The sequence below is a fragment of the Pseudomonas sp. C1C7 genome, assembly GCF_013359595.1.
Taxonomy (GTDB): domain Bacteria; phylum Pseudomonadota; class Gammaproteobacteria; order Pseudomonadales; family Pseudomonadaceae; genus Aquipseudomonas.
Genome location: NZ_JABFMP010000001.1, coordinates 164,524 through 222,194 on the forward strand (window position 1 = coordinate 164,524; position 57,671 = coordinate 222,194).

The 57,671-nt window shown below is 61.5% G+C and carries 51 protein-coding genes and 2 pseudogenes (2 of these 53 only partly in view); 24 read left to right on the plus strand and 29 right to left on the minus strand.

Annotated features, from left to right (window positions below):
• Positions 1-466 carry the 5' end (the start) of an efflux RND transporter periplasmic adaptor subunit gene (locus HNO86_RS00895; RefSeq protein ID WP_175375143.1) on the minus strand. The gene continues 635 nt to the left of window position 1, outside the view, so 466 of the gene's 1,101 nt are visible here — the first part of the coding sequence; it begins with the start codon at positions 464-466; the stop codon falls past the left edge of the window.
• A 93-nt stretch (positions 467-559) separates the two neighbouring features.
• On the opposite strand from HNO86_RS00895, the gene HNO86_RS00900 reads away from it, so the two are divergent.
• Entirely contained in the window at positions 560-1,195 is a 636-nt protein-coding gene (locus HNO86_RS00900; RefSeq protein ID WP_175375144.1) for a TetR/AcrR family transcriptional regulator, read from the plus strand.
• Positions 1,196-1,289: 94 nt separating this feature from the next.
• Here HNO86_RS00900 and HNO86_RS00905 read toward each other — a convergent pair whose 3' ends face one another.
• Entirely contained in the window at positions 1,290-2,072 is a 783-nt protein-coding gene (locus HNO86_RS00905; protein WP_178130877.1) for a class I SAM-dependent methyltransferase, read from the minus strand.
• Positions 2,073-2,165: 93 nt separating this feature from the next.
• Here HNO86_RS00905 and HNO86_RS00910 point away from each other — a divergent pair, with 93 nt between their 5' ends.
• Positions 2,166-2,786, plus strand: a complete 621-nt coding sequence (locus tag HNO86_RS00910) for an energy transducer TonB (RefSeq protein WP_175375145.1) — start codon at positions 2,166-2,168, stop codon at positions 2,784-2,786.
• Between the two features lie 9 nt (positions 2,787-2,795).
• Here HNO86_RS00910 and HNO86_RS00915 read toward each other — a convergent pair whose 3' ends face one another.
• From HNO86_RS00915 to ppc, 7 genes are all read right to left on the minus strand, one after another.
• On the minus strand, positions 2,796-3,491 hold the full coding sequence (locus HNO86_RS00915; protein ID WP_175375146.1) for an extensin family protein: 696 nt from the start codon (positions 3,489-3,491) through the stop codon (positions 2,796-2,798).
• Positions 3,492-3,493: 2 nt separating this feature from the next.
• Positions 3,494-4,315: an oxaloacetate decarboxylase gene (locus HNO86_RS00920; RefSeq protein ID WP_175375147.1), complete on the minus strand. Its 822-nt coding sequence runs from the start codon at positions 4,313-4,315 to the stop codon at positions 3,494-3,496.
• Positions 4,316-4,350: 35 nt separating this feature from the next.
• The gene (locus HNO86_RS00925; protein WP_175375148.1) at positions 4,351-5,211 is read right to left on the minus strand and encodes a DUF72 domain-containing protein; all 861 of its coding nucleotides are present in this window, start codon (positions 5,209-5,211) and stop codon (positions 4,351-4,353) included.
• Complete coding sequence (locus tag HNO86_RS00930; protein WP_175375149.1) at positions 5,211-5,513, minus strand: hypothetical protein; 303 nt, start codon at positions 5,511-5,513, stop codon at positions 5,211-5,213. Before HNO86_RS00930 ends, HNO86_RS00925 begins: the two co-directional genes overlap by 1 nt.
• A 302-nt stretch (positions 5,514-5,815) precedes the next feature.
• Positions 5,816-6,490: a tRNA (adenosine(37)-N6)-threonylcarbamoyltransferase complex dimerization subunit type 1 TsaB gene (tsaB, locus tag HNO86_RS00935; RefSeq protein WP_175375150.1), complete on the minus strand. Its 675-nt coding sequence runs from the start codon at positions 6,488-6,490 to the stop codon at positions 5,816-5,818.
• Between the two features lie 93 nt (positions 6,491-6,583).
• Positions 6,584-7,231, minus strand: coding sequence for an adenylate kinase (gene adk, locus HNO86_RS00940; RefSeq protein ID WP_175375151.1), 648 nt, complete (start codon positions 7,229-7,231; stop codon positions 6,584-6,586).
• A gap of 289 nt (positions 7,232-7,520) precedes the next feature.
• Positions 7,521-10,151 (minus strand): phosphoenolpyruvate carboxylase, encoded by a 2,631-nt coding sequence (gene ppc, locus HNO86_RS00945; protein ID WP_175375152.1) that lies wholly within the window; start codon positions 10,149-10,151, stop codon positions 7,521-7,523.
• A 200-nt stretch (positions 10,152-10,351) separates the two neighbouring features.
• Between ppc and HNO86_RS00950 the strand changes: the two genes are divergently transcribed.
• The 4 genes from HNO86_RS00950 (at position 10,352) to HNO86_RS00965 (ending at position 13,847) form a co-directional block, all read left to right on the plus strand.
• Positions 10,352-10,696 (plus strand): pilin assembly protein, encoded by a 345-nt coding sequence (locus HNO86_RS00950; RefSeq protein WP_175375153.1) that lies wholly within the window; start codon positions 10,352-10,354, stop codon positions 10,694-10,696.
• Positions 10,697-10,989: 293 nt separating this feature from the next.
• Entirely contained in the window at positions 10,990-11,403 is a 414-nt protein-coding gene (locus HNO86_RS00955) for a DUF4398 domain-containing protein (protein WP_175375154.1), read from the plus strand.
• Between the two features lie 43 nt (positions 11,404-11,446).
• Positions 11,447-12,253: an OmpA family protein gene (locus tag HNO86_RS00960; protein ID WP_175375155.1), complete on the plus strand. Its 807-nt coding sequence runs from the start codon at positions 11,447-11,449 to the stop codon at positions 12,251-12,253.
• Between the two features lie 169 nt (positions 12,254-12,422).
• Positions 12,423-13,847 (plus strand): transposase, encoded by a 1,425-nt coding sequence (locus tag HNO86_RS00965; RefSeq protein ID WP_175375156.1) that lies wholly within the window; start codon positions 12,423-12,425, stop codon positions 13,845-13,847.
• 104 nt (positions 13,848-13,951) lie between these two features.
• On the opposite strand, the gene HNO86_RS00970 is transcribed toward HNO86_RS00965, so the two are convergent.
• From HNO86_RS00970 to HNO86_RS01040, 16 genes and pseudogenes are all read right to left on the minus strand, one after another.
• Positions 13,952-14,281: a hypothetical protein gene (locus HNO86_RS00970; protein ID WP_175375157.1), complete on the minus strand. Its 330-nt coding sequence runs from the start codon at positions 14,279-14,281 to the stop codon at positions 13,952-13,954.
• A complete protein-coding gene (locus HNO86_RS00975; RefSeq protein WP_175375158.1) occupies positions 14,278-15,192 on the minus strand; it encodes an alpha/beta hydrolase in 915 nt (304 codons plus the stop codon). Before HNO86_RS00975 ends, HNO86_RS00970 begins: the two co-directional genes overlap by 4 nt.
• Positions 15,193-15,337: 145 nt before the next feature.
• Positions 15,338-16,615: a flavohemoglobin expression-modulating QEGLA motif protein gene (locus HNO86_RS00980; protein WP_175375159.1), complete on the minus strand. Its 1,278-nt coding sequence runs from the start codon at positions 16,613-16,615 to the stop codon at positions 15,338-15,340.
• 27 nt (positions 16,616-16,642) lie between these two features.
• Positions 16,643-17,197, minus strand: a complete 555-nt coding sequence (locus HNO86_RS00985) for a hypothetical protein (RefSeq protein ID WP_175375160.1) — start codon at positions 17,195-17,197, stop codon at positions 16,643-16,645.
• Positions 17,198-17,264: 67 nt separating this feature from the next.
• Positions 17,265-17,981: a TetR family transcriptional regulator gene (locus HNO86_RS00990; RefSeq protein ID WP_175375161.1), complete on the minus strand. Its 717-nt coding sequence runs from the start codon at positions 17,979-17,981 to the stop codon at positions 17,265-17,267.
• 106 nt (positions 17,982-18,087) lie between these two features.
• Positions 18,088-19,590 carry a lysine--tRNA ligase gene (lysS, locus tag HNO86_RS00995; protein WP_175375162.1) on the minus strand — a complete coding sequence of 501 codons (1,503 nt, stop codon included), beginning with the start codon at positions 19,588-19,590 and terminating at the stop codon, positions 18,088-18,090.
• 113 nt (positions 19,591-19,703) lie between these two features.
• Positions 19,704-20,799 (minus strand): peptide chain release factor 2 gene (gene prfB, locus HNO86_RS01000; protein WP_175375163.1). Its coding sequence is split into 2 segments (ribosomal slippage): positions 19,704-20,726 and positions 20,728-20,799, totalling 1,095 coding nucleotides; the frame shifts between segments, so codons are not numbered across the junction.
• A gap of 242 nt (positions 20,800-21,041) precedes the next feature.
• On the minus strand, positions 21,042-22,043 hold the full coding sequence (locus tag HNO86_RS01005) for a PleD family two-component system response regulator (RefSeq protein WP_175375164.1): 1,002 nt from the start codon (positions 22,041-22,043) through the stop codon (positions 21,042-21,044).
• 48 nt (positions 22,044-22,091) lie between these two features.
• Positions 22,092-23,102, minus strand: coding sequence for a chemotaxis-specific protein-glutamate methyltransferase CheB (locus HNO86_RS01010; RefSeq protein WP_175375165.1), 1,011 nt, complete (start codon positions 23,100-23,102; stop codon positions 22,092-22,094).
• Positions 23,099-25,408: a hybrid sensor histidine kinase/response regulator gene (locus tag HNO86_RS01015; protein WP_175375166.1), complete on the minus strand. Its 2,310-nt coding sequence runs from the start codon at positions 25,406-25,408 to the stop codon at positions 23,099-23,101. Before HNO86_RS01015 ends, HNO86_RS01010 begins: the two co-directional genes overlap by 4 nt.
• Entirely contained in the window at positions 25,405-26,091 is a 687-nt protein-coding gene (locus HNO86_RS01020) for a chemotaxis protein CheW (RefSeq protein WP_175375167.1), read from the minus strand. The genes HNO86_RS01015 and HNO86_RS01020 overlap by 4 nt, the downstream gene beginning before the upstream one ends.
• Entirely contained in the window at positions 26,088-27,383 is a 1,296-nt protein-coding gene (locus HNO86_RS01025) for a protein-glutamate O-methyltransferase CheR (protein WP_175375168.1), read from the minus strand. Before HNO86_RS01025 ends, HNO86_RS01020 begins: the two co-directional genes overlap by 4 nt.
• Entirely contained in the window at positions 27,380-27,916 is a 537-nt protein-coding gene (locus HNO86_RS01030; RefSeq protein ID WP_175375169.1) for a chemotaxis protein CheW, read from the minus strand. Before HNO86_RS01030 ends, HNO86_RS01025 begins: the two co-directional genes overlap by 4 nt.
• Positions 27,916-29,094: pseudogene (locus tag HNO86_RS01035) on the minus strand (methyl-accepting chemotaxis protein); the annotation flags it as partial. The gene HNO86_RS01030 and the pseudogene HNO86_RS01035, both read right to left, overlap by 1 nt.
• A pseudogene (locus HNO86_RS30505) lies at positions 29,071-29,478 on the minus strand (MCP four helix bundle domain-containing protein); the annotation flags it as partial. The pseudogenes HNO86_RS01035 and HNO86_RS30505, both read right to left, overlap by 24 nt.
• Positions 29,479-29,744: 266 nt before the next feature.
• On the minus strand, positions 29,745-30,425 hold the full coding sequence (locus tag HNO86_RS01040) for a tellurite resistance TerB family protein (protein WP_175375171.1): 681 nt from the start codon (positions 30,423-30,425) through the stop codon (positions 29,745-29,747).
• A gap of 208 nt (positions 30,426-30,633) precedes the next feature.
• Here HNO86_RS01040 and HNO86_RS01045 point away from each other — a divergent pair, with 208 nt between their 5' ends.
• From HNO86_RS01045 to HNO86_RS01085, 9 genes are all read left to right on the plus strand, one after another.
• On the plus strand, positions 30,634-31,548 hold the full coding sequence (locus HNO86_RS01045) for a LysR family transcriptional regulator (RefSeq protein ID WP_020799666.1): 915 nt from the start codon (positions 30,634-30,636) through the stop codon (positions 31,546-31,548).
• Between the two features lie 102 nt (positions 31,549-31,650).
• Positions 31,651-33,138 carry a gamma-aminobutyraldehyde dehydrogenase gene (locus HNO86_RS01050; protein WP_175375172.1) on the plus strand — a complete coding sequence of 496 codons (1,488 nt, stop codon included), beginning with the start codon at positions 31,651-31,653 and terminating at the stop codon, positions 33,136-33,138.
• 124 nt (positions 33,139-33,262) lie between these two features.
• Entirely contained in the window at positions 33,263-34,414 is a 1,152-nt protein-coding gene (gene ydcS / locus HNO86_RS01055; protein WP_175375173.1) for a putative ABC transporter substrate-binding protein YdcS, read from the plus strand.
• Positions 34,415-34,646: 232 nt separating this feature from the next.
• Complete coding sequence (locus tag HNO86_RS01060; RefSeq protein WP_175375174.1) at positions 34,647-35,684, plus strand: ABC transporter ATP-binding protein; 1,038 nt, start codon at positions 34,647-34,649, stop codon at positions 35,682-35,684.
• Between the two features lies 1 nt (position 35,685).
• Positions 35,686-36,633: an ABC transporter permease gene (locus tag HNO86_RS01065; protein ID WP_175375175.1), complete on the plus strand. Its 948-nt coding sequence runs from the start codon at positions 35,686-35,688 to the stop codon at positions 36,631-36,633.
• Entirely contained in the window at positions 36,623-37,432 is an 810-nt protein-coding gene (locus HNO86_RS01070) for an ABC transporter permease (protein ID WP_175375176.1), read from the plus strand. Before HNO86_RS01065 ends, HNO86_RS01070 begins: the two co-directional genes overlap by 11 nt.
• Before the next feature lie 165 nt (positions 37,433-37,597).
• Positions 37,598-39,022, plus strand: a complete 1,425-nt coding sequence (locus tag HNO86_RS01075) for a gamma-aminobutyraldehyde dehydrogenase (RefSeq protein ID WP_175375177.1) — start codon at positions 37,598-37,600, stop codon at positions 39,020-39,022.
• Between the two features lie 253 nt (positions 39,023-39,275).
• Positions 39,276-40,760, plus strand: coding sequence for an APC family permease (locus HNO86_RS01080; protein WP_175375178.1), 1,485 nt, complete (start codon positions 39,276-39,278; stop codon positions 40,758-40,760).
• Between the two features lie 645 nt (positions 40,761-41,405).
• Entirely contained in the window at positions 41,406-41,912 is a 507-nt protein-coding gene (locus tag HNO86_RS01085) for a Bro-N domain-containing protein (RefSeq protein WP_175375179.1), read from the plus strand.
• A gap of 403 nt (positions 41,913-42,315) precedes the next feature.
• Here HNO86_RS01085 and HNO86_RS01090 read toward each other — a convergent pair whose 3' ends face one another.
• Positions 42,316-42,501: a hypothetical protein gene (locus tag HNO86_RS01090; RefSeq protein ID WP_175375180.1), complete on the minus strand. Its 186-nt coding sequence runs from the start codon at positions 42,499-42,501 to the stop codon at positions 42,316-42,318.
• A gap of 418 nt (positions 42,502-42,919) precedes the next feature.
• On the opposite strand from HNO86_RS01090, the gene HNO86_RS01095 reads away from it, so the two are divergent.
• The 8 genes from HNO86_RS01095 to HNO86_RS01130 all read left to right on the plus strand — a co-directional run bounded on the left by HNO86_RS01095 (position 42,920) and on the right by HNO86_RS01130 (position 51,790).
• The gene (locus HNO86_RS01095; protein WP_175375181.1) at positions 42,920-44,545 is read left to right on the plus strand and encodes a glucan biosynthesis protein D; all 1,626 of its coding nucleotides are present in this window, start codon (positions 42,920-42,922) and stop codon (positions 44,543-44,545) included.
• A gap of 276 nt (positions 44,546-44,821) precedes the next feature.
• On the plus strand, positions 44,822-45,736 hold the full coding sequence (locus tag HNO86_RS01100; protein ID WP_175375182.1) for a glutamate/aspartate ABC transporter substrate-binding protein: 915 nt from the start codon (positions 44,822-44,824) through the stop codon (positions 45,734-45,736).
• Between the two features lie 193 nt (positions 45,737-45,929).
• Positions 45,930-46,676 (plus strand): amino acid ABC transporter permease, encoded by a 747-nt coding sequence (locus HNO86_RS01105; RefSeq protein ID WP_175375183.1) that lies wholly within the window; start codon positions 45,930-45,932, stop codon positions 46,674-46,676.
• Positions 46,676-47,347, plus strand: a complete 672-nt coding sequence (locus tag HNO86_RS01110) for an amino acid ABC transporter permease (protein ID WP_175375184.1) — start codon at positions 46,676-46,678, stop codon at positions 47,345-47,347. The genes HNO86_RS01105 and HNO86_RS01110 overlap by 1 nt, the downstream gene beginning before the upstream one ends.
• Positions 47,344-48,078 carry an amino acid ABC transporter ATP-binding protein gene (locus tag HNO86_RS01115; RefSeq protein WP_175375185.1) on the plus strand — a complete coding sequence of 245 codons (735 nt, stop codon included), beginning with the start codon at positions 47,344-47,346 and terminating at the stop codon, positions 48,076-48,078. Before HNO86_RS01110 ends, HNO86_RS01115 begins: the two co-directional genes overlap by 4 nt.
• Before the next feature lie 135 nt (positions 48,079-48,213).
• Positions 48,214-50,115, plus strand: coding sequence for a sensor histidine kinase (locus HNO86_RS01120; protein WP_175375186.1), 1,902 nt, complete (start codon positions 48,214-48,216; stop codon positions 50,113-50,115).
• Positions 50,112-51,440, plus strand: a complete 1,329-nt coding sequence (locus HNO86_RS01125) for a sigma-54 dependent transcriptional regulator (RefSeq protein ID WP_175375187.1) — start codon at positions 50,112-50,114, stop codon at positions 51,438-51,440. The genes HNO86_RS01120 and HNO86_RS01125 overlap by 4 nt, the downstream gene beginning before the upstream one ends.
• A gap of 20 nt (positions 51,441-51,460) precedes the next feature.
• Positions 51,461-51,790, plus strand: a complete 330-nt coding sequence (locus tag HNO86_RS01130) for a GlpM family protein (RefSeq protein ID WP_175375291.1) — start codon at positions 51,461-51,463, stop codon at positions 51,788-51,790.
• 131 nt (positions 51,791-51,921) lie between these two features.
• Here HNO86_RS01130 and HNO86_RS01135 read toward each other — a convergent pair whose 3' ends face one another.
• The 3 genes from HNO86_RS01135 to HNO86_RS01145 form a co-directional block, all read right to left on the minus strand.
• Entirely contained in the window at positions 51,922-52,830 is a 909-nt protein-coding gene (locus tag HNO86_RS01135) for a hypothetical protein (RefSeq protein ID WP_175375188.1), read from the minus strand.
• Positions 52,827-53,522, minus strand: a complete 696-nt coding sequence (locus HNO86_RS01140; RefSeq protein WP_175375189.1) for a hypothetical protein — start codon at positions 53,520-53,522, stop codon at positions 52,827-52,829. Before HNO86_RS01140 ends, HNO86_RS01135 begins: the two co-directional genes overlap by 4 nt.
• 146 nt (positions 53,523-53,668) lie before the next feature.
• Complete coding sequence (locus tag HNO86_RS01145; protein WP_175375190.1) at positions 53,669-54,700, minus strand: alpha/beta fold hydrolase; 1,032 nt, start codon at positions 54,698-54,700, stop codon at positions 53,669-53,671.
• A gap of 205 nt (positions 54,701-54,905) precedes the next feature.
• Between HNO86_RS01145 and HNO86_RS01150 the strand changes: the two genes are divergently transcribed.
• Positions 54,906-57,671: the 5' portion of a dermonecrotic toxin domain-containing protein gene (locus HNO86_RS01150; protein ID WP_175375191.1), read on the plus strand. 2,814 nt of this gene lie beyond the right edge of the window; only the first 2,766 of its 5,580 coding nucleotides appear in the window; the start codon lies at positions 54,906-54,908; the stop codon falls past the right edge of the window.

The window sequence follows — 57,671 nt, forward strand, 5'->3', positions numbered from 1 at the left end:
CGGCCTTGATCTGCTTGAGACGGGCTTCGCCGGAGCGGTAGAGGTTTTCCGCGTTGTCGTACTGCGAGCGGCTGACCATCTGACGGTCCATCAGGGTCTTGTAGCGATCACGCTCGGCGCGCACCAGATTGAGGTTGGCTTCGGCGGCGGCCACCTGGGCACGGGTGGCTTCCAGTTGCAGGCGCACATCCTGGGGATCGAGTTCGGCCAGGGGTTGATCGGCCTTGACCCGCTGCCCTTCCTCGACCAGTCGTCGGCTGACTTTACCGCCGATGCGGAAGGCCAGATCCGGCTCGTAGCGGGCACGGACTTCACCGGGATAGCTCTCGGTCGCCTGGGCCGAAGGCTCTGGCTGGACCACCATGGCCGGGCGCACGGTGGTTTGCGGCGCCTCTTCGTGACCACACGCCGTCAATAAAAAAGCCAGGCTGACTGGCAATGCGAGGGACAAGGCATAGCGGAACATGGTGAAGGACCTTTCGCCAAGGGTGCTTGGAATAATTATACTGGCCGGTATGTTATTAATAGCAAACTCACCAGTCCAGTAATAAAAGCGCATATGCCGAATAGTCCTTCAGTACCCAACGGCCCAGGCCGCCCCAAGGATCTGGCCAAGCGCCAGGCGATCCTCGACGCGGCCAAGACGCTGTTCCTCACCAAGGGATATGCCAACACCAGCATGGACGCTGTCGCCGCCGAAGCCGGCGTTTCGAAACTCACGGTCTACAGTCACTTCAATGACAAGGAGACGCTGTTCTCCGCCGCCGTGGTGGCCAAGTGCGAGGAGCAGTTGCCGCCGCTGGTTTTTGAACTGCCCCAGGGCGTGGCGGTGCAAACCGTGCTGCTGAACATCGCCCGCGGCTTTCATCATCTGATCAACAGCGACGAGTCGGTGAACCTGCACCGCCTGATCATGGCCCTGGGCAGCCAGGACCCGAAGCTCTCGCTGATCTTCTTCGAAGCCGGCCCGCAGCGCATGCTGCAAGGCATGGAGCGGCTATTGAGCAAGGTGGATCAGAGCGGCGAGTTGCGCATCGACAAGCCCCGCAATGCAGCCGAGCACTTCTTCTGCCTGCTCAAGGGGGCGGCGAACTTTCGCTTGCTGTTTGGCTGTGGCGAACCGTTGACCGAAGAGGCGGCGGAGAGCCATGTGCGGGAGGTGGTGGAGCTGTTCATGCGGGCTTATCGGCCTTAGCCAGCCATTCGTACGTCTTCGCGGGCAAGCCTCGCTCCTACAGGTTTTGCGTACCGTAGGAGCGAGGCTTGCCCGCGAATGGAACGACTCGGTCTTACGACTTGAGCGCCTTCTTGGGATAAATGTCATACCGACTGGACTTGCCATCCAGCGCATGGCTCGGCTTGGGCCCCTCGATACACGGCGCCTTGCGCGGGCGCTTGACCACGACCCGGTGGGTCGCCAGCGCCAACGCCGCCTGAAGCAAGGCAGGGGCATCCGGGTCGTCGCCCACCAGCGGCCGGAACAGGCGCATTTCCTTCTTCACCAGCGCGGTTTTCTCGCGATGCGGAAACATCGGGTCGAGATAGATCACCTGCGGCGGCTCGCCTTCCCAGTTGTTCATCACCTCGATCGAATTGCCCTTGAGCAGATGCATGCGCGCCACGATCGGCGCCACGTCGAAATCCTCCGCGCCACGGGCCAGGCCATCTTCGAGCAAGGCCCCGATCAGCGGCTGGCGCTCGATCAGGCTCATCTCGCAGCCTAGGCTGGCCAGCACGAACGCGTCCTTGCCCAACCCCGCCGTGGCATCCAGCACCCGTGGACGCACGCCCTGGGCGATACCGACCGCCTTGGCGATCATCTGGCCGTTGCCGCCGCCATACAGCCGACGATGGGCCGCGCCCCCCTCGACGAAGTCCACCCGCACCGGCCCCGGCGCGTCCGGGCCGAGCTGTTGCAGCTGCAAGCCCTGCTCGCCGACCTGCAAGGCGAACTCACCATCATCCACCTGCAACGGCAGGCCCAGACGCTCGGCCCAGTGCTCGGCCTGTGGCTGAAAAGTCTCGCCCAGCGCCTGGACATGGATGCGGCACGCTGCCGGTTGATCAATCATTGGAAAATACGCTCAAAAAATTAATGATCGGCAAAATCGGCCGATAACAAAACTATCGAGCATTTTGCCAGAGCCGAGCGTCGACCGAGAGTCATGTCAGACATTCAACCCATCATCTCCGGTTTTATTTCGCCCTACGGCGACTACAACCGGCAAAACACCCAGGCACTGAGCGGTGTCAGCCACATCTGGCAGGATTTCTTTGCCAGAGCGCTGTCCGAACAGTCGGGTGAGGTGCTGCCTGAATCGCTGAACTTTCCACCGGTGGATCTCGAAAGCCCGGACGAACCCACCGTCGGCAGCGAACTGCTGGCGCACATCGTCGCCCAGCGTGAATGCGACGTGAAAGACAACGAGGTTCGCCCGCCCGAGCCGCTGTTCCTGCCGATTGCCGAGTTCGAAATGGACCTCGCCGACAAACCTTTCCCACCGTTCCCGCCGGAAGAAATCGTCGCCCAACAGCGCGAGCAGAATTTCGACAGCGGCTGGGTCCGCCCGATCGTGCTGACTGCCGGTCAACCGGTGCCAGAAGCCGGCCCTGGGCCACAACCGCGTCCATTGCACCTGCCGATCGCCGAGTTCGAACTCGATCTGCTGGACAAGCCTTTCCCGCCGTTCTCGCCGGAAGACATGGTCGAACAGCAGAAACAACTGGATTTCGATAGCCGCTGGGCGCGCCCGATCGTCCTGCAGAACCTGCGCCTCGCCGCCTGATCCCCGCCCTCAGTTACAGACCCACCACGGCCCGACATCGACATGAAAGTGATTGCGATGGGCGGCGTTGTAATCCGGACTCAACACCACGCTGAACAGGCCACAGGCACCGTCGCGGACCTGCCTTAGAAACTGCGCATCCTGATTGTCCTTGGGCCAGTCCTTGAGCACGCTGATGGCGCGGCCATCGGCCAGGCGGAAACCGGCGATATCCAGGGCATTGGCCGACGCGTGCTGGCTTAGGCGACCACTTTCGCGGCCGTAGACATTGCGACAGGCAAAGCTTCCCAGATGATCGACCCGCGCCACATTCTGGCCGTAGATAGCCTGCGCCGCCGGTTGCAACGCGTGATGCTCGAACAGGGCGAAGGACACCGCCAGACGGCAGCTGGCGAGGAAGCTGCTGCTCAACGCTACATCGCCGCCCTGTACCCGCAGGGCGTCAATCAGCGGGCATTTGGCGTCAGGGCTGTCGGCCTGACGGGTCACCCGCAGGCCGGAACTGCTCAGGGCCTGATCACAGAGCTGCGGATCGGCCCGCAGGCGCATCAGCTTGTAGCGGGTCAGCAGGTTCGGCGGCGCCTTCACATCCAGCGGCGCCCAGGGATTCCACTGCGGCGGCACGGACACCCAGCCTCGCCAGACGCCCAAACCCGCCGCCGCCATCATCGACAGCCCCAGCAACAGCCACCAACGCAAGCGCATCGTCAGCCTTTGAAGAACTGATTGGCCTGAGCGTAGGGCATGGAGCGCGAGGTGAAGCTGAAGGTGCCCGAGGTCCTGATCTCTTCGGCCGCGCGGTAGAACTCGCCCAGTGCCGCCAGGGCCAGCGCCGAGCCGACACTGACGCGTTTGACGCCCATTTCGCCGAGCTGCTCGACCGTCAGCTTCAAGCCGCCGGACATCAGCACATTGACCGGTTTCGGCGCCACGGCGCGAACCACCGCCAACACCTCATCGGCGTTACGCAACCCCGGCGCATACAGTACGTCGGCGCCAGCTTCGGCGAACGCCTGCAAGCGGCGAATGGTGTCGTCCAGGTCCGGATTGCCGTGCAGGTAATTTTCGGCCCGGGCGGTCAGCGTGAACGGGAACGGCAAGCTGCGCGCGGCAGCAACGCAGGCCTTGACCCGGGCCACGGCATGCTCGAAGCAATAGATGGGCGTGTCCGGGCGGCCGGTGGCGTCTTCGATCGAACCGCCGACGGCGCCCGCGCCAGCCGCGCGCACGATGCTCTGCGCGCATTCGGCGGGGTCATCGGCAAAACCGTTTTCCAGATCGACCGACACCGGCAGGTCGGTAGCGGCAACGATCGCCCTGACGTTGGCCAAGGTGTCGTCCAGGGTCAGGCCGCCATCTGGGCGCGCCTGGGAAAAAGCGAAACCGGCACTGGTGGTCGCCAGCGCCTCGAAACCCAGGCCCGCGAGCATTTTTGCCGAGCCGGCATCCCAAGGGTTGGGCATCACGAATATCCCGCCACGTTCGTGCAGGGCTTTGAACGCTTGGGCTCGAAGGGTTTGCGCATCCATTTGGCAGCCTCCTGACAAGGGGAACGAATCCGCCTTCAGAGCAGGCCAAGTTGCTCGGCGGCGGGCTCTCTGTATAGCTCAGGCAGCGCCGGCAAGCCAGGCAATCGCAACATCAACCGGGCATGAAAACGCTGCGCCAGCTTCGCCGCCAGCACGTTGTCGGCGGTGTGCAGGAAGATATACGGTGTTCGGCCTTCTTCGATCCACAGGGCGATTTTCTCCACCCAAGGCGTCAGGAACGAGTCGTTGGCTTCAAGTGTTGGATGGCCGATGAAACGGACCTGCGGGCACTGGGTAAACGCCGCCGGTCGCGGAGGAACCCTGGGCTTTTTCGACTGGGCGTGTAGCACCGAAGGCTCGGTGGAAGTGCAGCTGAACAGCGCGCGTGGATCGAGGCAGATGCGTTCGACACCGCGATCCATGAGCAGGCGGTTGAGCATGCGCTCACTGTCGCCCTTGGCGAAGAAATCGTCGTGTCGCACTTCCACCGCCAACGGCCGTTGCAGGGCATCGATGAACCCGGCAAGTTCGGGCAGGCGCTGCGGGGTGAAGCCTTTCGACAGCTGCAACCACAATGGCGATACCCGCTCGTCCAGCGGGCTGAGCAATTGGACGAAGGTTTCGGCGGCGGTCAGTTGTTCGCGCAGGTCGCCGCCGTGACTGATGTCACCGGGAAACTTGGCGGTGAAACGAAAATGCGCAGGAAGAATTTCTGCCCAGCGCTGCACGGTACTGGCAGCCGGGCTTGCGTAGAAGGTCGTGTTGCCTTCCACCGCATTGAAAACCTGGGAATAGAGATTGAGGAAATCGGAGGGTTTGGCGTCGGCGGGATAGAGGTAATCGCGCCAGGCGTTTTCGCTCCAGGACGGGCAGCCGAGGTAGTAAGGCAGCAGCATCAGATGTACAGATCGAGCCCCAGCACTTCACCTTCCCAATCGACGAAACCGGCGGTGCTCAGGTAGCTGGCCAGGGCCATCGCCACGCTCTTGCTCATGGCGCGGTGATAGAGCATGTCCTGCTGACGGGCGGGGAGATTGCTCAGGCGCTGGGCGGCAGCCTTGGCGCGGGCGGCCAGCTGTTCTTCGGAGGGAAACTCCAGCTCGCCTTCGATATCGACGGACTCGTCTTCCACCACAGCGCCTTTGCGAGGCTTGCGCTTGATTGGGTAGGAATGAGCGGAAAGGCCGTCTATACGCATAAGTGCATGCTCGGTATCAGTGATGGCAGTTTAGTGGCGCCCTGCCCACTTCGCAAACCGCCGAGTGATAACTAGAACACATAAAAGGCAAAAGGTTTAAAAGCCGGGGTTAGAAACAGACGATCGGCGCTGTTTGGGAATTTATCGCGAGCCGACATCTATGCAGCCGCCCAAAAACCTGTAGAGCGAGGCTTGCCCGCGAAAGCGTCGGGTCAGTCGACTTGGATGTCGAAAGTGCTGGCCTCTTCGCGGGCAAGTCGAATCGTCGCACCGCTCGCTCCTACAGGGGTGTGCGCCAGGGTTTAACGCGCCTTCGGCGTCGCCACTTTATCCCGCAGATACACCGGCTGCGCCTCATCGGCCACGATGGCCTCGCCGCGCTCCCAGGCAAATCGCGCCAGGGTCAGCAGGTCTTCGGCGTGGGGCAGCATGCCTGCGTCCTGCCCGCTCAAGTTCACGGCAATCCGCTCGCCATAACCCCAACCGGTCCCCGCGCCAAACCATTCGCCACTGGCATCCGCCGGCAGTGCAGCCGCTTGCGGTGGCAGGACCGCTTCGGTGCCCACCAGTCGCATCTCCCCCGCGGTCTCGCGGTAGCAGCCCCAATACACTTCATCCATGCGCGCATCGATAGCTGCCGCCACCTGACTGGCGCCGTGTTCGCGATAGGCACGCTGGGCCAAGACGGCAAGGTTGGACACCGGCAACACCGGACGATCCAGCGCGAACGCCAGGCCTTGCACCACGCCGATGGCAATGCGCACACCGGTGAATGCACCCGGCCCACGCCCGAAGGCAATCGCATCGACCGCCTGCAAGGTAGTGCCGGCATCGGCCAGCAACTGCTGGATCATCGGCAGCAATTTCTGCGCATGCAGGCGCGGGATCACCTCGTAATGGCTCGTCACTTTGCCGTCGTGCAGCAAGGCAACGGAGCAAGCTTCAGTCGCGGTGTCCAGGGCCAGCAAGGTGCTCATCGATGTTTCCACACGTGTTATCAGAAAAAGGGCGTCAGTATAAACAACTACGGCCCGCAAGCGGGCCGTGGATGATACAGCGAGTCAGACTTTTCAGCTCAGGGCTGCAAGCACCTTGGAGGTGATTGCTTCAACCGAACCGACGCCTTCGATGTGGCTGTACTTCGGCTTGCCGTTGGCAGCCGACAGATTCTGGTAGAAAGCCACCAGCGGCTTGGTCTGCGAGTGGTAGACCGACAGGCGATGACGCACGGTTTCTTCGGTGTCGTCCTTGCGCTGCACCAGGTCTTCACCGGTGACGTCGTCCTTGCCGGCCACTTTCGGCGGGTTGTAGACGATGTGGTACACGCGGCCGCTGGCCTCGTGAACACGGCGACCGGCGATACGCTGGACGATTTCTTCGTCTTCAACGGCGATCTCGACCACTGCGTCCAGTTCGACACCGGCAGTCACCAGGGCTTCAGCCTGAGGAATGGTGCGCGGGAAACCGTCGAACAGGAAACCCTTGGCGCAATCGGCCTGGGAAATGCGGTCCTTGACCAGCGCGATGATCAGGTCGTCGGAGACCAGGCCACCGGCATCCATGATGCCCTTGGCCTTCAGGCCAAGCTCGGTGCCGGCCTTGACCGCTGCACGCAGCATGTCGCCAGTGGAGATTTGTGGAATGCCGAATTTCTCGGTGATGAACTTAGCCTGAGTACCTTTACCGGCCCCGGGAGCTCCCAGCAGAATGACGCGCATCGATGTGCTCCTCAATTTTTTATATGGATACCGTCGGATTCGCCTCGTGGGGCCAATCTCAAAAATAGGGTCCGCGACCGCCCAAACGGCCAAAGGCTGATCAAGATACACAGCAGGCTGCGCCCACACAAGCCGCCAAAAGTCGGAGAAACCGCTGCCTGCTGCGACGTTTTGGCGCGGTTCTCCCCGTCGCAACCCCATCATTAACTGTCGCCTGGCCGTACTTTTTCAACGGCCATCGATCGGCATCCCGCGCACGCGCCGGATGCCTGTCCCCACCGCGAAAACCTTAGCCGGTATTACGCAAACCGGCGGCAATTCCCGCCACAGACACCAGCAACGCTTGCTCCACCGGGCTGCCCTGCGCCACTTCCTGTTGCCGGGAACGCGCCAGCAATTCGGCCTGCAATAGATGAAGCGGGTCCAGGTAGGTGTTGCGCAAGCGGATGAATTCGAGGGTGTCTGGGCTATGTGCCAGTAGCTGGGACTGACCGGTCATCCCCAGAACGATCGCGCACGCCTGCGACAATAAGTCGCGTAAGTGCGCGCCCAACGGCAACAGGTCCGGCTCGACCAGACGCTCGTCGTAGGACTGGGCGATTTCCGCGTCGGCCTTGGCCAGTACCATCTCCAGCATATCGATGCGGGTCCGGAAGAACGGCCACTGCTCGCGCATCTGCCCCAGCAGCTCGCCCTCGCCGCGCTCCAGCGCCTTGCTCAGCGCCGCTTCCCAGCCGAGCCAGGCCGGCAGCATCAGGCGGGTCTGGGTCCAGCCGAAAATCCACGGAATCGCCCGCAGGCTTTCGATACCGCCGGCGCGACGCTTGGCCGGGCGACTGCCCAACGGCAGGCGACCGAGCTCCTGCTCCGGCGTGGATTGGCGGAAATACTCGACGAATTGCGGGTTTTCCCGGACCACGGCGCGATACGCACTGACGCCGTCGGCGGCCAGTTCATCCATCAAATGCCGCCACTCGGGCGTCGGTGGTGGCGGCGGCAGTAAGGTCGCCTCCAGTACCGCGGCCAGATACAGGTTGAGGTTCTGTTCGGCGATGTCCGGCAGGCCGAATTTGAAACGAATCATTTCCCCCTGCTCGGTGGTGCGGAAACGTCCGGCCACCGATCCCGGTGGCTGCGACAGGATCGCCGCGTGGGCCGGGCCGCCGCCGCGACCCACTGTGCCGCCGCGACCGTGGAACAACAACAGCTCCACCTGTTGCTCGCGACAGATGTCCACCAGACGTTCCTGCGCCCGATACTGCGCCCAGGCCGCCGCGGTAGTGCCGGCGTCCTTGGCCGAATCGGAGTAGCCGATCATCACTTCCTGCGGCCCTTGCAGGCGCGCGCGATAGCCCGGCAGCAGCAACAGTTTTTCGATCACGGGCCCTGCGTTGTCCAGGTCAGCCAGGGTTTCGAAGAGCGGCACCACGCGCATCGGCCGCAACACGCCGGACTCCTTGAGCAGCAGTTGCACTGCCAGCACATCGGAGGCGGCACCGGCCATGGAGATCACGTAGGAACCAAGCGAAGCCGCGGGCGCGGCGGCGATTTCCCGGCAGGTCGCCAGGACTTCGGCAGTGTCGGCGGACGGTTTGTAGTGGGCAGGCAACAGCGGGCGACGGTTGTTCAGTTCCTGGGTGAGGAATGCGATGCGCTCTTCTTCGCTCCAGTCCTCATAACGACCCAGGCCCAGGTAGTCGGTGATTTCGGTCATGGCCGCGCAGTGGCGTGTCGAATCCTGACGCACGTCCAGACGCACCAGGAACAGACCGAAGGTGACGGCCCGGCGCAGGCAGTCGAGCAACGGGCCATCGGCAATCACGCCCATGCCGCACTCATGCAGCGAGTGGTAGCACAGCTCCAGCGGATCGAGCAGATCTCGGTTGTCCTGCAGCACATCGGCGGTGGCAGCCACGGGCGAGGTCAACGCGCTGTGCGCCCAGTTGCGCGTGGCCCGCAGGCGCTCGCGCAGTTGCTTGAGCACCGCGCGGTAAGGCTCGGCACTCTCCCCCGCCTTGGCCTTCAGCGCCTCGCTGGCCTGCTGCATCGACAGGTCGGCGGCGAGTTGATCGACATCGCGCAAGTACAGGTCGGCTGCCATCCAGCGCGCCAGTAACAGCACTTCGCGGGTGACGGGAGCGGTGACGTTGGGGTTGCCGTCGCGGTCGCCGCCCATCCACGAGGCGAAGCGAATCGGCGCCGATTCCAGCGGCAGGCGCAGGCCGGTGGCGGCGTGCAGGGCCTGATCGGCCTTGCGCATGTAATTGGGGATCGCGTGCCACAGCGAATGTTCGATCACCGCGAAACCCCATTTGGCTTCGTCGACCGGCGTCGGGCGGGTGCGGCGGATTTCTTCGGTGTGCCAGGCTTCGGCGATCAGACGCTGCAAGGTCGACTTGATCTGCTCGCGCTCGGCAGTGGTCAGGTCGCGATGGTCCTGGGCCGCCAGTTGCGCGGCGATGGCGTCGTATTTCTGGATCAGCGTGCGGCGGGCGACTTCGGTGGGGTGCGCGGTGAGCACCAGTTCGATTTCCAGGCGCCCCAACTGTCGGGCCAGGGATTCGGCACTGTGGCCTTCGGCGCGCAGACGGGTGAGCAGTTCAGGCAACACCCGGCATTCGAACGGTGCCGGCTGCGACTCGTCGCGACGATGAATCAACTGATACTGCTCGGCGATGTTGGCCAGGTTGAGGAACTGGTTGAACGCCCGCGCCACCGGCAGCAATTCGTCTTCGGTCAACTGGTTGAGGCTGGCGCTCAGTTCGGCGTCCATGGAGCCGCGACGGTCCGCCTTGGCCCCCTTGCGAATCTGCTCGATCTTGTCGAGGAAACTGTCCCCGTACTGGTCACGAATGGTGTTGCCCAACAATTCACCCAGTAGGTGAACGTCCTCGCGCAAGCGTGCATCAATATCGGTCATCAGCAGTTCTCCAGCAAAGAATCCGGGCGGCCAAGAGCCCAAGAGTGCCGCTCCGGCCCGCTTCTTACAACCCAGACGACGAAGGGACTTCAAACCTTCAATGTGCAAGCTAGGCTGAACAATAGGCCGTACAACGGCTTTCGCCGGCCAATGCCGGTACTCACCCGACCTGCCACGAGCAGGCGCGACATGAGGTCATTATGAAAATCCGCGAGCTTGTCCATCACTGGGAAGAAAACGCCAAGGGTCGCCTGACCGACACCGGCTACTCGATTCATCTGGACGTGGAAGCGGCCGCCAGGCTGGCGGCGATCATCGAAATGTATCCCAAGCGGCAACCCGAAGAATTGCTCGGCGAACTGATCGGCGCCGCACTGGAAGAACTGGAAAAAAGCTTTCCCTATGTGAAGGGCTCGACCGTGGTTGCGACCGATGAGGAAGGCGACCCGCTGTACGAAGACATCGGCCCCACCCCGCGTTTCCTGGCGCTGTCGCGTCGGCATTTGCACGATATGTCCACGGGTAACGACAAGCAGAAACACTGATTTCCCGCACTCACCGCCCCTGTAGGAGCTGCCGAAGGCTGCGATCTTTTGATTCTGCTTTTAAAAGCAAGATCAACAGATCGCAGCCTTCGGCAGCTCCTACAGGGGAGCAAAAACCCGCATTCAAGCCTCGCCCGGTTTTCAGGTAGCAGGCAATTTCTCTGAACTTTTAAAAATCCCCTTCGGTCAACCCAGTAACCACGCCTGGGACGGCCGTTTCAAAACGCCCCCGAAAACGAAGGTTGCGGCTCCTTGCCCAGGATGGATTTTTCAGTTGTTCAGGAGTTAGCCCAATGGAGTTGAAAACCATGAAAACCCGCACAGGCAAATCCTCATCCACCCCGCTGCACGGCCTGAAAATGGCTGCCCTGGCCATTGGCGGCAGCCTTGTGCTGGCCGGTTGTGCCGGCAATCCACCCACCGAACAGTTCGCCGTGACCGAATCGGCGGTCAACAGCGCGGTCAGCGCGGGCGGTACTGAATTCGCCGCCGTGGAAATGAAGGCGGCTCAGGACAAGCTCAAACAAGCCGAAATCGCCATGCACGACAAGAAATACGACCAGGCCAGAACCCTCGCCGAACAGGCTGAGTGGGATGCTCGCGTGGCCGAACGCAAGGCCCAGGCGATGAAAGCCAAACAGACTGTGAAGGACTCTCGCCAAGGGGTGCAGGAACTGCGTCAGGAAAGCCAGCGCACCGTTCAGTAACGGCGCGCTTGACGTACTTCTAATCGACTAAAAGGACGAAGCCATGATTTCCAAAAGCATCAATTCCAAACACTTGATGATCCCCGCCCTGCTGGCCGCGAGTATTGCGTTGGCCGCGTGCTCGACGCCACCGAACCCCAGCCTTGAGCAGGCCCGCACCAACTACAGCGCCCTGCAAGCCGATCCGCAAGCGAGCAAAGTCGCGGCACTGGAAACCAAGGACGCCAGCGACTACCTGGATAAGGCCGACAAGGCGTATCTGGATAAAGAAGACGCGGCAAAGGTCGACCAACTGGCGTACCTGACCAACCAGCGCGTCGAAGTGGCGAAACAGACCATCGCCCTGCGCACCGCCGAGGCCCAACTGAAAGACGCTTCCGCGCAACGGGCTCAGGCGCGCCTGGATGCTCGTGACCAGCAGATCAAACAGTTGCAGGACAGCCTCAACGCCAAGCAGACCGATCGCGGGACGCTGGTGACTTTCGGTGACGTGCTGTTCGCCACCGACAGGGCCGACCTGAAATCCAATGGTCTGACGAACATCAGCACGCTGGCGCAATATCTCCAGCAGAACCCGGACCGCAAGGTGATCGTCGAGGGTTACACCGACAGCACCGGTACGGCGTCTCACAACCAGTCGCTATCGGAACGTCGCGCGGGCTCCGTGCGCATGGCGCTGGTGAAGATGGGCGTTGATCCTTCGCGCATCGTCGCTCAGGGGTATGGCAAAGAGTATCCGGTGGCGGATAACACCAGCGTCTCTGGTCGGGCGCAGAACCGTCGGGTGGAGGTGACTATTTCCAACGATAACCAGCCCGTGATACCGCGTTCGGCGGTGAGTGCCAAATAACCCTGGCGCTGCAACTTGAAAGCCCTGCCTGATTTGATCGGGCAGGGCTTTTATTTGAGGAGGACAAAACCGTTCGTCGCGACCTGTCATTTCTGTCAGTAGTCGTAGCGAATCACTCGGCGCAACACTTGAGCTCCAATCCCAATGATGGGCACCCAGGAGCGTAACCATGCGAGCGCGGACCATTCTGACAACACTATGTGCGGCAATAGCCTTGGCAGGTTGCGTAAAACCGCCATCGACTCCTTCACCCGGGAGTGATTTCGGGTATGACGAGTGGGATTCGATACCCAATGATGTTCCATTGCCTAAACCAGGAGTCAATCAGCGTCCGGTAGTGGGAACCAAAAAGCTTCTGGTCACCGTCACCCATTGGCAAGACGGAGATGGCCTGAACTTTCCGTTGATCAAAAAACATACGGTATCCAACGATCCCGATGCACTGCCAGCTTATATTTCGGCAGCCTCGCACGGAAAGCTGACACTAACCGGGCAGATTATCGAACATACATCCGGACCGCGCCCGGAGTTATGCAAAGAAGGCTCTCCGATGCCAATATCCCTGGCAACGGCAGAGGGCGCGAAGTCTGCGCTGGCTCAGGGACTTAATCCAAACGACTACGATTACCTCATCAACGTCATTGATTGCGGGGGGAACGCTTCTGCTTACGTACCTGGAAGAGTCATGGGTGTATATGGGCAAGCGGGTGGCCCTCATGTTTACAAACATGAGTTCGGACACAACCTTGGCTACAATCACGCAAGCACGTACACGCAATGCGCTACCGCAAGCAATGTGGTATCCGCTCCGGGTTCGTGCCAGACAACCAGTTATGGCGATACCGGAGATTCAGTATCGGGCGGAGGCACTCTATATCCCGCGAACAACCGCTGGTACAGCGGCTGGCTGGACAATTCTCAAGCGGCGGTTATTGAGAGAAGTGGGCTTTATCGCTTAACAAAGCTTGGCAATGAGGGACCACAGCTTTACCTCATCAATCGACCAGGGCTTACCCCTTCTCAAGTAGCCTTGGAGTATCGCAAACCCACCCCTTTTGATAATTTCCCTCCCTCCGATAATAGAGTGAAGGGTGTTTGGGTCAGGTACACCACTATGGGAGGATCGCTTTTAAACACCCAACTTGATGCCACCCCTCAAACGGCGACGACAGCAGATCCGACACTCCTACCCGGGAAGGTTTTTAGTGATTTAGCGGCAGGTGTGACAGTAGAAGTATGTAGTGCAACCGACACCGGAGCGACAGTAGCGGTCACAATCAATAATCAATTGCAGAGGAAGTGTCCGACTCTCCCGCCTGCAGTACCGGGAGTGACAAACCCACCGGCCTCTGTAAAGCAATACAACCCTGTAAAAGTTGCCGGTAGTGCGATCCCAGGAGCACTCGTTAACATCAACTACAAACGCTCTGCGGATACAGAGTGGGTGAGCACAACCACCATCGCTGGAGCCGACGGAACCTGGGAAAAATCACTCCCGTATCTATCACCGCAGCAGTACCACCTTTCAGTCAGTCAAAAGCTGGACGATAAGACCTCGCTCCCGAACACTCGCATCGTGGAGGTTGTCCACTAATTACGGGGCTCACGTCAAAAATGCTTCAAAGCAAAAGCCCCGCTTGATCCGATCAGAAGCGGGGCTTTGTTTTTCGCTTTCCACTGGGGCAAAGGCTGAAGTAATTATTGCTCAAGCTTCTGCGGCGTCTCCTGCCCCATGCAACGCACCGCCTTCTTGCGGTCGTTGACCAGCACGCCGGTCAGGCCTTTCTGTTCGGTGTCGAACAGCACCAGCACGCCATCGATGCACTGCGCGACTTGCGCGGCCGGCTCCAGGGAGACGCGGTAGTCTTCGCCCGGCACGGTCTTGAGCATGGTGAATTCGTTGAGCAGCAACGCATCCTCAGGCTTGGCGAAGTGCAGGTAGCCGTACCACCACAGGGCGCCCACGGTGCCGAGGATGCTGCAGATACCGGTGATGATCAGCGGGATGGCGTTACGTTCTTCACTCATTGCGGACTCTCTGGTGGTTCATCTTCAGAATGTTCGGGGGCCGGGTAATTGGGAATCTCACCCAGGCGGCGCAGGCCGTTGAAATGCTGCGGGTCGTCAAGAAATCGCAGCATGACCTTGCGCCAGACCGGGTCGGCGAACGTCTGCACGTGCCCGCCCCGGGTCAGTTGCAGGACGCGCGGCGGCGGCGCAGCTTGATACAGTCGGATGCCGTTGGAAAGGGGCACGATCGGATCGTCGATGCTGTGGTAGATCAGTTTCGGCATGCCGTTGAGCTGCGCCATGGAGTTGATCGCGCTGTCGCCGTCCGGCACCAGCCAGGACAACGGCACCTGGAACGCCCACAACAACCATGAATGACTCAACGCAAACTGGCCGACGCTGCGGTAGCTGGCGGGCACGCCGTCGAGCACGATAGCCTTGAGCTGTGTCTGCCGCTCGGGGTGTTGCACCAGATAGTGCACCGCCATCGAACCGCCAAGGCTTTGGCCGAGCAGGATCAGCGGCTTGCCCTTGACCTCGGGCGCCTCGTCCAGCCATTTGAAGGCCGCGTCGATGTCCTGATAGATCTCCGGCAACTCAGGCTTGCCTTCGGACAGCCCGTATCCGCGATAGTCCACCAGCAGCACCTGATAGCCCTGCTCCGGCAACCAGTAACTGCCCCCCAGGTGCATCGGCAGGTTGCCGCCGTTACCGTGCAGGTGCAGCACCGTGCCTTTGACTTCGACACCCTTTTTCGCCGGTAGCCACCAGCCATGCAACTTGAGGTTGTCGGCGGTGATGAGGGTCACGTCACGGTATTCGAGGTGGGCTTTTTCCGGGGTGAACAACTGGCCAGGTTCTGGGTAAAACAGGAACGAGCTGCAACCGCTCAGGGTCAGGAGGAGGCAGATTATGCCGAGGATTCTCATCCGTTGAAACCTCGCAAAGCATGATTGGAATGCGGACCAATGTGGGAGCGGGCTTGCTCGCGAAAGCGGTGTATCAGACAACAGAGATGTTGAATGTTAGTCCGCATTCGCGGGCAAGCCCGCTCCCACAGAGGGAATGCATGAATCACAAAATGTTGGAGTAATCCGCCTCGATCCGGTCCAGGCTCAAATGGTTGAGGAAGTTGGAGAAGCACATCCAGGCCGACAACGCATTCATGTCGCGGAACTGGTCCGGCAGATACTTGGGCGGCACCACCAACCCCTCGTCCACCAACTGGCGCAGGGTACGCATGTCCTCCAGCGTCGTCTTGCCGCAGAACAGCAGCGGAATCTGCTCCAGCTTGCCTTTACGCACGGCCAGCTGAATGTAGTTGTAAATCATGATGAAGCCCTTGAGGTAGGACAAGTCTTTGGTAAAGGGCAGACCTGTCGGCGTCGAGCCGCGGAACACGCGACTGGCGTTGCTGTAGCTTTCGGGCATTTCGAAGCCTTGTTCGCGGAAGAATTCGAACACCTGCAGGAAGTCTGCGCCCTCCTCCACCATGTGAATCGCGCGGGTGCGGTTGGTCAGTTTGCGCAGGCGGCTCGGGTAGGAAGCGAAGGTGATGATTTCCATCAGGATCGCCAGACCTTCCTGAGTCACTGTCGATGAGGGCGGACCCTTGGCGAGGAAGGTGCAGATCGGCTGGTTCAGGCCGTTGAGGGTGGTGCCGACGTGCACCAGCCCTTCGTGGACTTCCAGGGCGCGCACATCGCGCTGGTTGAACATCGCATCGGTGCGGATCTTGATGTAATCGGCGCCGGCCGCCGCATCGGCGACAATCCCGTCCGACTCGAACACCCGAATGGTTTCCTCTGCCTCGCCGAACACCTTGTTCAAGCGATGCTGCAGCATCTCGACCGCATCCTTGGCGGTCATCGTTTTCGGCTCGTCTTTCAGATCGCCACGACCGTCGATGTTGTTCAGGTATTCGGACAGCATCATGCCCAGGTCGGACAGCGTCGGATCGCCGGCATGGAACGCGTCGGAGGCGGCGCCATACAGCTCCTGGGATATCAGGCCGAAATCCTCGGTGCCACGCGCTTCGAGCATGCGCACCACCATCCGGTATTCCTTGCACATGCGGCGCATGATCTGGCCGACCGGATTGAACTGGCCGAGTTGGCGGGTGATGTCGCGCTCGATGTTCTGGAACTCCAGCTTCACTTTGCTGGAATCGAACGACAGCGGTCGGTTGAGGTAGTAGTCGCGATCCACCGCCGGCATTTCCTTGCCCTTGGCCTTGAGGAAACCCTTGCGGATGCTGTCGTCCCACTTGACCGCATCGAGGACACGGATCGGCGTCTGCGCCAGCACAATGCGATCGGACAAAACGCGTATCGACTGCTGGTAATCGTCCACCGGAAACTCCTGAAGAAAACGTGAAGGTTATTTGGCCTTGGCCTGGCGCTGGTAGCGTACCGCTTCGACGAACACATCGGAATTGGCCGGGTCATCAAGATAGGCGGACACTTGGTCAATGTGGCTGTCGATCAACACCCCATCGCCGTCGTCGGTCTGAAAGCCTTCGCCGTTCAAAGCCTTCTGCTGCAACGCCTGCCTGATCTGTTCAAGGTCGAGGTTGTAGACCACCAGTTCGCGTTTATCAGTGATTTCGAACCCGGCAATGGTGTAGTGGCCGCCGAACTGCGCCGGTACCTTCGCCGACAGATACCAGCGGTTGCCGTGGCGCGAAACGGTGAAGGGATAAGCTTCGCGTTCCCGGGGCCTGGCGCGGAAGTAGCTGACGGCCTGATAGCGGTTCTCGCCGACGCGGGTCAGTTCCAGATTGACCGGCTCACCCCAGGCATTGGTGCTGGTCCATTTGCCGAGCAACCCCTTGGGCGCAGGCTCGCTCGTGGGCAGTGGCTCCTTGAAAGTCACCAGACAGCCACTGAGCAGCAGCAACGACAAGGCGATCACGACGACGCGCCAGGCTTTCATTCAACACTCCCTTGATGACTCGACGCTGCACCTGTAGCAGCTGCCGAAGGCTGCTACAGGGAACCGATTAAACCGAAGCCAGTACCAGATGCATATAACGCTTGAGTATGCCGAGCATTTCCTCTTCATCCGCCGGCTCGGCGTCGTTGAGCAGCCCCTGATACTCCATCCGACCGATTATAGCCGTCAACACTTTGGCATCCTGCTGAGGCTCACGGGAACCCAGAACCTGGAACAGCTGGCAGGAGCCCTGCAGCAGAATCTGCTGATGGGAACGCACCAGTTGCGCCAGGCGCGGGTTGAGCAGCGCTTCCTGGCGGAAGGCCTGTTCGGCCATCAAATGCTCGCGACGGGTCACCAGTTGGCGATGCACGTAGTCGGTCATCAGCCGCGCCAGCTCGTCCGCCAGGTGCTTGCGCGCCTCGGGGCTGCCGTCGCCGCTGGCGATCAGCTCGTGCAACAGGCCCTGGTTGTTGATCCACAGCTTGGCCATGTACGCCGCGCTGCGCTCCACGTATTGGGCGAAGGTATCGGTGAGCAGGTCATCGATGTCCTTGAAGTAGTAAGTGGTCGCCGACAGCGGCACATTGGCCTCGGCGGCCACTGCCCGGTGACGCACGGCTCGCACGCCATCGCGCACGACAATACGCATCGCCGCATCGAGAATATCCTGCCGACGCTGCTCACTGCCCTGCCGGCTGGCCTTGCGCCCCTGATACTGGACACTTTCAGCAACCGCAGTGGCGATATCCGCTGCACCTTCTTCAGCCATTGCACGGTTCACGACGGGATTTCCTCTCTCTCTACTTCAAAATTAACTATTTGATACGTTTGTACCAGACAGGCAATAAAAAACCGCCTGTCGGAGGCGGTTTTTTAATTTGACCCAATTACGCTTGCGGACGCATGTGCGGGAACAGGATCACGTCGCGGATCGACGGTGAGTTGGTCAGCAACATCACCAGACGGTCGATGCCGATACCTTCACCCGCCGTTGGCGGCATGCCGTACTCCAGCGCGCGAACGAAGTCGGCGTCGTAGTGCATGGCTTCGTCGTCACCGGCGTCCTTGTCGGCCACCTGCGCCATGAAACGCTCGGCCTGGTCTTCCGCGTCGTTCAACTCGGAGTAGGCGTTGGCGATTTCACGGCCACCGATGAACAGCTCGAAACGGTCGGTGACGTTCGGGTTGTCGTCGTTGCGACGCGCCAGCGGCGACACTTCGAACGGGTACTGGGTAATGAAGTGCGGCTGCTCCAGCTTGTGCTCGACCAGCTCTTCGAAAATCATCACCTGCAGCTTGCCCAGGCCTTCGAAGCCCAGCACCTTGGCACCGGCTTTCTTGGCGATCTCGCGAGCCTTGTCGATGTCGTTCAGGTCATCGGCGGTCAGCTCAGGGTTGTACTTGAGGATCGAGTCGAACACCGACAGGCGCGCGAACGGCTCGCCGAAGTGGAAGACCTTGTCGCCGTACGGCACGTCGGTGCTGCCCAGAACCAGCTGCGCCAGCTCGCGGAACAGTTCTTCGGTCAGGTCCATGTTGTCTTCGTAGTCGGCGTAAGCCTGGTAGAACTCCAACATGGTGAATTCAGGGTTGTGACGAGTCGAAACGCCTTCGTTACGGAAGTTGCGGTTGATCTCGAACACTTTCTCGAAGCCGCCAACCACCAGGCGCTTCAGATACAGCTCAGGCGCGATACGCAGGAACATTTCCATGTCCAGAGCGTTGTGGTGGGTTTCGAACGGCTTGGCTGCCGCGCCGCCCGGGATGGTCTGCAGCATCGGCGTTTCCACTTCCAGGAAGTCACGCTTCATCAGGAAGCTGCGGATGTGGGCGATGACTTGCGAACGCACGCGGAAGGTCTGGCGCACGTCTTCGTTGACGATCAGGTCAACGTAACGCTGACGGTAGCGCTGTTCGGTGTCGGTCAGGCCGTGGTGCTTGTCCGGCAGCGGGCGCAGGGATTTGGTCAGCAGGCGCACGCTGGTCATTTCCACGTACAGGTCGCCCTTGCCGGAACGGGCCAGGGTACCAACGGCTGCAATGATGTCGCCCATGTCCCAGGTTTTCACCGCGGCCAGGGTGTCTTCGGACAGGGTCTTGCGGTTGACGTAGACCTGGATGCGACCGGTCATGTCCTGGATCACCATGAACGAGCCACGGTTGAGCATGATGCGACCGGCAACCTTGACCGGGATTGCAGCCTCTGCCAGCTCTTCCTTGGTCTTGTCCGCGTACTGTTTCTGCAAGGCATCGCAGTAGTTTTCGCGGCGGAAGTCGTTCGGGAAGGCGTTGCCCTTGGCGCGCTCGGCAGCAAGCTTTTCCTTGCGCAGGGCGATCAGGGAGTTTTCTTCCTGTTGCAGGGCTTGCGGGTCGAGTTCTAGGTCGCTCATGTCTTTAAAAATTCCATCACAGGTTCGTTGCCCCCGACCTTCGGCCGGGGATCGCGGGCAAGCCCGCTCCCACAAGGGATCGCAGTGTGTCAGCCGATCCCGAGTTGCATCTCTTACAGCCCGGACTTCAGGCTGGCTTCCAGGTATTCGTCGATATCGCCGTCGAGCACCTTGTCGCAGTCGCTGCGTTCGATGTTGGTACGCAGATCCTTGATCCGCGAGGCATCGAGCACGTACGAACGGATCTGGTGGCCCCAGCCGATATCGGACTTGCTGTCTTCCAGCGCCTGGGAAGCGGCGTTGCGCTTCTGCATTTCCTGCTCGTACAACCTGGCCCGCAGCATTTTCATGGCGGTGTCCTTGTTGGCGTGCTGGGAACGTTCGTTCTGGCAGCTGACCACGGTGTTGGTCGGTACGTGGGTGATACGTACGGCCGAGTCGGTGGTGTTTACGTGTTGACCACCGGCACCGGAGGAGCGGTAGGTGTCGATACGCAGGTCCGCCGGGTTGATCTCGATTTCCACCTTGTCATCGATCTCTGGCGAGACGAATACCGCGCAGAAGGAGGTGTGGCGACGGTTGCCGGAGTCGAACGGGCTCTTGCGCACCAGACGGTGCACGCCGATCTCGGTACGCAGCCAGCCAAAGGCGTATTCGCCCTTGATGTGCACGGTGGCGCCCTTGATCCCGGCGACTTCACCGGCCGACAGTTCCATGATGGTCGCGTCGAAGCCGCGTTTGTCGGCCCAGCGCAGGTACATGCGCAGCAGGATGTTGGCCCAGTCCTGGGCTTCGGTACCGCCGGAACCGGCCTGGATGTCCAGGTAGGCGTTGTTCGGGTCCATCTCGCCGCTGAACATGCGACGGAATTCCAGCTTGGCGAGGTTCTCCTCCAGGCGGGCCAGTTCAGCGACTACATCGCTGACGGCGCCTTCGTCGTTCTCTTCGACGGCCATGTCCAGCAGGTCGCGGCAATCGGCCAGACCGCCGGACAACTCGTCCAGGGTCTCGACGATCTGCGCCAGCGCAGAGCGCTCGCGGCCCAGCTCCTGGGCGTATTCAGGCTTGTTCCAGACACTCGGATCTTCAAGCTCGCGGTTGACCTCGGTCAGACGCTCATGCTTTTGATCGTAGTCAAAGATACCCCCGAATGGTTTCGGAGCGCTCGGACAGGTCCTTGATAGTGTTCAGGATCGGGTTGATTTCCATGGCGGGCAGCACTCGTAGGCGAACTTTTGAAAGCCGGCGAGTATAACGGCAAACGGCCGCCAACGGCAGTCCGCTTGGTCGAAAACGCCATCACCGCATTCGATCTTCGCAACGACGCAAATCAATTGTGATGAGGGGATTTATCCCCGTTGGGCTGCGAAGCGGCCCCAAAAAGAGGGAACTGCTGCGCAGTCCAACGGGGATAAATCCCCTCACCATAGGTTATTTTCAGGGCAGATGATTCAGCCGATCCCCACCTGATTACGCCCATTATGCTTGGCCAGGTACAACCCCTTGTCCGCCGCCGAGATCAGTTCGCGGCAGTTGGTGCCGGCTTTCGGGGTGACAGTGGCAAGGCCGATGCTGATGGTCAGGCTGGAGCCTTCGCTCGGGGAGATGTGCGGGATTTTCAGGGCTTCGACGGTCATGCGCAGTTTTTCCGCCACCAGCCGCGCGCCGCCTTGTGAGGTGTTGGGCAGTACCAGGGCGAATTCTTCGCCGCCGTAACGGGCCGGCAGGTCGGACGGCCGGGCACTGGCGTCGCGGATGGCCGCGGCGACCTTGCGCAGGGCTTCGTCGCCTTCCAGGTGGCCGAAGGTGTCGTTGTAGGTCTTGAAGTAGTCCACGTCGATCATCAGCAGCGACAGCTGGCTCTGTTCGCGCAGGGAGCGGCGCCATTCCAGTTCCATGTACTCGTCGAAGTGCCGGCGGTTGGACAGCCCGGTCAGGCCGTCGGAGTTCATCAGGCGTTGCAGCACCAGGTTGGTGTCTAGCAGCTGCTGCTGGCTGACCCGCAGCGCGCGGTAGGCGGCGTCGCGCTGCAGCAGGGTCATGTAGGAACGCGAGTGATAGCGGATGCGCGCCACCAGTTCGATGTTGTCCGGCAGCTTGACCAGGTAATCGTTGGCCCCCGCCGCGAACGCCGCGCTCTTGATCAGCGGGTCCTCCTTGGTCGACAGGACGATGATCGGGATGTCCTTGGTGGCTGGGTGATTACGGTACTCGCGCACCAGGCTCAGGCCGTCAAGGCCCGGCATGACCAGATCCTGCAGGATCACCGTCGGCTTGATCCGCACCGCATGTGCGATGGCCTGGTGCGGGTCGGCGCAGAAGTGGAAGTCGATGTTTTCTTCGTTCGACAAGCCGCGCCGAACGGCCTCGCCGATCATCGCCTGATCGTCCACCAACAGCACCATGGCGGCATTTTCGTCAGTCTTGAAGTCGTCGAGTTGTAATTCAGTCATGTGCGTTCACCTGAAAACTGCCTGGGCCAGGATTGCTGCTTATAGTAGTCATTTTGGAAAGATCTCCAGCAATCGTGGCGCTATCTTCTCCAGCGGGCGGATCTCGACGGCGGCATCGATGGCCGCGGCCGCCTTGGGCATGCCATACACCGCACTGCTGCTCTGGTCCTGTGCGATGGTCAGGTAACCTTGCTGGCGCAGGAGTTTAAGCCCCTGCGCGCCATCTCGTCCCATGCCGGTGAGCAAAACACCGACCGCGTCACCGTTCCAGTAGCTGGCCACGCTCTCGAAAAACACGTCGATCGAAGGCCGATAGATTTCGTTGACCGGCTCGGCGGTGTACGCCAGCGTGCCGTTCTTCAACAAGCGAATGTGGTGGTTGGTGCCCGCCAGCAGCACCGTGCCGCTTTGCGGTGGTTCGCCTTCCTGGGCCAGGCGCACGTCCAGACCGCTGGCGCTGGCCAGCCATTCGGCCATACCGGCGGCGAACACTTGATCCACATGCTGGACCAGTACGATGGCCGGGGAGAAATTGCGCGGCAGGCCCTTGAGCAGGACTTCCAGGGCGGCCGGCCCACCGGCGGAGGAGCCGATGGCGATCAGGCTCTGGCGCGAGCCGGAACTGCGTGAAGGGCCAGAAACCGGACGCTCGCGATGGCTCTTGTCACCGATCAGCCAGCCGATGTTCAGGATCTTGCGCAACAACGGCGCCGCCGCGTCCTGGGCATTGCCCGCGCCGAGGGCCGGGGTATCGACCACATCCAGCGCGCCGTGGCCCATGGCTTCGAACACCCGGTGCACGTTCTGCTGGCGATCCACGGTGACGATGACGATAGCGCAGGGGGTTTCGGCCATGATCCGCCGGGTCGCTTCCACGCCGTCCATCACCGGCATGATCAGGTCCATCAAAATCAGGTCAGGGGTTTGTTCGGCGCACTTCTGCACCGCTTCCCTGCCGTTGCCGGCCACCCAGATCACCTGGTGCGCCGGCTCGAACGCCAGCGCCCGGCGCAGGGCCTCCACCGCCATGGGCATATCGTTGACGATTGCTATCTTCACGCCCTCGCTCCTCCTATGAGCTCATCGACTGCATCGAGCAAGGCGTCATCATGGAAACTGGCCTTGGCTAGATAATAGTCGGCTCCGGCATCCAGTCCACGACGCCGGTCTTCCTCACGATCCTTGTAGGACACCACCATCACAGGCAGCGATTGCAGGCGATTGTCGCGACGCAGCAACGACACCAGTTCGATGCCGTCCATGCGTGGCATGTCGATGTCGGTGATCAGCAGATCGAACGCTTCGGAGCGCAGCGCGTTCCAGCCATCCATGCCGTCCACCGCCACCGCCACGTCGTAGCCGCGATTGAGCAGCAGCTTGCGTTGCAGTTCGCGCACGGTCAGGGAATCGTCCACCACCAGAATCCGCTTGCGCGCGGCTTCGGCGGCCTGATTGCCCTGGCGGGCGATGCGCTCCAGGCGCCCGGTGTTGAGCAGTTTGTCCACCGAACGCAGCATGTCTTCGACGTCGACGATCAACACCACCGAACCGTCGTCGAGCAGGGCCCCGGCGGAAATGTCCTGGACCTTGCCCAGACGCTCATCCAGCGGCAGCACCACCAGGGTTCGCTCGCCGATAAAGCGCTCGACCGCGACCCCGTAAGCCGTATCGCGCTCGCGAATGACCACCACCTTCAGGGTCTGCTGGTTGCTCTGGCTCGCCGGACGATGCAGCAATTGGCTGGCAGCAACCAGACCGACATGCCGGCCTTCATGCCAGAAATGTTGGCGGCCTTCGACCTGCACAATGTCCGAAGGCTCCAGATCGCACATGCGTTCGATGTGGGCCAGCGGGAAGGCGTAGGCCTCGCCACCGACCTCGACCACCAGACTGCGCACCACCGATAGGGTCAGCGGCACTTCAAGATGGAAACGACTGCCCTCGCCCGCCGTCTGCTCCAGCTCCACCGCGCCACGCAACTGGCGAACCATGTGCTGCACCGCGTCCAGGCCGACACCGCGCCCGGACACTTCGGTGACCGTCTCGCGCAGGCTGAAACCCGGCAGAAACAGGAAGGTCAGCAGCTCTTCCTCGCTCAACTGCGCGGCGGTTTCCGGCGGCGACAATTGGCGCTCGACCACACTGCGGCGGACCTTTTCCAGGTCGACACCGTTGCCGTCATCGCTGAGCTCCAGCACCAGCAGACCGGCTTGATGGGAAGCGCGCAGGCGAATCAGGCCTTCTTCCGGCTTGCCGGCCAGCAGCCGTTGCTCCGGGGTCTCGATGCCGTGATCCACCGCGTTGCGCAGCAAGTGGGTCAGCGGGGCTTCGAGCTTTTCCAGCACATCGCGGTCGACCTGGGTTTTCTCGCCCTCGATCTCCAGCCGCACCTGTTTGCCAAGGCTGCGACCCAGATCGCGGACCATGCGCACCTGGCCGGTCAGCACATCGGCGAACGGCCGCATGCGGCAGGCCAGTGCGGTGTCGTAGAGCACCTGCGCGCGCTGGCTGGCTTGCCAGGCGAATTCATCGAGTTCGGCGTTTTTCTCCGCCAGCAATTGCTGGGATTCGGCCAGCAGGCGTCGCGCATCATCGAGGGCTTCCTGAGCTTCGAGACTCAGGGCCTGGTCCTTGAGATGGGTATTGAGATTTTCCAGCGCCCGCAGGCTGTTGTTCTGCATGCGCTTGAGGCGCTGCATGGTGGCCAGGTGCGGCTTGAGGCGCAGGGTTTCCACCAGGGACTTGCTCGACAGATCGAGCAGGCTGTTCAGGCGCTCGGCGGTGACCCGCAGCACGCGCTCGCCGTTTTCGGTGGTGCGCTTCTTTTTCGGTGTGGATACGGATTCGGCAGGTGCAGGCTCAACGACCGGGGCGGGTGCCTCGATCGGGACCGCTCGCTGTTCAACCGTCGGCGCTTCGAGTTGCAGCTGCGCCATGATCGGTGCAGCCGGCGGCGTGGCTGGAACGAGCGCAGCCGCCGGATCGAGCAGGCGCGCCATCAAGGCCACATAGGCCTCGATGTCCGCAGGCTGTGGCGCAGTGGCCGGCGTGGCGATGCGCATCAGCAGGTCGGTGCCTTGCAGCAAGGCATCGATATGTTCGGGACGCAGGTACAGCCGCCCTTCCTGGGCGCTGACCAGGCAATCTTCCATGACGTGCGCGACACTCACGCCCGCGTCGATGCCGACGATCCGCGCCGCACCCTTGAGCGAGTGCGCAGCGCGCATGCACGATTCGAGTTGGTCGGCCTGGGTCGGGTCGCGCTCCAGGGCCAGCAGCCCTGCGCTCAGCACCTGGGTCTGGGCTTCGGCCTCCAGGCCGAACAGCTCCAGCAAAGAGGCGTCGCGCATTTGTTCGGGGGTCATGTGAGGCTCCGGGTCACGGCGGACAGCAGCTGTTCTTCATCCAGCCAGCGCAGGCTGCGACCCCTGAATTGCAATACGCCACGGGTGTATTTGGCGTCGGCATGAGTACCGGAGCGCGACGCCGCGTCGAGCAGGCGTTCGTCGATGGCGTGAATGCCGTCCACTTCGTCCACCGGCACCACCACAGGCCCGCCGTGGGCGGCGATGATCAGCATGCGCGGCATGACCCGCGCGCCGGGCGCTGCCCCTCCGCCACCACTCTCCAGCCCCAGCAACTCGGACAGCGACAGGCACGCCACCAGCGCCCCACGCACGTTGGCCACCCCGAGCAAAGCCCGGGAACGCTGGTGCGGCAGCGAGTGAATGGCCTGCTGCGGCGCCACTTCCACCAGGCTGCGGGTCGCCAGGCCCAGCCATTCTTCGCCCAGACGAAACATCAGCAGCGAACGGGTCTTGACCTCTTCTTCGACCGTATCGGCAACCTGTACGCGATCTTCCTGCTGCAACGCATAACGATCCAGCAGGCGCGTCGCCGCGGCCGAATACACCGAGCAATTGCGGCAATGAATGTGATCGACCAGCAGCGGGCAGGACTTGTCGCCATGGATGCCGATGCGGTTCCAGCAATCGTCGATGGCCTGGGCATCTTCACGGGTGACGCTAAAGGTGTCGGCGGCAATCATCGTTTACGCTCACTGTCGGCGGCGCGCTCGCTGCGGGCGGCGCGGTCCTGCAATCGTCTGGCACCGACGCTGTCGCCCTGGGCCTGCAGCAGGGCTGCCAGGTGCATCAATGCGTCGGGGTGTTGCGGTTCCAAGTACAACGCCTTGCGGTAAAAGCCTTGGGCTTCGGGCACATTGCCGCCCACGTCGCTGAGCAGTCCCAGCCAGTAGAACACCTGGGCCACCGGCTCGTGGTTGCGCAGGTAGCGCTCGCACGCGGCACGGGCCTCGGCGCTTTTGCCTTCGTTGGCCAATTCGGCAATGTTTGCCAGCAATGCCGCGGTATCGGCGCTGCCGGGCTTTTCTGAAGCCGCAGGACGAGCCATGGGTTGCCCAACGCTGGCGAACGGACGCCGGGGAACCGGCGGCGGCGCGAAATGCCGCGCCGGTTGCCGTGCAGGCTGCGCAATGGGTACAGGTGCAGGAACGAAGACGGGCAGCGGTTCCACCTGCGCCGCACTCTGGCGACTGAAGGCAAAGGACTGCGGGATACCGATCGAACGCATGCCCAGCCGCCCCAGCAGGCTGCCTTCGGCAGGACCGATGAACAGCACGCCCTCGACATGGGTCAGGCGCTTGAGCACTTCGAACACCTGCTTCTGCGTCGCCAGGTCGAAATAGATCAGCAGATTGCGGCAGAACACGAAATCGAAGGGCGGCTCGTTGGCCAGCAAAGTGGGATCGAGCACATTGCCCACCTGTAACCGCACCTGATCCAGCACCCGGCTACTCAGGCGATAACCGTCACGATCGGCGGTGAAATAGCGGTCGCGATAGGCGATGTCCTCGCCCCGAAAGGAATTCTTGCCGTACACCGCCCGCCGGGCCTTTTCCACCGACAAGGGGCTTACGTCCATGCCCTCGACCTTGAACTGGTGCGGCTTGAACCCGGCATCCAGCAGAGCCATGGCAATCGAGTACGGCTCTTCGCCGGTGGAACACGGCAGGCTGAGAATCCGCAGGGCTCGCAGGTTGTTGATTTCGGTCAGGCGTCGGGCGGCCAGTTTCGCCAGGGTGGCGAAGGATTCGGGGTAACGGAAAAACCAGGTTTCCGGAACGATCACCGCTTCGATCAGCGCCTGCTGTTCATCACTTGAACCGTTCAGGATTCGCCAGTACTCATCGGCCGTCTGCGCATTGGACGCGGTGCTGCGCTGGCGCACCGCACGCTCGATGATCGCCGGGCCCACGGAGGTCACGTCGAGACCGATGCGCTCCTTGAGGAAATCGAAAAAGCGCTGATCGCTGTTCATGACCGTTCCTCAAGCAACGCGAGGTCCAGGGGCGGCGACGGGAACAGCAGCGCGCGAACTCGCTCATCCAGCAGGTCGGCGACCCGTACCCATTGCAGCAAGCCCAGTTCGTCGTTGCGCACCGGGCCCAAATAAGGCGCCTGGGGATTGTCCAGGCCATAGGGCTGAAAATCCGCGGGGTCGCAGCGAAGGGTGTCGGTGGCCTGTTCGAGGATCAGCCCGAGCAGTTGTGCCGGCGCGCTTTCATCCACCCGGTAATGCACCAGCACCAGCCGCGTGCTGGTCCGCGCCTGGGCAGGCGCACCGAAGGTCAGTGCACTGAGGTCGATCACCGGTACCACCGCGCCGCGCCAGGCGAACACCCCCGCTACCCAATGAGGCGCGCGGGCGATCGGCTTCAGGGGCACCCGAGGCAGCACTTCCGCTACTTCGGTTGCACGCAGGGCATAGCGCTCGCTGCCGATGCGAAACACCAGAAACAGCACGTGCGCCGGTTGTTTCAGCGCACTGCGTTTGGCGGCCAGTTCGCTCATCAGACTTTGAATCGCGAGACGCCGCCGCGCAGCCCGACGGCCACCTGGCTCAGCTCATCGATGGCAAAACTGGCCTGCCGCAGGGATTCGACGGTCTGGCTGCTGGCATCACCCAACTGCACCAGCGCGTGGTTGATCTGCTCGGCGCCGGTGGCCTGGGCCTGCATGCCTTCGTTGACCATCAACACCCGCGGCGCCAGCGCCTGGACCTGATGGATGATCTGCGACAGCTGCTCGCCGACCTGCTGCACCTCCGACATGCCTCGGCGCACTTCCTCGGAAAACTTGTCCATGCCCATCACGCCGGCGGAGACCGCCGACTGGATCTCACGCACCATCTGTTCGATGTCATAGGTAGCGACGGCGGTCTGGTCCGCCAGACGCCGCACTTCGGTGGCCACCACGGCAAAACCGCGACCGTACTCACCGGCCTTCTCGGCCTCGATGGCGGCGTTGAGCGACAACAGGTTGGTCTGGTCGGCGACCTTGACGATGGTCACCACCACCTGGTTGATATTGCCGGCCTTCTCGTTGAGGATCGCCAGTTTGGCGTTGACCAGATCGGCCGCGCCCATCACCGAGTGCATGGTTTCTTCCATGCGCGCCAGGCCTTGCTGCCCGGAGCCGGCCGCCACCGACGCCTGATCGGCGGCGGTGGAAACCTCGGTCATGGTGCGTACCAGATCCCGCGAAGTGGCCGCGATTTCCCGGGACGTCGCGCCGATTTCGGTGGTGGTGGCGGCGGTTTCGGTGGCGGTGGCCTGCTGTTGCTTGGAGGTCGCGGCGATCTCGGTGACCGAGGTGGTGACCTGTACCGACGAGCGCTGGGCCTGGGACACCAGGGAGGTCAGCTCGGTCATCATGTCGTTGAAGCCGGTTTCCACGGCGCCGAATTCGTCCTTGCGCTCCAGGTTCAGGCGGCGGCTCAGATCACCGGTGCGCATCACTTCAAGAATCTGCACGATACGATTCATCGGCGCCATGATCGCGCGCATCAGCAACAGGCCGCACAGGCCGGCGGCCAGCACGGCGATCAGCAGGGAAATGCCCATGATGGTTTTGGCGGTGAGCACCGCGTCGTCGATGGCGGCAATGTCCTTGTCGGCCACGGTTTTGTTGTGGCTCAGGATTTCACTGAGTTTCGCGCGTCCTTTGGTCCAGGCCGGGGTCAGTTCATCGTTGAACATCTTGAGAGCGTCGGCTTCCTGGTTGCGCTTGTGCAAATCAATCACGGCCGCGAGGATGCGGTGATATTGATCATGGGCCTGCTGGAATGCAGCGTATTCGGTCCGGTCCTGTTCGTCGGTGATCGTCTCGCGATAGAGCGCCATCTGCTCCAGCAAACGGGCGGCATAGGCATCGAAGTCCGCAGTGTCCTTGGCGCTGAAACCCCGTCCTTCCTCAAGGCCAAGCATGGCCTGGATACGCAGGTAGCTGTCGGACCAGGCACCGCGGATCATCGAGCTGTAATACAACCCCGGCAGCGCATCCTCACGCACGCTGGCCTCACTGCTTTCGATCTTCAACAGCCGCGAATACGAGACGACCACCATCAGCAGCATGATGGCGATGATGACTGCAAAACTCGCCAAAATGCGTTGGCGCAACGTCCAGTTCTTCACAGGCTGTCCTCGGGTTGTTTCGGAATTATTTCGAAATGCGGGGAGTATAGCCGAGGGCGGTGTTTCATTAATAAGACGGTTGAGGGGGAATCAGGCAGAAAGGGGTGGTGGAATGGTCAATGCGGCATAAGTGCCATGCAGGTCTCTAATGCCGTAACGTAACCTGTAGCAGCTGGCGAAGCCTGCTGCTACAAGGATCGTGGAAATCAGGTAGATGCCTGCCGCACCTGCCGCTCCAGTTCGACCTTCAACCCCGGCTCGAGCCTGAGCTGGCGCGCCAGTTCATCGAGGTAGGACTTCTCCATGAAGCTCTCCTCATCCACCAGCATCACGCTGGCGATGTACATCTCGGCGGCCATTTCCGGGGTGCTGGCGGCGCGGGCGACGTCGCTGGGGTCCAGGGGCTTGTTGAGTTCGGCGTGCAGCCAGTGGCGCAGCTCCTGATCGTTGTCGAGCTTGATGAACTCGCCTTCGATCAGCTCGCGCTCACGCTCGTCGATGTGGCCGTCTGCCTTCGCCGCTGCCACCAGCGCCTTGAGAATCGCCTGGCTGTGCTGCTCGGCTTGCGCGGCGGGCAGGCGGTCGAGGGTCTGCGGTTCGGTTTTCGGAGCCGTGCCCTGCTGGGCCTGCCAATTGCCATAGGCCTTGTAGGCCAGCACGCCTAACGCGGCGAGACCGCCATAAACCGCGACCTTGCCGCCGACCTTGCGCGCCTTCTTGCTGCCCAGCAGCAACCCCATCGCGCCCGCCGCCAGCGCGCCGCCACCTGCGCCGGAGAGCAGGCTGCCCAGGCCGTTGGAGCCCTTGCTCGGCGTACTGCCAGACTTGTTCTGCAAAAGCTCCTGACCCGACTTCAACAATTGATCGAGCAATCCACGGGTGTTCATGTTCGCCTCCGTAACAGGGTGTACCCGGCTGATAAGGCTCCCAGCCTAGATCGAAAGTGCCCTGCGCCCATCGCCAGAGTTGCGACCAAATGTTGCCCACTTGCAGCTTGCAGCTTGCAGCTTGCAGCTCGAAGCTTATAGCTGCCCTTCGACAAAACCGATATACACTCGAGCAAATCTATAAAAACCGCCCACCGGGTACCCTTCCATGATGACCTTGCGTCAGATCCGACATTTCATCGCCGTGGCCGAGACCGGCTCGATCTCCGCCGCCGCGCAAACCGCGTTCATTTCCCAATCGACCCTGACCCTGGCGATCCAGCAACTGGAACAGGAAATCGGCGTCGGCCTGTTCAATCGCCACGCCAAGGGCATGACCCTGACCCACCAGGGCCATCAGTTCCTGCGTCAGGCGCACCTGATCCTCGCCACCGTCGACAACGCCAAACGCAGCCTGCAACAGAGCACCGATCAGGTGGCCGGGCAATTGATCGTCGGTGTGACCAGCCTGGTGGCCGGTTACTACCTGGCGGATCTGCTCACCCGCTTCCAGCGCGCCTACCCCAATGTCGAGATCCGCGTGATGGAGGACGAACGCCCTTACATCGAGCATTTGCTGGTCAGCGGCGAGATCGATGTCGGTGTGCTGATCCTGTCCAACCTCGAAGACCGGCACGCCTTGCAGACCGAGGTACTGACCCACTCGCCCCACCGGCTGTGGCTGCCGGCCCAGCACCCGCTACTTGAACACGACAGCATCAACCTCGCCGATGTGGCGCGCGAGCCACTGATTCAACTGAACGTCGATGAAATGGACCGCAACGCCCAGCGCATGTGGACGGCGGCGTCCCTGCAACCGCGCATCACCTTGCGCACCGCCTCCACCGAAGCGGTGCGAAGCCTGGTGGCCGCCGGGCTCGGCGTGTCGATCCAGCCCGACATGACCTACCGCCCGTGGTCACTGGAGGGCGACATCATTGAAGCGCGGCCTATCGCCGACCTGAGTCAGACCCTGGATGTGGGCCTGGCCTGGCGTCGCGGCACCGCCCGCCCTGCCCTTGTCGACCCGTTCCTGACCGTGGCGCGCGAGCAACCCCATGGCGGGCGCAAGCCATCTATTTAATCGAACGCCACCTTCAATATTTAGAATTTGTCGACCTCGGGTCCGCGCACTAGTCTTGCAGCATCTATATAAAGACGGCCGGCCCCAGGCACTGGGAGCAGCATGGCCACACAAGAAAAGAGATCCCGAAAAATGGCTGGCGCGCAGACCCCGCTGTTTACCGCCCTGTTGATCGATGGCGAACTGGTCGCCGGGCAAGGCTTTGTCGAGCCGATCCTCAACCCGGCCACCGGCGAAGTCCTGACGCAGATCGCCGAAGCCAGCACCGAACAGGTCGAAGCCGCCATCCTCGCCGCCCACCGCGCCTTTGCCGGCTGGTCGCGGACCACGCCGCAGCAGCGTTCGAATCTGCTGCTGGACATCGCCAACGCCATCGAAAAGAACGCCGACCTGCTCGCCCGCCTCGAAGCCCTGAACTGCGGCAAGCCGCTGCATCTGGCGCGTCAGGACGACCTGAGCGCCACGGTCGATGTATTCCGCTTCTTCGCCGGTGCCGTGCGCTGCCAGACCGGCCAGCTCAGCGGCGAATATTCGCCCGGCTACACCAGCATGGTGCGTCGCGACCCGATTGGCGTGGTGGCATCGATTGCGCCGTGGAACTACCCGATCATGATGGCCGCGTGGAAAATCGCCCCGGCCCTGGCCGCCGGCAACACCCTGGTGTTCAAGCCGTCCGAACACACTCCGCTGTCGATCCTCGCGTTGGCCCCGGCGCTGGCCGAGATCCTGCCACCAGGAGTGATCAACATTGTCTGCGGTGGCGGCGAAGGCGTCGGCAGCCATCTGGTCAGCCATCCCAAGGTGCGCATGGTGTCGCTGACCGGCGATATCGTCACCGGGCAGAAAATCCTCCAGGCCGCCTCGAAAACCCTCAAACGCACGCACCTGGAACTGGGCGGCAAGGCGCCGGTGATCGTCTGCAACGACGCCGACATCCAGGCGGTGGTCGAAGGCGTGCGCACCTACGGCTACTACAACGCCGGCCAGGACTGCACCGCGGCCTGCCGGGTCTATGCCCAGGCCGGGATTCACGACCGCCTGGTGGCCGAACTCGGCGCGGCGGTCAGCAGCCTGCGCTTTGCCGGCAAACGCGACGCCGACAACGAAATAGGCCCGCTGATCAGCACCCGCCAGCGCGACCGGGTGGCCAGCTTCGTCGAACGCGCCCTCGGCCAGCCGCACATCGAGCGGGTCACCGGTGCGGCGGTGCATTCCGGTGCCGGGTTCTACTATCAGCCGACCTTACTGGCCGGCTGCAAACAGAGTGACGAAATCGTCCAGCGCGAAGTGTTCGGCCCGGTGGTCACCGTGACCCGCTTCGATCAACTGGAGCAGGCGGTGGACTGGGCCAACGATTCGGAATACGGCCTGGCGTCCTCGGTCTGGACCCAGAACCTGGACAAGGCGATGCAGGTCGCCGCGCGCCTGCAATACGGCTGCACCTGGATCAACAGCCATTTCATGCTGGTCAGCGAAATGCCCCACGGCGGCCTCAAGCGCTCGGGCTACGGCAAGGACCTGTCCAGCGACTCGCTACAGGACTACAGCGTGGTGCGGCACATCATGGCGCGCCATGGGCGGGAGCTTTAAGCGGCAAGCTACAAGCTGCGAGTCAAAGCTGTGCGCGATTTGCTGCTACTTGCAGCTTGCGGCTTGCGGCTTGAAGCTTGCGGCTACTCTCAATCAACCACTAATAAACAAAAGAGAGGTTTCCATGTTCGTGCACAAGACCGCACTGCTCAGTGCAATCACCACCGCGCTGCTGGCCAGTGTCGGCGTCCAGGCCGCCGAGCCGCTCAAAGCTGTCGGTGCCGGCGAAGGCCAGCTGGATATCGTGGCCTGGCCCGGCTACATCGAACGGGGCGAAAGCGACAAGGCCTACGACTGGGTGACCGGTTTCGAGAAGGAAACCGGCTGCAAGGTCAACGTGAAGACCGCCGCCACCTCCGATGAGATGGTCAGCCTGATGGCCAAGGGCGGTTACGACCTGGTCACCGCGTCGGGCGACGCCTCCCTGCGCCTGATCGTCGGCAAGCGTGTCCAGCCGATCAACACCGCGCTGATCCCGAACTGGAAGAACCTCGACCCGCGTCTCAAGGATGCGCCCTGGTACGTGGTCAACAAGCAGACCTACGGTACCCCGTACCAGTGGGGCCCGAATGTGCTGATGTACAACACCAACGTGTTCAAGACCGCGCCGGACAGCTGGAGCGTGGTGTTCGCCGCGCAAAACCTGCCGGACGGAAAACCGAACAAGGGCCGCGTGCAGGCCTATGACGGCCCGATCTACATCGCCGATGCGGCGCTGTACCTCAAGACCGCCAAGCCGGAACTGGGGATCAAGAACCCTTACGAGCTGACCGAAGAGCAATACAAGGCGGTGCTCGATCTGTTGCGCGCGCAGCAGCCGCTGATCCACCGCTACTGGCACGACACCACCGTGCAGATGAGCGACTTCAAGAACGAAGGCGTGGTCGCTTCCGGCGCCTGGCCGTATCAGGTCAACGGCCTGATGAACGAGAAACAGCCGATCGCCTCGACCATCCCGAAAGAAGGCGCCACCGGTTGGGCCGACACCACCATGATGCACACCGATGCCAAGCACCCCAACTGTGCCTACAAGTGGATGGACTGGTCGCTGCAGCCGAAGGTCCAGGGTGACGTGGCCGCCTGGTTCGGTTCGTTGCCGGCGGTACCGGCGGCGTGCAAGGAGAGCGAACTGCTCGGCGCCGAAGGCTGCAAGACCAACGGTTTCGACCAGTTCGACAAGATCGCCTTCTGGAAAACCCCACAGGCCGAAGGCGGCAAGTTCGTGCCGTACAGCCGCTGGACCCAGGACTACATCGCAATTATGGGCGGCCGCTGATCCTTGAAGTGAAGTAGATCCCTGTGGTAGCGGGCTTGCCCGCGATGGCGGAGTGTCAGGCAACACAATATTGACTGTGCTGACGCCATCGCTGGCAAGCCAGCTCCCACAGTTGATCACCTCTGTTGCCACTGCCGAGCAAGGCATCCGGCTGTAGTTGACCGTTACCCGTTTTTTCAGAAGTCCAGGCAGGGCCGCTGCGACGGCCCTCGCCTTTTCGGAGCACCGCACCATGACGCTTGCAGTCCAGTTCACCAACGTTTCCCGTCAGTTCGGCGAAGTGAAGGCCGTTGACCGGGTTTCCATCGATATCCAGGACGGCGAGTTCTTCTCCATGCTGGGCCCTTCGGGCTCGGGCAAAACCACCTGTCTGCGCCTGATCGCCGGTTTCGAACAACCGAGCGCAGGCTCCATCCGCATTCACGGCGAGGAAGCCGCCGGGCTGCCGCCGTATCAGCGTGACGTGAACACCGTGTTCCAGGATTACGCGCTGTTCCCGCACATGAACGTTCGCGACAATGTCGCCTACGGTTTGAAAGTCAAAGGCGTGGCCAAGGGCGAACGCCTCAAGCGCGCCGAAGAAGCCCTGGAGATGGTGGCCTTGGGCGGCTACGGCGAGCGCAAGCCGGTGCAGCTGTCCGGCGGCCAGCGTCAGCGCGTGGCCCTGGCCCGCGCCCTGGTCAATCGCCCACGGGTGCTGCTGCTTGACGAGCCCTTGGGTGCACTCGACCTGAAGTTGCGCGAACAGATGCAGAGCGAATTGAAGAAGCTGCAACGCCAACTCGGCATTACCTTCATCTTCGTCACCCACGACCAGACCGAAGCGTTGTCGATGTCCGACCGCGTGGCCGTGTTCAACAAAGGCCGCATCGAACAGGTCGACTCGCCGCGCAACCTGTACATGAAACCGGCAACCACGTTCGTCGCCGAGTTCGTCGGCACCTCCAACGTGATCCGCGGCGATCTGGCCCGTGAACTGAGCGGCAACCCACAGCCGTTTTCGATTCGCCCCGAGCACGTGCGATTCGCCAACGGCCCGCTGGCCAGCCACGAAATCGAAGTCAGCGGCCTGCTGCACGACATCCAGTACCAGGGCAGCGCCACCCGCTATGAACTGAAGCTGGACAACGGCCAGACCCTGAACATCAGCCAGGCCAACAATCAGTGGCTCGACACCAGCGCCCAGCACCAGACCGGGCAACGCATGACCGCCCGCTGGGCCCGCGAAGCGATGATCCCGCTGCACGACACCCTGGCGAGCGGGGTCTGAGATGAACACCATGGCTATCTCTCAAACCACGACAGGAGGCTCGGCACTGCGCAGGTTTTCCAACCTGCTGTACCGCCGGCCGAACCTGTACCTGTCGATGCTGCTGGTGCCACCACTGCTGTGGTTCGGCGCGATCTACCTGGGCTCGCTGCTGACCCTGCTGTGGCAAGGTTTCTACACCTTCGACGACTTCACCATGGCGGTCACTCCGGACCTGACCCTGGCGAACTTCGCCGCGCTGTTCCAGCCCTCGAACTTCGACATCATCCTGCGCACCTTGAGCATGGCCATCGTGGTCTCGATCGCCAGCGCCATCGTCGCGTTCCCGATCGCCTACTACATGGCGCGCTACACCACCGGCAAGACCAAGGCGTTTTTCTACATCGCGGTGATGATGCCGATGTGGGCCAGCTACATCGTCAAGGCCTACGCCTGGACGCTGCTGCTGGCCAAGGGCGGCGTGGCGCAGTGGTTCGTGCAGCACCTGGGCCTGGAGCCGCTGTTGCAGTTGGTGCTGGGGATTCCGGGCGTGGGGGGTAGCACCTTGTCGACCTCGCACCTGGGGCGGTTCATGGTGTTCGTCTACATCTGGCTGCCGTTCATGATCCTGCCGATCCAGGCTTCGCTGGAGCGTCTGCCGCCGTCGCTGTTGCAGGCCTCCGCCGACCTTGGCGCCAAGCCGAGCCAGACCTTCATGCAGGTGATTCTGCCGCTGTCGGTGCCGGGCATTGCCGCCGGTTCGATCTTCACCTTCTCCCTGACCCTCGGCGATTTCATCGTGCCGCAGCTGGTGGGCCCGCCGGGCTACTTCGTCGGCAGCATGGTGTACGCCCAACAGGGCGCGATCGGCAACATGCCGATGGCCGCCGCGTTCACCCTGGTGCCGATCGTGCTGATCGCCGTTTACCTGTCCATCGTCAAACGTCTGGGGGCCTTCGATGCACTCTGAAAAGGCTTCACTTGGATTAAAAATCGCAGCCTGGGGCGGGTTGGTGTTCCTGCACTTCCCGATCCTGATCATCTTCCTGTACGCCTTCAACACCGAAGACGCGGCGTTCAGCTTTCCGCCCAAGGGTTTCACCCTCAAATGGTTCAGCGTTGCCTTCTCCCGGCCCGACGTGCTGGAAGCGATCAAGCTGTCGCTGCAGATCGCCTCGATTGCCACGCTGATCGCCCTGGTGCTCGGCACCCTGGCGTCGGCGGCGCTGTATCGCCGGGACTTCTTCGGCAAGCAGGGCATCTCGCTGATGCTGATCCTGCCGATCGCCCTGCCGGGGATCATCACCGGGATCGCGCTGCTGGCGACCTTCAAGTCGCTGGGCATCGAGCCCGGGATGTTCACCATCATCGTCGGCCACGCGACCTTCTGTGTGGTGATCGTCTACAACAACGTGATCGCGCGGTTGCGCCGCACCTCCCACAGCCTGATCGAGGCTTCGATGGACCTCGGCGCCGACGGTTGGCAGACCTTCCGCTACATCATCCTGCCCAACCTGGGCTCGGCGTTGCTGGCCGGCGGCATGTTGGCGTTTGCGCTGTCGTTTGACGAAATCATCGTCACCACCTTCACCGCAGGCCACGAACGCACCCTGCCGCTGTGGCTGCTCAACCAGCTCAGCCGCCCTCGGGACGTACCGGTGACCAACGTCGTGGCGATGCTGGTGATGATGGTGACCATGCTGCCGATCCTCGGCGCCTATTACCTGACCCGTGGCGGTGAAAGTGTGGCCGGTAGCGGCGGGAAGTAAATTCATAACAAGCGCCACTGTCCCCTGTGGGAGCGGGCTTGCCCGCGAAGAGGCCATCACCTTCAACATTGATGTCTGCTGACACACCGCGTTCGCGGGCAAGCCCGCTCCCACAGGGTTCGGTGTGATCAGAAGAACAAGAACAGTTTGAAAGAGGACATAGCCATGCAAACCCAACTCCTGATCAACGGCCAACTGCTCAACGGCGAAGGCCCGGCCCAACCGGTGTTCAACCCCGCCCTGGGCCGCGTGCTGGTGGAAATCAACGAAGCCAGCGAAGCCCAGGTCGATGCAGCCGTGCGCGCCGCTGATGCCGCGTTCGACAGCTGGTCGCAGACCCCGCCCAAAGAGCGTTCGCTGCTGCTGCTCAAACTCGCCGACGCCATCGAAGCCCACGGCGAAGAGCTGGCCAAGCTGGAATCTGACAACTGCGGCAAGCCCTACAGCGCCGCGCTGAATGACGAGATCCCGGCGATTGCCGATGTGTTCCGCTTCTTCGCTGGCGCCAGCCGTTGCATGAGCGGTTCGGCTGGTGGCGAATACCTGCCCGGCCACACCTCGATGATCCGTCGTGATCCGGTGGGCGTGATCGCCTCCATCGCGCCGTGGAACTACCCGCTGATGATGGTCGCCTGGAAAATCGCCCCGGCCCTCGCCGCCGGCAACACCGTGGTGCTCAAGCCGTCGGAACAGACCCCGCTGACCGCGCTGCGCCTGGCACAACTGGCGTCGGAAATCTTCCCGGCCGGCGTACTCAACCTGGTGTTCGGCCGTGGTCCTAGCGTCGGCAGCCCGCTGGTCACCCACCCGAAAGTGCGCATGGTGTCGCTGACCGGCTCGATCGCCACCGGCTCGAACATCATTTCCAGCACCGCCGACAGCGTCAAACGCATGCACATGGAGCTGGGCGGCAAGGCGCCGGTGATCATCTTCGACGACGCCGACATCGATGCCGCCGTCGAAGGCATTCGCACCTTCGGTTTCTACAACGCCGGCCAGGACTGCACCGCCGCCTGCCGCATCTATGCGCAGGAAGGTATCTACGAAAAATTCGTCGAGAAGCTTGGCGCTGCGGTCAGCAGCATCAAGTACGGTCTGCAGGATGATCCGGACACCGAACTCGGCCCGTTGATCACCGCGCAGCATCGCGACCGCGTAGCCGGGTTTGTCGAGCGGGCCGTGGCCCAGCCGCACATCCGCCTGATCACCGGTGGCAAGGCGGTGGACGGCAATGGCTTCTTCTTCGAGCCGACCGTGCTGGCGGACGCGCAGCAGGACGATGAGATCGTTCGTCGCGAGGTGTTCGGGCCGGTGGTGTCGGTGACCAGGTTCAGCGATGAAGCGCAGGTATTGGGCTGGGCCAACGACTCGGACTACGGTCTGGCGTCCTCGGTCTGGACCGCCGACGTCGGCCGCGCCCATCGCCTCTCGGCGCGCCTGCAATACGGCTGCACCTGGGTCAACACCCACTTCATGCTGGTCAGTGAAATGCCGCACGGCGGCCAGAAACTGTCCGGGTACGGGAAGGACATGTCGATGTATGGGCTGGAGGACTACACCGTCGTTCGGCATGTGATGTTCAAGCACTAAAAGCGAAAAGATCGCAGCCTTCGGCAGCTCCTGCAGGGGTTGCGCCAGGCGCGAAAGGTGCGGCGCATGCAGTCGGTGCAGGAGCTGCCGCAGGCTGCGATCTTTTCAGCAGACACACGGATGATGTCAGCGATTCACCCCAGGGTTTCACCGCAACTCAAAACAACAATAACCACCGATCCTGGCGGCGCTCTCACAGCCCCGCCACGGCTTCGGCCATCCGAAATCTGCCGATTTTCCGGAGAACACACACATGAGTGCATCACCCGATCTCTCGACAGCCGTTGCCGACAGCGATGCCGAGCAGCTACGCCAACTGGGCTACACCTCCAACTTCAATCGCAGCATGAGCCTGTGGGAAAACTTCGCCCTGGGCTTCACCTACCTCTCCCCGGTCGTCGGGGTTTATACCCTCTTCGGCCTGTGCCTCGCCGCCGGCGGACCACCGATGTTCTGGGCCTATCTGCTGGTCGGCTGCGGCCAGTTGCTGGTGTGCCTGATCTTCGGTGAAGTGGTCTCGCAGTTCCCGATCTCCGGCGGCGTATACCCCTGGGCCCGGCGCCTGGTGGGCAAGCGCTGGGCGTGGATGGTCGGCTGGATCTACTCCATCGCCCTGTGCGTGACCATCGCCGCCGTTGCGGTCGGCGCAGGTCCTTACCTGGCGGCCATGCTGGGTTTTGAACCGAACAACAACACCAACATCGTCATCGCCCTGGTGCTGACGCTGTTCGCCACCCTGGTCAACCTCAGCGGCACCAAGACCCTGGCGCGCATCGCCATGTTCGGCTTCCTCTGCGAACTGATCGGTGCGGTGATCGTCGGCGTCTACTTGCTGATCTTCGAGCGTCATCAGTCGATCGGCGTGCTGTTCGACACCTTCGGCATCAGCGTCGATGGCTCGTACCTGCCGGCGTTCCTCACCGCTTCGCTGGCGGGGATGTTCCTGTACTACGGCTTCGAGGCCTGCGGCGACGTGGCCGAAGAAACCCCGAACCCGAGCAAGAAAATCCCGGTGGCCATGCGCATGACCATCTACATCGGCGGCGTCGCCGCGATGTTCGCCTGCCTGGCCCTGATTCTCGCCGTGCCGGACATGCAAGCGGTGATCAACGGTACCGACAAGGACCCGGTGGGCACCATTCTCGGCAACGCCTTCGGCCCGGTCGGCTCGAAAATGGTGATGGGCGTGGTGATGATTTCCTTCATCTCCTGCGTCATCAGCCTGCAAGCGGCAGCGAGCCGTCTGCTCTACTCCTACGCCCGGGACGAAATGGTCATCGGCAGCCGACTGCTGAAAAAGATTTCTCCTGCAACCCAGGTTCCGGTGGCCGCCCTGTTCGTCTCCGGCGTCCTGCCAGCGCTGATCATCATCCTCGGCTTCTTCCTGCAGGACGCCGTCGCCACCATCGTCAGCTTCGCCGCCATCGGCATCTACCTGGCGTTCCAGATGATCGTCCTGGCAGCCCTCTACGCCCGCCTGAAAGGCTGGAAACCGAGCGGCAAATTCACCCTCGGCGCCTGGGGCTGGCTGGTCAACATCGGCGCCCTGGCCTACGGCATCGGCGCCATCATCAACATGGCCTGGCCCCGCACACCGGATGCGGCGTGGTACATCAACTACTCGATGGTGTTGAGCACCGTCATCGTGATCGGCCTGGGCCTGCTCTACATGTGGATCGCCAAGCCGTACGACCACGGCACCGCGCCTGCGGGGGATGCCTGGAAGGTTAGTCGCTGATGTGAGTCGCCCCGGGGTCCGTTGGGAACCCGGGGCGATTATCGAGCATGGATGCTTTACAGGAAATCAGGTCCCGATCAGGCGGGAACGATCAACTTGACTGACGGGAAATAGTTGCGATATCGCTTGGGAGCGGTATTACTTTCTCCCCCTCCACTTCCGTAAAAACCATCTAACAGAACCTAGGAAACCGAGAATTCGATCAGCATGGGGAAAACCTGCGGTTTATTCACTGAGGGCGAATGAATAACCGAAAAATTTCGGTTCAGGTGCTGTGCCCCTTCAACCAGAGCAAAAACAGGAAATTCCTACAGACATGTCCTTCCTGAAAAACCCTCGGTTCCTACACTACGCGTCTCCAGAGTAGACTTGGCGCCGCGAGCACCCCACCGATAGGCTTTATCTCGTCGCTGCGAAATCAGCGACCTGGTGTCGAAGCCGGGATATGTCAAAGCGTTGCTCGCGTCCCCCATAGGACTGTGGCTGTTTCCATGCCTTCAGTGCTGCTTCATGGCGGGCCGTGTGGCGCGGGCCTTTCGGCTTCCGTTTTGACTGGAAGTGTCCCGACTTCGAACGCCACTCGGTTCGCCACCAATCTATCGAAGGATTGGCGGTGACTTTCCTGATCAAAACGGAGATCAAGTCATGTCAACGCTTTCTCAAAACTCCCAACTTCCATACGTCACACCTACTGTTTTTACCCGCCACAACCGCTTCCTCCATACCTTCATGCAAGACCATCAAGCCTGGTTCTGTGTTCAGGATCTGGGTCGGCTAATGGGCAAGCCACTGAACGAACGGCTCGTACAGAAACTCGATCCTGATCAGCGTCGCAGCGTCTGCTTGCTAAAAGACGGCAAACCTCTTGAGTCTCTGATGGTCAGCGAATCGGGGATGTACGCGCTGTTGGTTCATCACTTCATCCCGGAAAATCGCAATCTGAGGCAATGGCTGAGTCATGAAGTTGTTCCGATGCTGCGCAATACGCAGACAGCGACGCCCGCAAACCTGCCGAGTCTGAGCGCCTTGCATTGGGCAGGAGTCTCGGTGCCTTTGCTGCACTATCAGCATCACGCATGGATCAAATGGCGGGACATGCCCGAGCTGATGCAGACAAAACGCCCATTCCCTGGCAGTGGTGCGTGCAGTTGAAAAATATTCTTTGAAGAAAAAAGGGCAGACTTCGAAGTCTGCCCTTTCAGTCGAATGTTCCCTTTTTACTAACGCCGTTCATTTACGCCGAATACGATTCCTGTAGCAGCTGGCGAAGCCAGCGGCTACAGGATTTGCAGTGACTTAACTAACGGGCATGACCATCTCTGCTCCTTTTGAATGGGCATTTCAAAAACATGAACAATCACAACTCAAACAAACTCATCGTCATGGAAACGATTCCTTCGTGACTGCGCCTTTGCAGAAAACCATCTCCAGCACCCCCTTGAACAACTGGCCTGCTTGTCCGCAATCAACGCCGGCATTGCCGACGCTGACGCAGGCAAGTTGACCTCTCTGGAGACCGTGAAAGCCAAATGGCTCTCACGCTAACCAGACCCACTCAAAACCGCGAAACACTCCTCATCGCATCCACCAGATACCGCATGGCAATCCGGTCACTTTCCGACAACTCCCTGTAGCGCTCCACCAGCTTCATTTCCTCGCTGTTCAGGCGGCGCCTTCGCCTACCCAGGCCCAGGCATGGAAAGATTCCCAACATTTCGGTGATGCCTTGTACTTTCGACATGGACGATGTCCTTCTCTCTACGTCAAAGAAAACTTCAGAAACCGCATCGCCCTTAATCCCTCTTCCGGCAGCGCCGCATGGCCACTGAACCGTACCGGCCCGAAGGGCATAAACCGGTCATGACCACAGAATAGAAATAATCTCGGCGCTGAAAAGCGGTTTTTAGAGTAATTACACAAAAAAAGCAGATATGCCCTCTAAATCAGAAAGGGCTGTGGGAAATGTTTCCGGACACGTCTTGTTTCACTCGTGCGCTAGCGTCTTGCCATCAACCATTTTTGCTCTGCAATCGAACGGTTTAAGCTATTCGGCATCTGTTTAAAGTCCGTCGCGTTTGGCCGAAGGCATGTCCGAACCGTAATTTCTGATCCAGTACGTGCCAGGAACGGCGCGGGATTGTTCACGACAGGTTGTATTTATGCACCGCAGGAATTTGCTCAAAGCCTCCATGGCCATTGCGGCCTATACCGGTTTGTCCGCCACCGGCCTGCTCGCCGCCCGCGCCTGGGCTGCCTCCGGGACCGCCGATGGTGAGGCCAAGGCCTTCGATTTCGAGGCCTTGAAGATCCAGGCCAAGCAACTGGCCAGCAACCGCTACCAGGACACCAAGCAGGTGTTGCCGCCGACTCTGGCGACCATGACCCCGCAGAATTTCAATGCGATCCGCTACGACGGCAACCACTCGCTGTGGAAAGACAACAAGGGCCAGCTGGACGTGCAGTTCTTCCACGTCGGCATGGGCTTCAAGCAGCCGGTGCGCATGTACAGCGTCGATCCCAAGACCCGCATGGCCCGCGAGGTGCACTTCCGTCCGGAGCTGTTCAACTACGAAAAGACCACGGTCGACACCAAGCAATTGACCGGCGACCTGGGTTTTTCCGGCTTCAAGCTGTTCAAGGCGCCGGAGCTGGACAAGCACGACGTGGTGTCGTTCCTCGGCGCCAGCTACTTCCGCGCGGTGGATGCCACTGGCCAATATGGCCTCTCGGCCCGCGGCCTGGCCATCGACACCTACGCCAAGAAGCGCGAGGAATTCCCCGACTTCACCAAGTTCTGGTTCGAGACCCCGGACAAGGACAGCACCCGCTTCGTGGTTTACGCCCTGCTCGACTCGCCGAGCGCGACCGGCGCCTACCGCTTTGATATCGACTGCCAGGCCGAGCGCGTGGTGATGGAGGTCGATGCCCACGTCAACGCGCGGACCGCCATCGATCAACTGGGCATCGCGCCGATGACCAGCATGTTCAGCTGCGGCACCCACGAGCGCCGCATGTGCGACACCATTCACCCGCAGATCCACGACTCCGATCGCCTGGCGATGTGGCGCGGCAACGGCGAGTGGATCTGCCGCCCGCTGAACAACCCGGCCACCCTGCAATTCAACGCCTTCGCAGACAACGATCCGAAAGGTTTCGGCCTGGTGCAGACCGATCATGAATTCGCCAGCTATCAGGACACCGTCGACTGGTACAGCCGCCGTCCGAGCCTGTGGGTCGAGCCGACGACGCCATGGGGCGAAGGCTCGGTCGACCTGCTGGAAATCCCCACCACCGGCGAGACCATGGACAACATCGTCGCCTTCTGGACGCCGAAGAAACCGGTGGCTGCCGGCGACTCGCTGAACTACGGCTACAAGCTGTACTGGAGCGCGCTGCCGCCGGTCGGCACGCCGCTGGCACGGGTCCATGCGACACGTTCGGGGATGGGTGGTTTCACCGAAGGCTGGGCGCCGGGTGAGCATTACCCGCAAGTCTGGGCCCGTCGTTTCGCCGTGGACTTTACCGGCGGCGGCCTGGATCGCCTGCCGGCCGGTGCCGGCATCGAACCGGTGGTCACCTGCTCGAACGGTGAGGTCAAGGATTTCAGCGTGCTGGTGCTCGATGACATCAAGGGCTTCCGCATTCTGTTCGACTGGTACCCGACCAACGACAGCGTCGATCCGGTCGAACTGCGCCTGTTCATCCGCACCAACGATCGCACCCTCAGTGAAACCTGGTTGTACCAGTATTTCCCGCCAGCACCGGACAAGCGTAAATATCCCTGACAGCGGGTTGCGCCCTACCACCATTCGGTTTTCCGAACGCGACCTGCGGGTCGGTTCGGATAACCGGATTCTCCAGCGTTTCAAACACCGCAATAAATATTTAATCCCCTTATAAATCAATGCTTTGATCAGTTGCGACTGGTCTGGCACGAGTCATGCTCTACACTTCTTCGACGAATGCCTGTTGCGCCAACACTTCAGGAGCCGTCAGGCATTCAATGCTCAAAAGGGCCGGTGAACTGGCTCCATAAAAAAAACAAAGTCGAGGAAAATTTGATGCGCATCGTTCCCCATATCCTGGGCGCAGCCATTGCTGCCGCTCTGATCAGCACTCCAGTTTTCGCCGCCGAACTCACCGGCACCCTGAAGAAAATCAAAGAGTCCGGTGTTATCACCCTCGGACATCGCGACGCTTCCATTCCTTTCTCCTACATCGCAGACGCCTCCGGCAAACCGATGGGCTACTCCCACGACCTGCAACTGAAAGTCGTCGAAGCCCTGAAAAAAGAGCTGGACGTGCCGAACCTCCAGGTCAAATACAACCTGGTGACCTCGCAGACCCGTATCCCGCTGGTGCAGAACGGCACCGTGGACCTGGAATGCGGCTCCACCACCAACAACGTCGAGCGTCAGCAGCAGGTTGACTTCTCCGTGGGCATCTTCGAAGTCGGCACCCGCCTGCTGGCCAAGAAAGACTCCGCCTACAAGGACTTCGATGACCTCAAAGGCAAGAACGTCGTGACCACCGCCGGCACCACGTCCGAGCGCATCCTCAAGGCGATGAACGCCGACAAGCAGATGGGCATGAACGTCATCTCCGCCAAAGACCACGGCGAGTCCTTCCAGATGCTGGAAAGCGGCCGCGCAGTGGCTTTCATGATGGACGACGTACTGCTGGCCGGTGAAATGGCCAAGGCCAAGAAGCCTGCCGACTGGGCCGTGACCGGTACTCCACAGTCCTACGAAATCTACGGCTGCATGGTTCGCAAGGGCGACGAGTCGTTCAAGAAAGTCGTGGACGACGCCATCAAGGCCACCTACGCATCGGGCGAGATCAACAAGATCTACGACAAGTGGTTCCAGCAGCCTGTCCCACCTAAAGGCGTAAACCTGCAATTCCCGATGAGCAACGAGCTCAAGGCCCTGATCGCCACGCCGACCGACAAAGCGGCTGACGACAAGAAATCCTGATTTCTGACTAACCTTATCTCCTGAAGGGGCCGTTGCCCTTTCAGGAGTTGTCACCTCCTGCTGGCATTTATGGAAACACTCGAACCGGTGGCTATCGAGCTGGTCGCGTGTGCCTGATCGAACGGATCAGGCGGGAACGGAGCTTCCCCCAAGCGGGTACTCGTACATCGATTGATCTCAAGGGGAGACCCTAATGAATTACAACTGGGACTGGGGCGTGTTCTTCAAGTCCACCGGCGTGGGCAGCGAGACCTATCTCGACTGGTTCATCTCGGGACTTGGCTGGACCATCGGCATCGCCGTCGTGGCCTGGATCATCGCCCTGACGCTGGGTTCGATCCTGGGCGTCATGCGTACCGTGCCGAACCGCATCGTATCGGGCATCGCCACCTGCTACGTCGAACTCTTCCGTAACGTGCCGCTGCTGGTTCAGCTGTTCATCTGGTACTTCCTGGTGCCAGACCTGCTGCCGCCTGACCTGCAGGAGTGGTACAAGCAGGACCTGAACCCGACCACCTCGGCCTTCCTGAGCGTCGTCGTGTGCCTGGGCCTGTTCACCGCCGCCCGCGTTTGCGAACAGGTGCGTACCGGTATCCAGGCGTTGCCCAAAGGCCAGGAGTCCGCGGCCCGCGCCATGGGTTTCGACCTGCCGCAGATCTACTGGAACGTGCTGCTGCCCCAGGCCTACCGGATCATCATTCCGCCGCTCACCTCGGAATTTCTCAACGTCTTCAAGAACTCGTCCGTCGCCTCGCTGATCGGCCTGATGGAGCTGCTGGCGCAGACCAAACAGACCGCCGAGTTCTCGGCCAACCTGTTCGAAGCGTTCACTCTTGCCACACTGATCTACTTCACCCTGAACATGAGCCTGATGCTGCTGATGCGCATGGTCGAGAAGAAGGTTGCCGTACCGGGCCTGATCTCCGTAGGGGGTAAATGATGGAATTCGATTTCTCGGGCATCGTCCCGTCCCTGCCGGGCCTGTGGAACGGCATGGTCATGACCCTGAAACTGATGGCCATGGGCGTTATCGGCGGGATCATCCTGGGCACCATCCTGGCGTTGTGCCGTCTGTCCCACAGCAAGCTGCTGTCGAACCTGGCCGGCGCCTACGTCAACTATTTCCGTTCAATTCCGCTGCTGCTGGTGATCACCTGGTTCTACCTGGCGGTGCCGTTCGTGCTGCGCTGGATCACCGGCGAAGACACCCCGATCGGCGCGTTCACCTCGTGCATCGTGGCCTTCATGATGTTCGAAGCGGCGTACTTCTGCGAAATCGTCCGGGCCGGCGTGCAGTCGATTCCCAAGGGCCAGATGGGCGCCGCCCAGGCGCTGGGCATGACCTATGGCCAGATGATGCGCCTGATCATCCTGCCGCAGGCGTTCCGCAAGATGACCCCGCTGCTGCTGCAACAGAGCATCATCCTGTTCCAGGACACCTCGCTCGTTTATGCGGTGGGCCTGGTGGACTTCCTCAATGCCTCGCGTGCCAGCGGCGACATCATCGGCCGCTCCAATGAGTTCCTGATCTTCGCAGGGCTCGTGTACTTCATCATCAGCTTTGCCGCCTCGCAGTTGGTCAAGCGCCTGCAAAAAAGGATCACCGTATGATCTCCATCAAGAACATCAACAAGTGGTATGGCGACTTCCAGGTGCTGACCGATTGCAGCACCGAGGTCAAGAAAGGCGAAGTGATCGTGGTGTGCGGGCCGTCCGGTTCCGGCAAATCGACCCTGATCAAGTGTGTCAACGCCCTGGAGCCGTTCCAGAAAGGTGACATCGTGGTCGACGGCACGTCCATCGCCGATCCGAAGACCAACCTGCCCAAACTGCGCTCGCGCGTGGGCATGGTGTTCCAGCATTTCGAACTGTTCCCGCACCTGACCATCACCGAGAACCTGACCATCGCGCAGATCAAGGTGCTGGGCCGCAGCAAGGAAGAAGCGACCAAGAAAGGCCTGCAACTGCTCGAACGCGTCGGTCTGTCGGCCCACGCCCACAAGCACCCGGGTCAACTGTCCGGCGGTCAGCAACAGCGTGTGGCGATCGCCCGTGCGCTGGCGATGGACCCGATCGTCATGCTGTTCGACGAACCGACCTCGGCGCTGGACCCGGAAATGGTCAACGAAGTGCTGGACGTGATGGTGCAACTGGCCCACGAAGGCATGACCATGATGTGCGTGACCCACGAAATGGGCTTCGCCCGTAAAGTGGCCGACCGCGTGATCTTCATGGACAAGGGCCAGATCATCGAAGACTGCAAGAAAGAAGAGTTCTTCGGCGACATCAGCCACCGTGCCGAGCGTACGCAGCACTTCCTCAACAAGATTTTGCAGCACTAACAGCACACACTCCCCTGTAGGAGCTGCCGCAGGCTGCGATCTTTTGATCTTGCTTTTAAAAGCCCAAATCAAAAGATCGCAGCCTTCGGCAGCTCCTACAGGATTGTCGCTGTGGTTTGACCCAAGGCATCTGTGATGAAATGCGACCCCACTCTCGATCGCGCTCTAGAACCATCACTCGCCGTGAAACCCCGTCTGATTCGCCATCTGTTCCTGCCGCCGCTGATCATCGCCATGATGATTGGACTGGGTTACATCGGCTTCTGGGTCAGTGAGCGCTATGGCATCCGCAACCTCGGCGAAAACGGCCAGCGCCAGCTGGAGTTGCACGCCCGCGCCGTCGAAAGCGAAATCAGCAAATACACCTACCTGCCCAGCCTGCTGGAACTCGAATCCAGCGTCTCGACGCTGCTGGACGATCCGACCCCGGAACACCGACAGACGGTCAACGAATACCTCGAAGGCCTGAACCGACGCAGTCGCAGTCGGGCCATTTACGTGATGGACACCACCGGCCGGGTCATGGCCACCAGCAACTGGCGCGACGTCGACAGTTACCTGGGCGAAGACCTGTCCTTCCGCGCCTACTTCCAGAACGCCGTGCGCGGCCAGCCCGGGCGTTTCTACGGCATCGGCAGCACCAACGGCGAACCCGGCTACTACCTGGCCCACGGCCTGGAAGAGCACGGCAAGATCATCGGCGTCGCCGTGGTCAAGGTGCGCCTGGAGGCCATGGAAGAACGCTGGCAGCGGGCGCGCCTGGAGGCCTTCGTCAGCGACGAGAACGGCATCATCATCCTCTCCAGCGATCCTTCGCGGCGCCTCAAATCGGTCGTACCCCTGAGCGAAGAGACCAAGGAAAAGCTCGCCCGCAGCCTTCAGTACTACTGGTTCCCGCTCACCGAGTTGCAACCGCTGGCCCGGGAAACCCTGTCCGAAGGCGTGGAGAAGCTGACCTTCCCGGCCAACAGCGAAGTGGTGGCCGACGACGAGAACATCAGTTACCTGTCGCAAACCCGTCAGTTGAACGACACCCCGTGGAATTTCACCCTGCTGACGCCGCTCCAGGATCTGCGCCGTGAATCGATCAATCAGGGCATTCTGGTGGCGGTGGCTTTTGGCCTCGTGGCGTTCCTGCTGATCGCCTGGAACGAGCGGCGCAAAGTGATCGCCACCCGCCTCGCCGCCAGGGAAGCCTTGGAGCAAGCCAACAATCAGCTGGAGCGTCGGATTACCGAACGCACCGTCGACCTGCGCGCCAGCAACGAACGACTCAAGGGTCAGATCCGCGAACGACGCCATGCCGAAGAGACCTTGCGCCGCGCCCAGGATGAACTGGTGCAGGCCGGCAAGCTCGCGGCCATCGGCCAGATGTCCACCAGCATCGCCCACGAACTGAACCAGCCGCTGGCGGCGCTGCGCACGCTGTCCGGCAACACCGTGCGCTTTCTCGAGCGCGGTCAGCTGGACGTGGCCAGCACCAACCTCAAGACCATCAACGAACTGATCGACCGCATGGGCCGGATCACCGCCAGCCTGCGCTCCTTCGCCCGACGCGGCGACGATAAGGGCCAGGCGTGCCTGGGCAAGGGCGTGGATGCCGCCTTGCAATTGCTTGGCTCGCGGGTGGAGAACGCCCGACTGCAACTTCATCGCCATTTCGAAGACGTTCAGGTCCAGATCGACCAGACCCGTCTGGAGCAGATTCTGGTCAACCTGATCGGCAACGCCCTCGATGCCATGCAGGCGCAGCCTCAGCCTGAGTTGTGGCTCGAAGGTGACGCGGTCGACGGCAAATACCGCCTGCGGGTTCGCGACAACGGTCATGGCATCGACGCCGAAGCGCGCAAGCATCTGTTCGAACCGTTTTTCACCACCAAACCCGGCGAGCAGGGCCTGGGCCTCGGCCTGACCCTTTCGGCGAGCCTGGCCGCCGCCACCGGCGGTCACCTGGGCGTCGAGCACCCGGTCAGCGGTGGTACCGCATTCGTCATCAGTTTACCGTTGGTAAGCCCCACACCCGCCGAGCCAATATGAACCACGACCTTAGTGTTTTGATCGTCGAAGACGACCCCCACGTGCTGCTCGGCTGCCAGCAGGCGCTGTCCCTGGAAGACATCCCATGCATCGGTGTCGGCAGCGCCGAAGAAGCCCTGGAGCGGGTCGGCGACAACTTTGCCGGCATCGTCATCAGCGACATTCGCCTGCCGGGCATCGATGGCCTGGAACTGCTCACCCGCCTCAAGGCCCGCGACCGCAGTCTGCCGGTGGTGCTGATCACCGGGCACGGCGACATTTCCATGGCGGTCGGGGCGATGCAGAAAGGCGCCTACGACTTCATGGAGAAACCCTTCTCCCCGGAACGTCTGGTGGACGTGGCACGCCGCGCTCTGGAGCAGCGCAGCCTGGCAAGGGAAGTCACTTCGTTGCGCCGGCAACTGGCCGAGCGTGATTCCCTGGAAGGCCGGATCATCGGCCGCTCCCCGGCGATGCAGAACCTGCGCGAATTGATCGCCAACGTCGCCGACACCTCGGCCAACGTGCTGATCGAAGGCGAAACCGGCACCGGCAAGGAACTGGTCGCCCGCTGTCTGCATGATTTCAGTCGCCGGCATACCCGCCAGTTCGTGGCGCTGAACTGCGGAGGCCTGCCAGAGAACCTGTTCGAAAGCGAGATTTTCGGTCACGAAGCCAACGCCTTCACCGGCGCCGGCAAGCGGCGCATCGGCAAGATCGAGCACGCCGACGGCGGCACGCTGTTCCTCGACGAAGTGGAAAGCATGCCCCTGCCTCTGCAGATCAAGCTGCTGCGGGTGCTGCAGGAACGCACCCTGGAACGCCTGGGCTCGAACCAGAGCGTGCCGGTGGATTGCCGGGTGATTGCCGCGACCAAGTCGGACCTGGATGAGTCGAGCAAGGCCGGGGAATTTCGCAGCGACCTGTATTACCGTCTCAACGTGGTGACCCTGGAACTGCCGCCACTGCGCGAGCGACGCGAAGATATCCTGCAACTGTTCGAATACTTCCTGCAGCAGTCATCCCTGCGTTTCGACCGCGCCGCGCCGGAACTGGACAACCAGACCCTGTCGAACCTGATGAGCCACGACTGGCCGGGCAACGTGCGCGAACTGCGCAACGTCGCCGAGCGATTCGCCCTCGGCCTGCCGGCGTTCAAAAAGACTGGCGCAGCCGGCGCTGCCCAGGGCCTGACCTTCGCCGAAGCGGTGGAAGCCTTCGAACGCAATCTGCTGGGCGACGCCTTGCAGCGCAGCGGGGGCAACCTGACCCAGGCCAGCCATGAGCTGGGTATGGCCAAGACCACGCTGTTCGACAAAGTGAAAAAGTACGGCCTGAGCCATTAAGCGAGACCTGTGTGGACCTGATTCTCAAAGCAACCCTGGGCGCAGCGGTGGTGGTGATCCTCGCCGCCCTGGCCAAGACCAAGAACTACTACATCGCAGGCCTGGTGCCGCTGTTCCCGACCTTCGCCCTGATCGCCCATTTCATCGTCGGCAAAAGCCGTTCGCTGGATGACCTCAAGACCACCATCCTGTTTGGCATGTGGTCGATCATTCCGTACTTCGTCTATCTGGCGACTTTGTATGTGATGGTCGATCGGATGCGGCTGGAGGCGTCACTGGCAGTGGCTGCCGTGGCGTGGCTGATGGCGGCGACGGTGCTGGTCAGCGTTTGGGTGCGCTTCCAAACCTGACCCTGAACCCTTAACCCTGTAGGAGCAAGCTTGCTCGCGATGCAATCCCAGACACCGCTGGCTTTCAGACACCCAGCGTTATCGTTGACGACCATCGCGAGCGTGCTCGCTCCTACGGAAAACGGGCAACGCTACTGCCCGTAAACCCTCTGCAACTGCGCCTGCGTCAGCGCATCCTCGAACGGCACCGGCACTGACTTCACCGCGCCATACAGATTGCGATAACGCGAGTAACTGCCGTTGTTGACCAGTTGATAACCCCGCTCGACCACGCGCTGGCCGTCCAGCACATAACGCAAGGTTTCCTGGGCCGCTTCGGGCGGTGCCGGTTGCATCAGGTCGGTGGCCAGCACGCGCATGGATTCGTCGATGCACTCGTCGAGCACCGCCGTCACCTTCGCCAGATCCAGGCTGCCGTCGTCGATGCATTGTTTGCCGCAACGGCGGATCGGCTGGCTGGTTACCTCGATGCGCATCCGGTACAGCGCCGAACCGGCAATGTCCTGGACCTGCACCTGATTGACCAGGACAAAACTGCCGCGATCGGGGGTGAGCATCAGTTTGGGTTCAATCACCAGCCGCGCAGTGACCGTCCCCTTCCCCTGCTTGAGCCCGGCACCCTGCGATGCCTGCTGGTAACGCTGTTGCAGACGCTCCTGCAACGGCACAGCGGCGAGCAGATCGGCCATGGGCCGTGCATCCTTCTGCGCGGATTTTTCCGCATCACGCTGCAGGCTGCCGCTGCCCATCTGGGTGTTGATCAGACTCGCCACCAGCAGCCCGGCCAATCCCGCGGTATTGCCGGAGTTCGCCACCAGATTGTGACTGGACGATGCCGCCTTCTGCGCCGCCTCGGAATCGATCACCGTACTCGCCCCGACAAACGCCTGGGGCAGCTGCATGTCCACTTTCAGCCCATGGGCCTGAATGTAGGATGCAGCGCCCTGGGAGCGAAAGCCGGCTTCAGGCGCCGGTTTCTGCGCACAGCCGGCCAGCACTGACAGCGTCAGTGCGCCGAGTATTGTCAGCGAGCGTTTCATTGCTCGAACGGCGTGATCATTTGCTGACGGCTGGTGTCCATGGCCTGGTAGAAGGCGTTGGACAGGTTGGTGTAGGTCGGCTCATCCCACTCGCCCTGGGCTGCCTGCACGATCGAGAAGGGTTTGAACCACAGCAGACGGTTGTCGGCGAGGTCGACCACCATGCCCTGACCGGCCACCTGAGCCATCGGTACGCTGGTCGGCACGAAGCCGTAGTAGCTGCGGGTGGCGCCGGTGGCGAAAACATTCACCAGCAACAGACGGTCAACGCCGTAAGTGGCCTTGAGCGGCGTCAGGTCGCGCACGGTGTAGCCTTCGCGGTAGCTTTTTTCCTTGTAGGCCTGGAGATTCACCGGCTCGTTGATTCGCTTGACCTTGAAACCCTTGGCCTCGAGCTTGGCGACGATGACGTCGGGCAGTGTATTGAGGTCGCGCACCTGCCATTTTTCGACGTTGTCGCTGAGTTTGCTGTTCACACCCTTGTTGATGGCGTAGTCCAGAAGCCCCTGGTTACCGGTCAAGGCCAGCACCGGCGGCGGCACTACCGTGATCGCCACACCGATGGTCGGTTCCTTGGCATCCCAGAATTGCTGGTCCAGCGGCACGGGAGGTTGAACATGGGCACAGCCGGTGAGGGTCAGGCAGGCGAGTAACGTGAGCGCAGCCCACGTACGAATGGCGCGGAGAGTCATGGATCAAATCCCTATGATTGAAAACGTGCAGCCTGAAGCGGCTGCGACGGTCGACAACCATAGTGGCACATTGATATTTTTTCAATCGGAAGAATCTCATCCTACAGGGAGATTGCGATCAAAAACTGTGGGGAGCCTGCTCGCTCCTACAGGAGATTGTGTTCGGCCACCGGTTCGATCTGCGCCCAGTGCGACGTATCTTCGCGGTGCGCGCGCAGGTACGGCAGGACGGCTGCCAGCAACGGCGCCTTGAACGGTTCCTGAAAACGATGGGCCAGGCCCGGGATCAGCTTGAGCTGGCTGCCACGCAGATGCGCCGCCAGGTGTACGCCGTGCATCACCGGCAACAGCGGGTCGGCGGTGCCGTGCACCACCAGCGCCGGCACCCGCAGTTGATTGAGCAGCGCCACGCGGCTTGGTTCGGCGAGGATCGCCATGATCTGGCGCTTCACACCTTCGGGGTTGAACGCCCGGTCGTAGGACAGCGCCGCCTGATGCAGCAGCGCCTGGCGATCGTCGGTGATGGTCGGGCTGCCCAGCGCGGCGAGCAGATCGGCCTGTTGTTCCAGCGCCACTTCGCGATTCGGCGCGCCGCGGCGGGCGAGCAACTGCACCAACGCCGCGCTCGGCGCAGGCAGCCCCTCCGCGCCGGAGCTGGTCATGATCAGGGTCAGGCTCTCGACCCGTTGCGGTGCCATCGCCGCCATGTGCTGGGCGATCATCCCGCCCATGCTCGCCCCCAGCACATGGAATTGCTCGATGTGCAGCGCATCCATCAGGCCCAGGCCGTCATCCGCCATGTCGGTCAGCGAATACGGCGCCGACACCGGCAGGCCCAGCTTGTAGCGCAGGACTTCGTACGTCAGGTTGGCTTCCAGCGGCGCCTGGCGCCAGGTCGACAGGCCGACGTCGCGATTGTCATAACGAATCACCCGGAAACCCTGCTGACACAGGGCGACCACCACCTCGTCCGGCCAGTGAATCAGTTGCCCACCCAGCCCCATCACCAAGAGCAGCGCCGGATCGGATTCACGGCCGATGCTCTGGTACGCCAGGCTCACCTGTGCCAGATCGACCCGTTCAGTCGGAACATTCACGTCACAACGCGACGCCGCCACGCTCGGCAGATTGAAAAATGCGGCCAGACAGAAGGCCGCCGATAAAAACAAAGCACGCATGAAAAAACACCGAAACGCAGAACCCCAGTAGAGCGCGAGTCTGATGAAGTTTGTTCAAGCGCGCTGCCACAGTTGCGTGACAGTTTGATGAAGAGCGCCGAATGGTCATCGCGATAACTATGTAGCACCCAGGCTCCACGCCACTTCCCTCAAATGGCCCGCTCGAGGAGCGGACCTGCCGCTCCCGCAAGGAGCCATTCTCGCCATGACCGAAAACTTTTTTCCCGTCGCGCCACACCCAACGCCGCTTGTTTTATCGACCCCTTTCAAATTGCCGCCACCGATCAATGAAAGCCTGTTTTTCCGCGCCTGCGATCGCTGGCGCGAAAGTAGCAAGGGCTGGAGCGATCTGGTTGCCGCGAGCCCTGGGCTGCGCGACACCCTTGATCAACTGCTGGAGCAAAAACTCGATCTGGATGGCCAACAGGCGGGTTTGCTGTTCACCGCGACGGATCAGCAACCCCAGCGCTTCGTCAGTTTTACCGATGCCTGCGCCTTCGTCCTGCAGCATCCGACCCTGGAAACGAGGTTGGACCAGCGATGTCGAGTATCCGGCCTGAAGCAGGGACACGCCCTTTCTAACCTGACCCCGCTGCAAATGCTCGAACGCCTCAAGGCGCTCGATGCGCAACAGGCACACGGTGAACGCTGGCAAGCGTTTTGGACTGCGCGTGCACCCGGCACCGCACTGTCGCGACAACGGCATGCCATACAGCTTTATCGCAATCATTTCGAGGCGGCCGCCGAAGTGGCATTCGCTCAAAACAAGCTGACCGCGGATCAACTCAAACCGCTGCAACTGATCATCGACCCGCCCGGCACTGCCCTGACGCTCGATGGTCAGCCCATCCATACCGAGCAACTGGCACTGGTGTTGAGTAACAACAGCAGAATCAAACTGAACGGGGCATGGGTCATCACCAAGGGCGAAGCGGCCAGCAGCAACCAATTGCTGTATCTGCCCGGCCGGCCCGTGGCCATCCAACTGTTCGAAGCGCGCAGTGATCTGCAGGACTGGCTGTCCCGACAAAATTTGGTCCCGCGTGGCTTGCCCACTGAAAACCTGCGTTTTGAGTACACCGAACAAACCGATCCCATGGTGGTGGGCGCAAGCGATCTGCTGGCGGCTCGTCAGCAGGCGCAGATCACCACCCTACGCAATGGCACTCACGGCAAATCCAGTTTGATGGAGCATGGTGAGCAATCGCTCGTTCAGGCCGACCGCTTCGATCAACAGCGCAGCAACACCAGCGTTTTCGCTGCGCCCCCCAGGCTGGAACCCACTCAAAGCAGTGACGAGGTAGATGAACAACCACCGTTCGGCAGCCTGTATGCCGATATCCCATGGCCGTTGCGTCAGGCACTGGTAAAGCAACAACGTGAGGCGCTTGAATCACTGATACAAGAAGTGGGTGATGGCACCGGCTTGCAACCGTTCAAGGACGCGCTCAAGGCACTGGAAGCTGCCGAAGATGCCGCCGATAACGCTGCCTCGGCCTTGCTGGGTCGATCGCGCACACGGGACCTGGTCACGTTTCAAAGTGAGTTCACGGCCCTCCATGACGCTCACAAGGCGGGCCTGCACGCCGAGGCTGCCCTGCAAATGGCCCTTAAACAATTGAGCGCTGACGAATACAGCCTGCTCAAGGCCTTGCTGGACACGCCCGACACGGCGGGCCCGGAAGCAGTGGCCGCCAGCCTGACTCTGTCGTTGACCCAACAAGAAGGCGACAAAACCACCGTCAACAGCGAAGAGCTCAAAGGCGTATTTGTCATCACCCATACCGATACGCTCGCCGATGCCGACTCGCCTGGCAGCCTGCTGCTTTATTGGGCCGGCAGTGGCGGTGGCCTGCAACGGTTCGCCAATCGACGCGAGCTTGAGCGCCAGATGTTCAAGGCTGATGCGCAGAGCGGCATGAAGTTGCGGCTGGCAACAATCAGCGGCGATGCGCTGCGCTACAGCCTGGATCAGTTGACCAGCGATTTTGAAGAACAGGCAGCCGCCATCCGCCAGCGGCTCAGCGAACCGACGGATGCCCAGCAGCGCGCCGAGGAACTCGAGGCACTGCGCACGCGCGCCCTCGCCACGCTGCAAGTTCCGGTGCATGCCGCCAGGAGTCTGGCTTTCGCCCACCTGCTGGAACAAGACCGCAGCGCCACCCTCGCCTCCAGGCTGCCGGATTGGCTCAAAACGATCACTGAGGCCAATCGCAACGCGTTCAAGGGCCTGATTGAGGCGTACATCACGGCAATGAATCGCAGCCACGAGCTCATGACGGTTCTGTTGGAACCGCGAACCGACTTCACCCGCAAACATCTGCAGGTGCGCTTGCGCACAGACTTTTCGATCACCGGGCATTTCGACATACAGGTGAACCTGCCCAACTCCGTCACCTGGGAAACACAACACGCCTCGGGCCCCTACGCACCGGTGCCCAAAACGGTGATGGTGCCCAGTGCCGCACGTAGCACGATGTCGCTTGAAGACCTGGCCCAACTGAATATCGACAACGTTCAGTCGACGCAACAGAACGCGCTTTCCCAGCGGTTGGTCTTCATGAACCTGCAAATCACTGCATCGGATGACAGGGATCGTGTGCGCCTGCACAACGGCATCAATCTGACTTATCTGCGCAAAATCCTGCCAGAACTGAATTTGCCCGAAGCCTATGAGCAGTTGATTCTCGATGCCTTCAAAGGATCAGCCACCGAACCGCTGTTCGTCAGGGAGTATCGAAGGGAATGCCTGATCGAGCCTTGGCGCCTGATGCTCAGGTTGCAAGGCGAATGCGCGCGCCTGCAACAACACATCAGCGACGAGGAGCTGAAAATCCTCAACATTGCCATCGACGCCAACACTGCGGCCCGATGGCGCTCCGACAACAAACGCATTGCCCTCTGGCCAGCGAGCCTGAGCGTGGGAGGCAAAGACACGCCCGGCCAGGGCCCGGCTACCTTGTCCGGGGTG

Coding starts and splice junctions, on each gene's coding strand:
- HNO86_RS00900 (WP_175375144.1), top strand. CDS start 560: ATGCCGAATAGTCCTTCAGTACCCAACGGCCCAGGCCGCCCCAAGGAT.
- HNO86_RS00905 (WP_178130877.1), bottom strand. CDS start 2,072: ATGATTGATCAACCGGCAGCGTGCCGCATCCATGTCCAGGCGCTGGGC.
- HNO86_RS00910 (WP_175375145.1), top strand. CDS start 2,166: ATGTCAGACATTCAACCCATCATCTCCGGTTTTATTTCGCCCTACGGC.
- HNO86_RS00915 (WP_175375146.1), bottom strand. CDS start 3,491: ATGCGCTTGCGTTGGTGGCTGTTGCTGGGGCTGTCGATGATGGCGGCG.
- HNO86_RS00920 (WP_175375147.1), bottom strand. CDS start 4,315: ATGGATGCGCAAACCCTTCGAGCCCAAGCGTTCAAAGCCCTGCACGAA.
- HNO86_RS00925 (WP_175375148.1), bottom strand. CDS start 5,211: ATGCTGCTGCCTTACTACCTCGGCTGCCCGTCCTGGAGCGAAAACGCC.
- HNO86_RS00930 (WP_175375149.1), bottom strand. CDS start 5,513: ATGCGTATAGACGGCCTTTCCGCTCATTCCTACCCAATCAAGCGCAAG.
- tsaB (WP_175375150.1), bottom strand. CDS start 6,490: ATGAGCACCTTGCTGGCCCTGGACACCGCGACTGAAGCTTGCTCCGTT.
- adk (WP_175375151.1), bottom strand. CDS start 7,231: ATGCGCGTCATTCTGCTGGGAGCTCCCGGGGCCGGTAAAGGTACTCAG.
- ppc (WP_175375152.1), bottom strand. CDS start 10,151: ATGACCGATATTGATGCACGCTTGCGCGAGGACGTTCACCTACTGGGT.
- HNO86_RS00950 (WP_175375153.1), top strand. CDS start 10,352: ATGAAAATCCGCGAGCTTGTCCATCACTGGGAAGAAAACGCCAAGGGT.
- HNO86_RS00955 (WP_175375154.1), top strand. CDS start 10,990: ATGGAGTTGAAAACCATGAAAACCCGCACAGGCAAATCCTCATCCACC.
- HNO86_RS00960 (WP_175375155.1), top strand. CDS start 11,447: ATGATTTCCAAAAGCATCAATTCCAAACACTTGATGATCCCCGCCCTG.
- HNO86_RS00965 (WP_175375156.1), top strand. CDS start 12,423: ATGCGAGCGCGGACCATTCTGACAACACTATGTGCGGCAATAGCCTTG.
- HNO86_RS00970 (WP_175375157.1), bottom strand. CDS start 14,281: ATGAGTGAAGAACGTAACGCCATCCCGCTGATCATCACCGGTATCTGC.
- HNO86_RS00975 (WP_175375158.1), bottom strand. CDS start 15,192: ATGAGAATCCTCGGCATAATCTGCCTCCTCCTGACCCTGAGCGGTTGC.
- HNO86_RS00985 (WP_175375160.1), bottom strand. CDS start 17,197: ATGAAAGCCTGGCGCGTCGTCGTGATCGCCTTGTCGTTGCTGCTGCTC.
- lysS (WP_175375162.1), bottom strand. CDS start 19,590: ATGAGCGACCTAGAACTCGACCCGCAAGCCCTGCAACAGGAAGAAAAC.
- HNO86_RS01005 (WP_175375164.1), bottom strand. CDS start 22,043: ATGACTGAATTACAACTCGACGACTTCAAGACTGACGAAAATGCCGCC.
- HNO86_RS01015 (WP_175375166.1), bottom strand. CDS start 25,408: ATGACCCCCGAACAAATGCGCGACGCCTCTTTGCTGGAGCTGTTCGGC.
- HNO86_RS01020 (WP_175375167.1), bottom strand. CDS start 26,091: ATGATTGCCGCCGACACCTTTAGCGTCACCCGTGAAGATGCCCAGGCC.
- HNO86_RS01025 (WP_175375168.1), bottom strand. CDS start 27,383: ATGAACAGCGATCAGCGCTTTTTCGATTTCCTCAAGGAGCGCATCGGT.
- HNO86_RS01030 (WP_175375169.1), bottom strand. CDS start 27,916: ATGAGCGAACTGGCCGCCAAACGCAGTGCGCTGAAACAACCGGCGCAC.
- HNO86_RS01040 (WP_175375171.1), bottom strand. CDS start 30,425: ATGAACACCCGTGGATTGCTCGATCAATTGTTGAAGTCGGGTCAGGAG.
- HNO86_RS01045 (WP_020799666.1), top strand. CDS start 30,634: ATGATGACCTTGCGTCAGATCCGACATTTCATCGCCGTGGCCGAGACC.
- HNO86_RS01050 (WP_175375172.1), top strand. CDS start 31,651: ATGGCCACACAAGAAAAGAGATCCCGAAAAATGGCTGGCGCGCAGACC.
- ydcS (WP_175375173.1), top strand. CDS start 33,263: ATGTTCGTGCACAAGACCGCACTGCTCAGTGCAATCACCACCGCGCTG.
- HNO86_RS01060 (WP_175375174.1), top strand. CDS start 34,647: ATGACGCTTGCAGTCCAGTTCACCAACGTTTCCCGTCAGTTCGGCGAA.
- HNO86_RS01065 (WP_175375175.1), top strand. CDS start 35,686: ATGAACACCATGGCTATCTCTCAAACCACGACAGGAGGCTCGGCACTG.
- HNO86_RS01070 (WP_175375176.1), top strand. CDS start 36,623: ATGCACTCTGAAAAGGCTTCACTTGGATTAAAAATCGCAGCCTGGGGC.
- HNO86_RS01075 (WP_175375177.1), top strand. CDS start 37,598: ATGCAAACCCAACTCCTGATCAACGGCCAACTGCTCAACGGCGAAGGC.
- HNO86_RS01080 (WP_175375178.1), top strand. CDS start 39,276: ATGAGTGCATCACCCGATCTCTCGACAGCCGTTGCCGACAGCGATGCC.
- HNO86_RS01085 (WP_175375179.1), top strand. CDS start 41,406: ATGTCAACGCTTTCTCAAAACTCCCAACTTCCATACGTCACACCTACT.
- HNO86_RS01090 (WP_175375180.1), bottom strand. CDS start 42,501: ATGTCGAAAGTACAAGGCATCACCGAAATGTTGGGAATCTTTCCATGC.
- HNO86_RS01095 (WP_175375181.1), top strand. CDS start 42,920: ATGCACCGCAGGAATTTGCTCAAAGCCTCCATGGCCATTGCGGCCTAT.
- HNO86_RS01100 (WP_175375182.1), top strand. CDS start 44,822: ATGCGCATCGTTCCCCATATCCTGGGCGCAGCCATTGCTGCCGCTCTG.
- HNO86_RS01105 (WP_175375183.1), top strand. CDS start 45,930: ATGAATTACAACTGGGACTGGGGCGTGTTCTTCAAGTCCACCGGCGTG.
- HNO86_RS01110 (WP_175375184.1), top strand. CDS start 46,676: ATGGAATTCGATTTCTCGGGCATCGTCCCGTCCCTGCCGGGCCTGTGG.
- HNO86_RS01115 (WP_175375185.1), top strand. CDS start 47,344: ATGATCTCCATCAAGAACATCAACAAGTGGTATGGCGACTTCCAGGTG.
- HNO86_RS01120 (WP_175375186.1), top strand. CDS start 48,214: ATGAAATGCGACCCCACTCTCGATCGCGCTCTAGAACCATCACTCGCC.
- HNO86_RS01125 (WP_175375187.1), top strand. CDS start 50,112: ATGAACCACGACCTTAGTGTTTTGATCGTCGAAGACGACCCCCACGTG.
- HNO86_RS01135 (WP_175375188.1), bottom strand. CDS start 52,830: ATGAAACGCTCGCTGACAATACTCGGCGCACTGACGCTGTCAGTGCTG.
- HNO86_RS01140 (WP_175375189.1), bottom strand. CDS start 53,522: ATGACTCTCCGCGCCATTCGTACGTGGGCTGCGCTCACGTTACTCGCC.
- HNO86_RS01145 (WP_175375190.1), bottom strand. CDS start 54,700: ATGCGTGCTTTGTTTTTATCGGCGGCCTTCTGTCTGGCCGCATTTTTC.